This window comes from Leifsonia sp. Y862 (genome assembly GCF_057669585.1).
In genome coordinates this window covers 398317-455987 of sequence record NZ_JBYHFR010000001.1, presented here as the reverse complement: position 1 = coordinate 455987, position 57671 = coordinate 398317, and the positions used below count along the sequence as shown (strand labels likewise).

Genomic DNA, 57671 nt, shown 5'->3' with positions numbered 1-57671 from the left:
AGCCTGGACAGGCTGGGTCGCGGTCGATACGTGACCTTCAGCTCTGGGGTGAACCACACGGTGCCGCCGGCTTCACGCAATCGGCGATTGAGTTCCCAGTCCTGGCCGCGCTTGATGCCCTCGTCGAACAACCCGACCTTGACGATGCTTTCCCTGCGGAAGCACCCCAGGTAAACCGTCTCCGATTCGCCTTCCTTGCCGCCGACATGGAGCGGGGTGCCACCGAGGCCGACCCGGGTGCCGTAGGCGCGAGCAACCGCCTTCTGGAACGGGCTGGTGCCCTGGGCGTCCATGATGCCGCCGACGTTGTCAGCCCCGGTGCGCTGCAGCGTCTCCACGGCGATGCGTGCGTAGTTCTTCGGAAGGACGGAGTGGGCATCCACTCGGATGATCACGGGGTACGTCGAGGCGCGGATCGCCGCGTTGAGCCCGGCCGGCGTTGAGCCGACGTCATTGGGCACGGTGTGGATGCGCGGATCGACAGCAGCCATCTCTTCGAGCAGCTCTGTGGTGCCGTCAATGCTCGGGCCGAGGGCCAGCGTGACTTCGAACGGGCCGTCATAGTCCTGCTGAAGCAGGCTATCGACGGCGGCTCGAACGTGGGTGACTTCGTTGAGTACCGGCATCACATAGGAGACACCAATAAGCAGTTCGTCTCCGGATGAGTGCACCAGGTAGGCCATCTTTCCACTTGTTGAGGAGGTCGATAGAGCCTATCAGTCGCAGGATTTGAGTCCACTCGACGGCACTAACGGTGAAACGACACTGCACCGCCGACGGGAAGTCGGCGGTGCAGTGGTGGTGAAGCGGTGCGGTGCGGGTGGTGCAGAGTTCGGTGGAAGGCCGAGAGTGTTAGCTGGTCAGTTCGCCCACCGTCACGGAGACAGTCGTTGATGTGCCGCCGCGTACGTACGTGAGGTCGGCGGTTCCGCCGGCAGCAAGCGATCGAACCTGGGCGGTGAGGTCGTTGGCATCGGTGATCGGCACACCATTGAAATTGGTGATGACGTCACCAGCCTTGAGCCCGGCCTTGGCCGCAGCGCCTCCGGAGACGACCTCGTTGATGAGTGCGCCCACCGTGGAGCTGTCGGCTGCGCTGGCAGCGTTGCCCACCGTTGCGCCGAGGAGACCGTGGGTCGCCTTGCCGCTTGCGATGATCTCGTCAGACACGCGCTTGGCGAGGTTCGACGGAAGTGCGAAGCCGACACCGATGTTGCCGGCTGTGCTTGACGTCTCGCTCGCGTTGGCGATTGCGACATTGATGCCGATGAGCTCACCCTTGCTGTTCAGCAGGGCTCCACCGGAGTTACCGGGGTTGATTGCGGCATCCGTTTGGATGACGGGGAGCGAAACACTGCCCTGAGTCGTCGACGGGGTCTGGGTCTGGCCGTTGCCACCCTGGTCGAAGTAGTAGTCGAACGGGCTCTGGGTGCCCTGGTCTGGCGTCGTGGCGTCCGGCGTGGTCGGTGCGGCTGACGAGGCGACGGTGATGCTGCGGTTCAGCGCGCTGACGATGCCGTTGGTGACGGTGCCTGCGAGGCCGAGGGGCGCTCCGATGGCGACGGTGGTCTCTCCGACGTTGAGCTTGCTCGAGTCGGCCCATTCGATCGGTGTCAGACCCGATGCGTCGGTGAGCTTGAGGACGGCGAGGTCTGAGATCGGGTCGGTTCCGACGATTGTGGCGGCGTAGATCTTGCCGTCGTTGGTCGTGACCTGCACTGTCGGGTCGCTGACTTCACCATCAAGAGTGGCGACGTGGGTGTTGGTGAGAACGTAGCCGTCGTCTGTGAGAATCACGCCTGAACCGGTGCCGGCCGACTGTCCGCTCGTCACGTTGATGGTGACGACACTCGGTGAGGCTTTGGCGGCAACTGCGGTGATCTCGTTGACGCTCGTGGTGTCGTTGACGACGACGTTGGCTGGACCCTGCGCCTGGCTCACCGGGACACCGGTGGTCTGGTTTCCGGCAACGGCGTAGACACCGGCGCCGGAGACACCACCGATGATGGCCGCGATAGCGAGTGCGGCAACGAGTGCGGCGGTCTTGCGCTTGGCCGGGTCTTTGTGAGCCGGCGTGGTGGCCGACGGCAGCCCGTCGGCTGTGGCGTATGCCTGCGGGGCAGCGTGTGGAGCGTATCCGTGACCGGCAGTATCGCCTGCAGTGAGTGGGCGGCCGAATGCATCGGTCGGGTACGCGGCGGTCTGCGCCGTGGGAAGCGGAGCCGCGGTCGGGGCCTCAGCGCCAGAAGTGAGTGCGGGCGTTGGGGTGGCTGCTGACGGTGCTGCGTGCGACGGCGCCGCGTGAGACGGCGCAGCGTGAGACGCGGCCACGGGCGCTCCGGCGGCGGGTGGAATGACCTCGGTCACTGCCGTGCCGCCAGGCGCCGGGGTGCTGTTGGACTCGGGGGCAACGGTGGCTGGCACCTGTACGGCGGCCGGGACCTCTGCGGCGGCTGGGACCTCTGCGGTAGCCGCGGTGTCTGCGGTCGGAGTGACCGGGTTCGTGCTGGGAGCGACGGCCTGGCCGTCGGAAGTGACCGCGAAAGCCGAGCCCTCGGTCGGCGGGATCGGGGTGGTACCGGCTTCGTTCTCTTTGTCAGTCATGGTTGCTCCTTCCAAGCGAGATCAGCTTCCATCCCAAACCTGTGCGTTTGATGAGGACAGTCTGAGAGCACTCAATGACAAAGCTGCGATCTTGCCCGGTGTTCTGACGAGCCGGATCTCAACAGCCGGGACCCCGCGGATTTCGGGTGCATTCCTGGCCGACCAACACTGTCTTGGCGTCTCCTGTCACCGCATTGAGCGGTGCTGCTGACACGACGAGCGTACCTTGAACGCCTCTCCATGTCTGATCGGCGAAGCGGTACTCGGCCGAGTACTCGACGCCCAGGGTGACGAGCATCACTCCGCGGGATTCGTAGACGTGACTCGTGGCGGTGGCAGAGAACTCCGGCAACCCCTGCGCCGCCCACGATGACCCACCGCCTGCCGAGCGGCTGCTGTGGCCGTCACCGTAGTCCCAGCGATAACCGACGGGCGAGAAGCGAACCTCAGCCGGATAGCCGAGCAGAGACCCAGACTTCACATTGACGGATGCCGTGGCGAAGAAATTCACGGGCAGGCCGATGACCGCCCAGCCGCTGGGTTCCATGGCCAGCGAGGGAAGCGCACTACGGAAATTCACCAGGTCGCTGACTCGGACGACCAGGTTCGGATCACACGGAGTACCCGGCGCACAATTGATCGTGTAGTCGTCGCGCACGATCGTCAGGGGCGGTGTATCGGTTCCGGTGCCGGCTCCCCCGCCGTCAACTGACTCCTCACCGGCCGACTCATCGCCTGACTCAGACCCCGCGGAACCGCCGCCAGAGGTGTTGTCGTAGCCGGCGCCCACGTCGACACCGCCGTTTGCGATTTCACCTGTTGATGATGGTGGGTCGCACAGGCCGCCCGCAGCCAATGCAGCATCACAGGACCCGGAAATCGCAAATGCTGGAGACGCCATCGTTGCCCAAAGAACAGCAACCACCGCTAACAGAAATCCGTGCCGGACCATACCGTCGACTCCGTCAAACGCAACGAGACATCAGAAGTACCTGAGGTGACAAAAACCAACTCAAGCGGAAGGACAGGTGGCCTGTCCTCGGAGACGATTGAAGCGCCTTCAGAATCAATTACGTCTGTTTGACTGACGTCAAGACACGCGTACGCCCGTATCGTGGTCTCACCGTCCGCATTCAACTCGAACGATTGAAGTCCCATCGAGTAAAAGGAAGTTTGACCACTTTTGGTCCAGCCTTTGTCAGCGAATAACTCCCGTGTATCAAGTTCTCCGTCATGTGCAGCACCCACGGACAGGGCGAAAAACGCGTCCAATGATTCTTGGTCACCGACCCATGAGTTGTCACCTGCTTTGAGATACGCGGCATAAGCCTCCGTGGCCGCGGCGAGCGCCTCCTCCTCGGTGGCGAACACGGGCGCAACGGTGGGGGCTGCAGAGGTGGGCGCCGGCTGCGGTGACGACGCGCATCCGCTCAAAACGACGGCGGCAAGCAGCACGAGGACACTGCTTAAGGCCCGCGCATCTGCAATCCGCATGGGGCCACGGTAGGGCAGATTGGCACCGCGTGGTCGAAACTTTCCACAGGGACTGAGATCCACCGAGAAGATCTCGTCTGGTTGGGCCAGTGGGCACGCGCGTCACCACGAGCCTCTCGTCCGCCAATGTCGTAGTTTTGAGGCATGCAGGTGAAGCGATGACAGTACACGGCGCATGGAAGCGCGCAGCCAGCGGCGCCGGCCTGCTGGCCGCAGACGGCAGCGTTGCCGCAAGCATTTTCGCCGAAATGAGCGCACTGGCCATGCGCACTGGGGCCATCAACCTCGGGCAGGGGTTTCCCGATGAAGACGGTCCTGCCGAGATTCTCGAGGCCGCTCGCCAAGCCATCTCAGACGGGGTCAACCAGTACCCGCCCGGTCGCGGCTCCCCCGTGCTGCTGTCTGCCATCGCTGCCCACCAGGAGCGCTTCTACGGATTGAGCGTCGACCCAGCCACGGAGATCCTTGTGACGGCCGGGGCCACCGAAGCGCTCTCCGCCACGCTGCTCGCGCTCCTCGAACCGGGCGACGAGGTCGTCACGTTCGAGCCGTTCTACGACGCATACGGCGCACTGATCACGCTCGCCGGTGGCATCCACCGCACCGTTCCGCTACTCGCCCCTGACTTCCTGCCAGACCTCGACGATCTCCGCGCCGTCGTCTCTGACCGCACCCGCATCATCCTGCTCAACAATCCGCACAACCCGACAGGCACCGTCTTTCCGCGGGAGGTCCTCGACGCCATCGTTGAGCTGGCCCATCGGCACGACGCCCTCATTGTCACCGACGAGGTGTACGAGCACCTGACGTTCGGCGTCACCCACATTCCGGTCGCCACGCTGCCCGGAGCCCGAGAACGCACCGTCACCATTTCTTCTGCCGGCAAGACCTTCAACACCACGGGGTGGAAGATTGGCTGGTTGAGTGCTCCCGCCGAGATCGTGACGGCGATCCTCGCGGTCAAGCAGTTCCTCACCTATGTGAACGGCGCCCCATTCCAGCCGGCCATCGCCCTCGGCCTTGCCCTGCCAGACAGCTACTTCACCGGCATCGCCGCCGACTTGCAGCAGAAGCGCGATGTGCTTGCCGCCGGTCTCAGCCGTGCCGGGTTCGGCGTCACCCTGCCGGGTGGCTCCTACTTCATCGTCGCGGATGCCGCGCCCCTCGGCTATGCAGACGGCGCAGAGTTCTGCCGCGTTCTTCCCGGGCTTGCCGGGGTGGTCGCGGTGCCGATCTCTGCGTTCTGCTCACCAACCCACGCGTCACGGTACGCGTCGCTCGTGCGATTCGCCTATTGCAAGAAGGTCGATGTGCTGGAGCAGGCTGCTGAGCAGCTCACAGCGTTGACAGTCCGAGTGGGCTAGCGCGCGGACAACGCCGCGGCATAGCGAGCGACTGCCCGCGAATACTCCGGCAGGTGCCTGGCGACTTGCTCGTTCCAGGTGGGTGGCGTGAGAGTCATCCGTCAACGCTCGCGGGGTACAACGCCGAACCGGCGGAGAGCCAGTGCCGGGTTCACGGCGCGCACCGCGCTGATCCGTTCGCTGGAGATCCAGGCGAGTGCCACATCCGTTGTCTCGCCGATGGTCACCAGCTCCACACCCATCGGGTCGACCACCATGCTGTTGCCCGCTCCAACTGGCGGGGCGTGGTCGGCCGCCGCAACGTAGATGGTGTTCTCCAGGGCCCGCGCGGTGACGAGCGTGCGCCAGTGGTGCTCCTTGAGCGGACCCCGCACCCATTCGGCCGGCACCAGCACCAGGTCGGCGCCGGCATCGACCAGGCGCCGAGTGACCTCTGGGAAGCGGATGTCGTAACACGTCTGCAAGCCGACAGTCAGGGTGCCGACGGTGAAAGTCTCAGGCTCGTCGATTGCGCCGGCCACGACCCAGTCCGATTCACGATCGCCGAAGGCGTCGTAGAGGTGCAGCTTCCGATAGCTGGCGACGAGGTCACCGGTCGGAGACAGCGCAATGAGGGTGTTGGAGAAGCGGTCGGCGTCTGCGACCTGCTCCAGCATGCCGGCAACGACATAGATACCCAGCTCGACAGCCATCTCACGCAACCCGGTGACGAAGGATCCCGTCAGGGGCTGGGCCGCATCGACGAAACCGCGCCCGATCCTGGCCTCGAAATACGACGAGTACTCCGGGAAGACGACAAGCGTCGCGCCGCGCGCCGCGGCCAGCGCGGCCAGTGAGCGGATGACGGCGAGGTTCTCTGCTTCGTCGGTGCCAGGCCGGAACTGGGCGACCGCAACGCCGACGGCATCCGCTCGAAGACCGGACACGGGTGACGATGGAGGGGATGCGACCATGCGGCAAGCCTAGTGTTGCGTCCGGTCCAGGATCGGACGTGGCGGGGAGAGCCTCGGGTATTAGATATGGTCTACTTCGGTGCGAGTCAGCACTGGGTAGGCTGCGAATATGGGCCCCTCGAACATTGATGCCCTGAAGGAGCTGGACATGAAGATCCTGGTCGTGGAAGACGATGACCAAATGGGTGCCCTGATCGAACGCGGTCTCACCGCAGAGGGCTACACCGTCGTTCGTGTCTCGACAGGAATGGATGCCCTCATCGCGGCCAGGCACGATGACTTCGCGCTCGCCGCCATCGACGTCATGCTCCCCCAGATGTCCGGCATCGAGATTTGCCGTCGCATCCGTGAAGCCGGGAGCACCATGCCCGTGCTGCTGCTCACCGCGCGCGACACCGTCGAGGACCGGGTACTCGGTCTCGACAGCGGCGCTGATGATTACATGACCAAGCCGTTTGCCTTTGAGGAGCTGAAGGCCAGGGTGCGAGCGCTGCTTCGCCGCCAGGCGATGGGTGCACCGCTGAACGTGGAAATCGGAAACCTCACCCTCGATTCGCGCGACCTCAAGGTTGCCGTCGCTGGACGCTCCGTCTCGGTCAGCCCGAAGGAATTCTCGCTGCTTCGCCTGCTCGCCAGTCACGCAGGCGTCACTGTTGACCGCGCCACCATTCTCGAGGAGATCTGGGACGGCACAGCCCACATCGACCCGAACATCGTTGACCAGTACATCAGCTACCTCCGTCGCAAGATCGATACAGACGCCTCCAGCGTGCGCATCGTCACGGTTCGTGGCACCGGCTATTGCCTGGAGTTGATCGAATGATTCGGCGGCTCGGCCTCTCGATCCGAGCTCGAATCACCATGGGCAGCCTCATCATCGCGATTGTCCTCTTCAGCGTTGCGGGCTTCTTCTTTCGGCTGGAAGTCCAGTCGATCCTGACCGAGACCACCGCGACACTGCTGCGGAATGATGCAGCCCCCATGATCAGCACGCTCATGGAGAACCCGGACGATCCCATTCGTGAGGCTGGTGAAGGCCAGCTCATCGCGGTGCTCGGCCCTGACGGCGTCGTCGTCGAGTCGTCGTTGCCCCGGAAACTCGCCGCAGAGCTGCACACGCTGACAGAGCTCGGCGCACGGCCCGAGAGCATCAGGGCCGGAAATTCGACGTACTGGGTGCTGAGAACGACGGTGCAAACGGATGCCGGAGAGTGGACGATCATCTCGGCCAGGAACCAGGAGGCGCTCGGACTGCTGATGGGAGAGCTCGACCAGGTGCTCATCATCGGCGCCTTCGTGCTGGTCGTCGGTTTTGGCATCGCGTCGTGGCTGCTGACAGGAGCGGCCCTGCGACCGGTCAACCGACTGCGGGAAGAGGCGGAGAGCCTCAGCGTGTCAGGGTCGTCGGCCGAACTCCTGGTTCCGGCCGGAAAAGACGAGGTCAGCCAGCTGGCCGGCACCCTCAACGACTTCATTGTTCGGTTGCGGGCATCCGTTGACCGTGAGAAGCAGGTCGTCAACGACGCCAGCCATGAACTGCGCACCCCACTCGCCGTGCTCCGCACCCAACTGGAGCTCGCCCATCTCAATTCGGGCGACGCTGACGCCCTCGAGCAGGACATCGACGACGCGTCGGCCACCGTCACTCGGCTATCGCGCCTGGCCACCAACTTGCTGGAGCTCTCGAAGCTGGAGAGTCAGCAATCGCAGGCAGAAGTCGACTGGGCCGGTCTCGAGAGCGAGATCACGGCATCCGTTGATCGCGCCCGCAGCACGCGAAATGGGCCGGGCGTCGATGTCGACTACGAGATCACCGGCGACGATCCCAACGGCCGCTACGCCCTCTCGCGCACCAACGTCGGACAGCTCGTCGACAACCTCATTTCCAACGCGATAGCGGCCATGGACGGCGGGGGCACCGTCACGGTCAGCCTCGACAGATACGGCGATGGCGCCAGGCTGCGCGTGGTCGACACCGGTCCAGGCATGCCGGAGGAGTTTCTGCCGCTGGCCTTCGACCGCTTCTCTCGCCCCGACAATTCCCGCTCGAGCGGAACAGGCGGATCAGGGCTGGGGCTCGCGATCGTGCAGGCCATCGTCGAGTACGCGGGCGGCACGGTGAAGCTGCAGAACACGGGCAGCGGCCTTGCCGTGGAGATTCGCCTGCCACGTCGCAGCAATCTGTGAGTGTTCGAAGGCGCTGGACTGGCACCGACCCCAAACGTTAAGACAGCACGTGTAGCGTGACGACGTGGCAGCCCTCCTCCTTCCCCTCGACCCCAACGTTGCCCCGGTCGCGGCACCGGGATCCTCGCGAAGTATCAGGGGAACCGCGTTTGTCATCGGGCTGTTCGCGTTCCTTGTTTCGGCGGCCTGGTCATGGCAGCCCTCATACTGGGGCGACGAAGCTGCCAGCGTGATGTCGGCCGAGCGTCCGCTGCCATCGTTGTTCACGATGCTCGGAAATGTGGATGCCGTCCACGGCTTCTACTACCTGTTCCTGCACGCCTGGATCGACGAATTCGGCGCATCAGAACTCGCGACCAGATTGCCGAGTGCATTCGCGATCGGCATCGCCGCAGCCGGCGTGTTCGTGCTGACCCGCACCGTACTGACGACCAGGGTCGCCATCGTGGCAGGCCTCGTCTTCGCCATCCTCCCGCGGGTCACGTACATGGGTGCAGAAGCGCGTTCAACGGCGCTGGCAACGGCCATCGCCGTGTGGCTGATCGTGCTCCTCGTGCACGCCGTGCGCACCGATCGCAGCACGCGCGGCTCCCGCTGGCTGTGGGGAGCATACGCACTGCTCCTCGCCGTCGGGATCTATGACTTCCTCTACATCGTGCTGTTGCTGCCCGTGCATATTCTCGTCGTCTACCTGTCACGCCGCAGCTGGGCACCACTTGGCAGCTGGGCCCTGGCAACCGCGCTCGGCTGCATTCTCGCGCTGCCGGTCTTCATTTTTGGGTTAGCCCAGCGTGACCAGATCTCGTTCATCGGGCGGCGCCCGCAGATCAGCGTTCTCGAGGCGGCCGTCCGGCAGTGGTTCGAGTCTGTGCCGCTGGCGATCATCGCCTGGCTGCTCATCGCCGTCGCAATCTACGCGGTGCTCATCAGGCGACGCAGCACCCGGGTGCCGGGCGCCAGGAGTGTGCTCATCGTTGCGCTGGCCTGGATGATCATCCCGAGTGGAATCCTCCTGGTCGGCACACATCTCGTTGCCCCGATGTACTCGCTGCGGTACCTGTCAATCTGCACTCCGGCTGTCGCCATTGCGATCGCCATGGGCATCGTGGCCATCAAACCGCGTTGGCTGCAGTATGGCGCGCTTGCCCTCGTCGTTGCCGTCACCCTGCCCACCTACATCGGCCAGCGTGGCCCATTCGCGAAGAATGACGGCAGCGACTGGCGCCAGGTGGCGGATGTCCTGCAGGCGAATGCGCATCCGGGCGACGCCATCGTGTTTGATGAGAGTGTGAATCCCTCGCAACGACCTCGACTGGCGATGCACCTGTACCCTGCCGCATTCAGCGGTTTGGTCGATATCACGTTGAACACGAATTTTGCGGACACGAGTTGGATCTGGGACACAACGAATCCGCTCGCTGACGTCACAGGCACGCTCTCAGACACGAACACCGTCTGGGTGCTGCAGAACAGAGGAAGCACGGAGAACACCTCCGAATCCGACGTCAGAATACTTCAAGAGTCTGGTTTCGTCACGACAGACTCGACTACGGTCAACCGCACGATCATCATTGAAATGACAAGGTAGAAACATGCCGAATACCCTGGTTCTCATCCCCACTTACAACGAGCGCGACAATGTCGAGAACATCGTCGGTCGGGTGTTGGAGAGTGTGCCGACGAGCCACGTACTCATCATTGATGACTCGTCACCAGACGGCACCGGCGCGATCGCAGATGCCCTGTCCGCGCGCCACGATCGCGTGCATGTCCTGCACCGCGCGCAGAAGAGCGGGCTGGGTGCCGCCTACCTTGAGGGATTCGCCTGGGCACGCACCCATGGTTTCGACCTGCTCGTACAGCTGGACGCCGATGGCTCTCACCTGCCAGAGCAACTTCCCCGGCTTCTCGACGCAGCCGAAACCACCGACGTCGTGATGGGCTCTCGCTGGGTACCGGGTGGCGAGGTGCAGAACTGGCCATGGCACCGCCGCGCCCTCTCCAGAGGTGGCTCGACCTACGCCCGCATCATGCTTCGGCTGCCGCAGCGCGACGTGACCGGCGGATACCGCGTCTACAGCGCTGACGCCCTTGAACGCATGAAGCTGTCCAGCGTTGAAAGCCACGGGTATTGCTTCCAGATCGACATGCTCCTGCATGCAGTTCGCGCCGACCTCCGTGTCGTGGAGGTGCCCATCACGTTCGTGGAACGTGTGCGTGGCTCGTCAAAGATGAGCGGCGGAATCGTTCTCGAAGCCGTGCGTCGCGTCACCGTCTGGGGACTCACCGGCAAGGGCGCGAACCACCGGCCAGAAGCGCAGAACGAGGTCGCCGCGTCGCCCGCTGGAGTCTGACGCCAGACGAGGCCCGGCTGGGCGACGCGTACACCGACGGCTTCACGATCGACGGAAGACGTCGAAGAGCACCCGCAGGATCAGCACTGACGACACCATGATCAGCAGATAGGCGAAGAGCTGGTAGAGGCTGAGATCAGGAGCCAGCGTCGGCCCCCCGCCGTTGATCAGCAGGATCGTCGCCATGAATCCGATGATGGCGCCGAGGAACGCCACCATCACCTGCTGCACCAATCCGGTGATGAACCGGCGATCCCGCTCATCCGCCAGGATGCGAGTGTTGACGGTCAGTCGACCTTCCTCGACAGACGTGGCGATCTGATCGATACTCCTGGGCAGGCGCTTCAGGATCGGCAACAGCACGAGTGCTTCGTCAACAGCAGCATTCGCCACGTGGGACGGTTGAAGCGATGACCGAAGCTGATCCCGGCCGAATTCACGGGCCTTGCCGACCACGTCAAAGCCAGGCTCCAGCACGTTGACCGTGCCCTGCGCCTCGGCAAAAGCGCGTACCGCGGTCCCTAACTCGCCTGGAAGCGCCAGCGAGTAGGCGCCCATGAGTTCGACGATCCGGTTGAACAGCCCGACATCGACGGTGGCTCCAGCCCCGAAATGTGCGGCAATGAAGCTGGAAAGCACTCGACGCAGCTCTGGCTCATCGAGCGAGTCAGGACGCACCACCATGCTGAATAGGGCGTCGACCATCTGTTGCGAGTTACCCCGGTTGAACCCAAGGACCAGGGCTCTGAGCGACGCGCGGAGTTCGGAATCCATCCGTCCCACCGAGCCGAAGTCGACAAGCGCCAGGTTTCCGTCTGGGAGGACCAGAACGTTCCCAGGGTGGAGATCAGCATGGAATACCCCGTCGACGATAATCTGCCGAAGCAATGACCGATAGAGCACGAGGGCGTCGCGGCTGCGCGCCGCTGGCTCCAATCCGGCCACAGTCGCGGAGTCGCTCAGCCCGCGGCCATCGATCAAGTCCATGGTCAACACCCGTCGCGTGCTCAGCGCGGTGTACAAATGAGGCACGACCATCCGTTCGGATTCCGGATGACTGCCCAGTGCGGTGCTGAGTGCAGCCAGGTTGCCGGCCTCAACTCGGTAGTCCAGTTCTTCTCGCAAGGAATCGACGAAGCTCTGGGCCATGTCGACGATCCGAAGTGAACTGGCCGCGCCCGAGGTGCTCTCGAACACCTTGGCGAGTCGGACGGTGATGTCGAGGTCCAGCGACACGCTGGGTTCGATTCCTGGACGCTGCACTTTTACCGCCACGGCCTCCCCCGACACCAGTCGTGCACGGTGAACCTGCCCGATGGATGCTGCAGCCAGCGGTGTCGGCTCGAAGTCGGCGAAGACATCGTCAACCGTTGCCCCCAGCTCTCTTTCCAACTGGGCCTTCACCGCCGCCCACTGCGCAGGAGGCACGTCTTGTTGGAGCAAGGACAGCTCGGCGATGTACTCAGCGGAAACCAAGTCTGGTCGCGTCGAGAGCACCTGCCCGAGCTTCACAAACGTGACGCCGGCTTCCTCCAGGGCGAGGCGGAGCGCCCGCGCATGTGAGCGGCGCTGCGCCGGGCTGTCGGGTGCAGCGTTCTTCTTCTTCCGGGCTCTGGGGGCAAGTAGTCCATGCTTGACCGCGATTCTGGTGATCTCCGAATAACGTCGCGCCCTGGCCCGCTGGGCGCGGAACTCCGAACCCCACGCCGACATCGGCGGCAGACTGCCCTGCGGCACGATGATCTCGGCGATCACCAGGAACAGCATCGCCGTGATGAGCACAATCCCGATCTGAATCGGCGCGAAAGCGAGGACGTATTCCAGTTGCGTCCAGACGAACCGTGCCTCGAACGCGACCTCTGCGGCGAGCGCAACCAGGCCGGCGAGAACGATTCGAATGCCGCCCACCTGCACGCCAACCAGGCGGCGCACCACCACGACGACGAGGAACATGACCAGCAAAGTGGCAGCAACACCGACGGTGAAGCTGAACAGGACGCTGCGGGCATCCATGATGGGCGTCTACAGAACTTGTTTGCCTACGCGGCGCCCGTGGGTGGAGCAGCATCTGGCGGCGTTGTCCCTGGTTGCACACCGGGTGCGCGACCCGTGCCCCTGCCCGCATCGTGAGCGGCATCCCGCGCCGCATCACGCTGCGCGTCGCGCGCGGCATCCCTGGAGACATCCCTGGCGACATCGCGTTCCTCGTCTCGGCTGACGAGGCCTTCCACATCGCTCTGCAGCTGCTTTTCCAGCGCGCCGATCCGGGTCGGGGTCCAGTCGTTCACGACCTTCGCGACGGCCACGACCAGGAACAGTTGGCCAATGACGACCTCTGCGATTGTGAGGCTTTGGGCCAGGGCCGTCACCGGCCCGAGCTCACTCTTGCCGATGGTCGTAATCGTGGTGAACGAGTAGAACAGCTGCGCAGAGAGGGATTCCGATCCTTTGGTGCCGAACGACTTCCCCGGATCGATCAGACCGATGAGGTTGAACGCGAACGTGAAGAACATGGCGATCAGCAGGTACGCCGAGATCGACGCGAGCAGGGTCTGGATGTCGACCTTTGAGCGTCGCAATTGATGTTGGATGATCACAATTGGCGTCAGCAGGTAGAACGCCGCGGACAACGCCGACAACGCGATATCCAGCCAGGTGCGTTCAATGCTTTCTGCCCAGTTGAGCCACACTGACGCGATGACCAGCACGAGCGAGATCGCGATGATCACGTCGATGGTTCGGATGAACGCAACGTGGACTTCCGCGACGCGGAAGATCACGACGACACTCACGAGTTGCAGGATGAGGGCCAAGGGGCTTGGGCGGCCGCTCTCCTGCAGCGCCGACACGATGTATGACACGGTGATCAGGATCAACACGATCAAGTAGCCCGTATCGACGAGGGTGAATGGCCGTGGCGTCTTGGCGCCGACCTCTCCGGCTGACGGGCCGATTCGCCCTGTCGTGCTATTACCCGGCTGGCTTTCCGAGTTCGCTTTCATCGTTCCCGCCCTTCCCCAAGAAGCACTCACGCGCATTCATTGTCCCCGGATTCGAGCCAGGAGAGGAAAAAGCCTTCTCGCGTCTTGCTTCGCGATTCCGGACCGGCGCACAATTCGAGTTCTGGTCAGCGTGACCCTATGTCTGGCTACACGTTCTACTCCCGAGCACGTGTACTCGAGAGACAGCCCATGCCAGCACAATACGCCGCACTGGGGAATTCGACAGATATCTCTGCGTTGGCTAACTCTGCGTTGGCTAACTCTGCGTTGGCGCGACAGCCGCGCTGATGTCGAGCATCTGGAGCAGCTCTCTGCTTTCAACCACGGGAGAAACAAAAAAGTCCCGGCCTCTGGGAGACCGGGACTTTTCTTCTTGTTGCGGGGACAGGATTTGAACCTGCGACCTCTGGGTTATGAGCCCAGCGAGCTACCGAACTGCTCCACCCCGCGCCACTTCTTCAATACTAGCCCACGATCGGGGTACACGATTACCACTCGGGGACTCGAACGGGCCGCGCCATCCAGGTGTTCGGCTCGGCAAGGGGTTCAAAGCCGAACTTCTCGTACAGGCCGTGGGCATCTTGCGTCGCCAGTGCGACCCGCCTCAGATTCAGTTCGTCGAGCACAAGGCAGACATTCTGGATGAGCGCGACACCAACGCCCTGCCCGCGCACCTCATCATCGACGAAGACGTCACAGAGCCACGCGAACGTCACAGAGTCTGTCACGACCCTGGCATAGGCCACCTGGCGCCCGCTCGCTGCGTCGAACATGCCGAAGTTCCGGGATGCGTCGATCGCCGCATCCTGAAGGGCACGTGTGCGTCCCTTCGCCCAGTCCGCCTGTGTGCTCAACCACGCGTGGATCTGCTCTCGGTCCATGTCCTCGACGAGGGATGAGAACCGGTATCTGTCTGCCGTCATGTGTCCATCAAACCGAACACGGCAACGCCGCACAACTCACATCACACCGGGCCGCGTCGCCCGAGAGAGTGCGCGCCGGCTTCGACTACACGTTTCGTCGCCGGAGTCAGGCTCCGGTTCGTGTGGCGTGGCGTCGTGCTCAACCCCAAACGACTCATGGTCGATACATAGGATTCCCCAAGCGAATCCGCGCGCAACCAGAGCAAGGTTGTCGAGTGACACCACGTCCCCGATTGCGAGAGGTCTCCATGAGCCGCATCCCTGAACCAGTCTCCACGCCTGATGGTCCGGCCTACGAAGGACGCCTGCTTGATCGGGCAGATGAAGAGGTCGTCGATCAGGGTGTCGCCTTCGACATCCGCACACTCATCACCCGGCGGAACGTGCTCAGCCTCATCGGACTCGGTGCCGGTGCCGTCGCTCTTGCCGCCTGCTCCACCGATTCCTCGGGTCCCGCCTCAAGCGCCGCAGCGTCGACGTCCACGGGCGAGATCCCTGACGAGACCGCTGGCCCATACCCGGGTGACGGATCCAATGGGGCCGACGTGCTCGACCAGTCGGGCATCGTGCGGAGCGACATCCGCTCAAGCCTTGATGGCGGGTTGACGGCCACTGGTGTTCCCATGGCCCTGACGCTCACCATTCTCGACATGGCGAACAACGACGCGCCGTTCAAGGATGTTGCGGTCTACGTGTGGCACTGTGATGCCGCCGGCGGGTACTCGATGTACTCAGAGGGAATTGAGAACGAGACGTACCTGCGCGGCGTACAGGTCGCCGACAGCAACGGCACGGTGAGCTATACCTCGATCTTCCCGGCCTGCTACACGGGCCGCTGGCCACACATCCACTTCGAGGTCTACCCGAACGTGGACTCAATAACGGATGCCGCAAACGCCATTGCGACGTCCCAGGTCGCGCTCCCCCACGATGTCAGCACGGCCGTTTACGCGCTTGACGGGTACGCGGGCTCCGCCGCCAACCTCGCCCAGGTGTCCCTCGACAGCGACAACGTGTTCGGCGATGACGGCGGTGCCTCGCAGCTCGCAACGGTGACCGGCGATGTCACGTCCGGCTACACCGTCGCGCTCACCGTGCGGGTCGACACGACCACGGCACCGACCGCAGGGGCTGCCCCTGGCGGTGGCGCCGGCGGGTCGGGTGGTGGTGGCACCCCGCCGAACGGCGCTGGCGGAACCCCACCTGACGGTGGCAGCGGCCCTGGCGGAACCCCACCAGACGGCGGCACCGGCCCCGGCGGAACGCCCCCGACGGGCGCGCCCCCAACGGGCGCGCCCCCAACGGGCGCGCCCTCGCGCTAGCGGCTAGCTGCTCGGCCAGACAGGTCTCGAGACGCTCGCTGGCGCTCGCTCCTCGACCAACGGGGGGGGGGATGCTCCGGCGACCGCGCTCGTTGTGGCGAGTCGCGCCCGCTATAGCGAGCGCGGTTAGCGACAGCGGGCGCGACGACGTCACCAACCGTGCGACGGCGAACACAACGCCGGGGCAGCAGCGGGCGCGGACATGCAAAAGGCCCGGAATCACGGGGATTCCGGGCCTTGCGTGTTGAACACAACGTTGCGGGGACAGGATTTGAACCTGCGACCTCTGGGTTATGAGCCCAGCGAGCTACCGAACTGCTCCACCCCGCGTTACAAGTACTAATTTACCACAGCTCGGCAGTGCTCCTGACCACGGGACGCCACACCACGCCACAGGCGGGCGCCAGCCGACGCCACACCGCGACGCTGCCAAACGACGACGCCCGGCAGCGCGAGGCTCTCGCCTCGCCCTGCCGGGCGTCTATCCGTTCAGCTGCCGGCTACTGGCCGAGCAGGTTCTGCATGCTGGAGATGATCTGGCTCAGCTTGGCGTCTGCGACACCGAACGCGGCGAGGTCGCCTGCTGCGAGTGCAGCCTGCTTGTCGCTCATGGCCTGCTTGGCATCCTGGAGCAGCGCCTTCAGCTGGGCATCCGTTGCTGCGTTACCAGTTTCGGTGCTCGGCGTCGACGTGTCTGGGGTGGTCGGCGCCGTGGTGTCCGTCGGCGGCACAGAGGTGTCACCGGCCGAGGCCCCTGAGTCGCCACCGAACAGCACGTCGAGTGCCTTGTCGAGGGTGTCTTCGAACGCGATCTGGTCACCGAACGCGACGAGCACCTTCTGCAGCAGCGGGTATCCGCTGCTACCGGTCGACTGCACGTACACCGGCTGCACGTAGAGGAGTCCGCCACCGACGGGCAAGGTCAACAGGTTTCCGTTGATGACCTTCGACTGGCCCTGCTTCAGCAGGTTGAGCTGCTGGGACACGGTCGGGTCACCGTTGAACTTGGCCTGCACCTGGCCGGGGCCTGGCACGGTGTCATCCTTCGGCAGCGTGAGCAGCCGGAGCTTGCCATAACCGGCGGTCCGTTTGCCGTCTGTGGAGCCGGCATCCGAGTCAACCGCCATGTATCCGGTCAACACGTTGCGGCTCGAGGTACCAGAGGCGTTCGGGATGTACGTGGTGTACAGCGAGTACGTCGGTGCGTCCTGCCCGGGCATCTGCATCGTCAGGTAGTACGGCGGCTGCAGTGTGGGCTCTGTGGCAGACGATACCGGGTCATCCGGCGTGATCCAGGCGTCGTCCTGTGAGTAGAACGAGCCGGCATCCGTCACGTGGTACTTGCCGAGCACCGCGCGCTGCACCTTGAACATGTCAGCCGGGTACCGCACGTGGCTCATGAGCGCGCCGCTCATGTCGCTCATGGGCTTGACCGTTGCGGGGAAGATCTTCTCCCACGTGTTCAACAGCGGGTCTTCCGTGTCCCAGGCGTAGAGCGTCACGGAACCGTCATAGGCGTCAACGGTGGCCTTGACCGAGTTGCGCATGTAGTTGATGTCATCGATCGCGTACGGCTGCGGCGGCGTCTGGGAGTCGGCAATCGAGTCAGACAGGCTCACCGGTGTTGAGTACGGGTAGCTTGTCGACGTGGTGTAGCCATCGACGATCCACTTGAGACGGCCATCGACAACCGACGGGTACGTTTCAGAGTCGAGGGTGAGGTACGGAGCAACCTTCTGCACGCGGTCGATCGGATCGCGGTCGTAGAGGATCTGCGAGTCGTCGTTGACGGAGTCGGACAGGAAGATCTGCTCTGACTGGAACTTGAGCGCATAGATGAGCTTCTTGAACGAGTTGTCGAGCTTGGGCCCGCCATCGCCCTCAAACGTGGTGTACGTCTGCTGGGCGCCATCCGTGCCTGACGGGTAGTCGAGCTCGACAGGCTTGCTGCCCTTCGGGGCGCCAACGATGGAGTACGTCGGCGACGTCTCACCGAAGTACACGCGCGGCTGGTACTCCCCCAGGTCGCCCGTGGTCGGGATGCCGGACTCGAAGAAGACCGGCTGGCCGTCTGCGGAGCGCTGGTTACCGTATGCGGCGACAACACCGTAACCGTGGGTGTAGACGATGGTGTTGTTGACCCAGGTGTTACCGGAGCCCAGTCCATCGAGGTTCAGGTCACGCACCGCGACGACGGCGTCCTGCGACTTGCCACCGATCATGTAGCGGTCGACGTCGAGGTCCTTCGGGAACTGGTAGTACTGCTTGAACTGCTCAAGCTGGGCGAACGCCGGGCTGACGACTGCCGGGTCGATGATGCGAATGTTCGCGGTGGTTTCGGCGTCGGTGCGAAGAGCGCCAGGTTCGGCAGTCGTCGTCGCGTTGTAGGCGATTTCCTCGATGCCGGCGACGCCATAGGCATCACGGGTCATATCGATATTGCGTTGGATGTATGGCTGCTCAAGCGTCTTGGCGCTCGGGTCAACCTGGAAGCGCTGTACAACCCACGGGTAGAGCGAACCGATCAGGAGGCTCGAGACGATGAGGAGAACCGTGCCAATGATCGGCAGGCGCCAACGTCCGATGAAGGCGGTGACCAGGAACAGGATGGCGACAACCGCCGCGATACCGGCAAGGATCGCACGGCCGGGGATCGTCGCATTCACGTCGGTGTAGCCGGCACCCGTGATGAGGCCATTGGAGTCGGTGAGGGTCGAGTACTGGTCGAGCCAGATGCTCACGGCCTGCAGGAGCAGGTAGACGGCCGCCGTGACGGCGATCTGCACCCTGGCGGACTTGGAGATCAGCACCTCGCGGCCGCTCACGCGGATGGCGCCGTACAGGTAGCTCGTCGCGATGGCGACGAGTGCAGAGATGATGACAACGGCCGACGCGAAGGCCAGCACTGCGTGATAGAACGGCAGGTCGAAGAGGTAGAACGACAGATCCATGTTGAACTGCGGGTCGGTGGTTCCCACCTCTGTGCGGTTGACCCACATGAGGCTGGTCTCCCAGCGGCTCGACGCGGCGACACCGGCGAAAAGGCCGAGCAACGCAGGGATGCCATACATGGCGAGCCTGCGAAGCGGCTCGATGACCTGCTGGTAGCGGTCAACCTGCGAGTTGAGCTTGGCGTACATGGGCCGCAGGCGATACGCGAGCAGGATGCTCACCCACACCGGGATCGCCATGGCGAAGAAGCCGATCAGGAACAATGAGATTCCCGCGACCCACTGGGTGGTGAGGACGCTCAGGAATCCCAGCTGGTCGAACCAGAGGATGTCGGCATATAAGCCGGCGAAGACAAAGAAAAGCACCACCAACGCCGCGATAATCGCCACGGTTATGGCGAGTGGTGCTCTACTTCGGTGTGGTGCACTGGCAGCTGCTGCTGATGTCACGAATTGGCCTCTTGCTCGATTAGATCAGGGTCAGAACCCAATCCTAGAGTGAGCTAGCTGAGAGAATTCAGATGATTCCCTCGGCATATCGCGAAAGCGGCGCGGCTGCTGCCCTGCGTCGAGTCAGCCGACCGGGCAGGTGGGCAGCGCGCTCGTGTCTCCGCCGGTGCTGATCGCGTCAAGAGCGGCCAGCGAATCGTCGAGAGTCGCGACTGCAAACACCGTCAACCCGTCTGGAATGTGCCCGGTGACCTCGTTGCAGTTGTCGACAGGGGCCAGGAACCAGTCAGTGCCGGCGTTCTGCGCTCCATACATCTTCTGGCGGATGCCGCCGATCGGGCCAACGGTGCCCGTCGCGTCGATGGTGCCGGTTCCGGCGACGTCTTCGCCGCCCTGCAGCAGGCCAGGGGTGAGCTTGTCGATAATCCCGAGGGCGAACATCATGCCGGCGCTCGGGCCGCCGACGGAGTCAAGCTGGATGGTGACATCGAACGGGAAATCATAGGTGGTCGAAACGTTGATTCCGGCAACCACCGAGCCGTCGATATCGACGGGGGTGACCTCAACGGTCGACGCCGTGCCATCACGGATGATGCCGATCGCCGCCGGATTTCCCGCACCGCTCTCTGCCAGTGCCGCGCGCAGGGCATCGACGCTGGCGACGGCAACTTCATTCACCGACACGATCTGGTCGTCTTCCTGCAGGATGTCTTTGGCCGGCGAGTTGTCTGGCAGCGATGCCACCGTCACGAAGGTGGGGAAGGTGTAGCCGAGGTTGGTCAGCGCCGCAGCGATGGCATCCTGCTGGGAGTCGACCATCGCAACCTGGTTCTGCTGCTCTCGCTGTTCCGTCGATACATTCGGCGGGAACGCGTCGTCGATGGGGATCACAGCTTCACTGGGTGACAGCCAGGCGTTGAGAATGTTCAGCCAGCTGGGCCGGGACTCAGGGTTGCCGAGCAGCGAGACGGTGAGCAAGTCGAGACTGCCCTCCGTTGGGTACACGGTCTGGTCGGGTATAGAGATGAGGGGAATCTCTTCGCCATCGTGCTCCGTGGTACCCAGGGTGTTGAACACAGGGCCCGGCTTCTCGATCACATATGGTGCCGGCATCAGAGCGAGGATGAGCGCGATCACCAGTGATGCGCCGAGCACAATCCACCCGACGCGCTGCCCCGTCGTGCGCTGTCGTGAAGGTGTCACAGGTCCATCGTCAAAGAGTGCCATTGCGATCCTTCGTAAGTTCTGCTCAGTGTTCGCGGCGGGCGGACACCAGAGCATCCCAGCCTAGGTCATTTCCCAGTCCCGGCGGCCTATGTCGCACTAGCGTAGAAGTAAGCAACTGAGAGGTGCCTGAAGTGGCCGACGACTCGCTATCCAATGAAGACAAAAACCCCGACGACGAATTCCAGGACATGCTGCGCGACATTCTGTCCGGCAATTCGTCGATTGATCCCGGCCAGCTTGCCGGCGCCGCAGGGCTGCCGAATGACCCGGCCAGCGTCGCTGCGCTGATGGGTCAGCTGCAGAATGCCCTCCGAGGCGGCGGCACAGGGGAGATCAACTGGGACATCGCTCTGAAGCAAGGGCAGGACAACGCTGCAGCAAGCCAGGTGCCAACCACAGACGAACAACGCGCCCAGCTTGAGCAGGCATTCCACATCGCGGCCCTGTGGCTCGACGACGTCATCTCCGTGGCGGAATTGACCGTGAGCCCGCGCCTGATGACCCGCAAGGAATGGGTCACAGCGACTCTTCCGGTCTGGTCGCAGTTGGCAGAGCCCGTTGCCACCAGCATCTCCAACTCATTGACGACCGTGCTCACAGAGCAGGCGCCTGAAGAGCTCAAGGGCATGCTGGCCAACGCCAGCCAGGTGATGCGCAGCCTCGGCGGCACCCTGTTCGCCATGCAGCTTGGCCAGGTTGTCGGCCAGCTCGCCAGTGAAGTGGTCTCCGGCGGCGACATCGGCATTCCGCTCCTCGACGACCAGCAGGCAGCACTACTCCCCCAGAACGTTGCCGAGTTCGGCGAGGGCCTCGACATCCCTGCAGACCAGGTTCAGATCTACTTGGCCGTTCGAGAGCTCGCGCACGCCCGACTGTTCCGGCACTCTCGCTGGCTGCGCCTGCACCTGATCAGCTCCATCACTGATTTCGCCCGCGGAATCCGGATCGATACCGATCGCCTGGAGAACCTTGCAGAAGGCTTCGACCCGTCCAACCCAGAGGAACTCCGCCAGGCCATGGTCGACGGCACGCTGATCCCACCGAAGAGCGAGGCGCAGTCCGCTGCCCTCGGCCGTCTGGAGACCATGCTTGCCCTCGTCGAAGGCTGGGTCGATGTGGTGACGGCAGAGGCGACAGCTCGACTGCCCAAGGCAGATGCCATCGCCGAAATGGTGAGACGCCGTCGGGCGGCTGGCGGTCCGGCTGAGTCCGCATTCGCCACCCTCGTCGGACTCGAACTGCGCCCGCGCCGACTGCGCGAGGCGGCCAGCATGTGGCAGGCCGTGACGGATGCCGTTGGCAATGAGGCACGTGACGACCTGTGGGCACACCCCGACATCCTGCCGACAGCGCAAGATCTCGACGACCCGGCAGCACTCATCGCCCGTCTGACCACGACCGCGTCCGGTGCTGAACCGGTACGCGACGAGATCGACCAGGCGCTGGAAGACCTGTTGCGCGACGACGGCACAGAGCGCCCGCACGAGGAGTAACCCACAGGTGGCGCCGCTAATCGGCGCCGGCTGTGGAGAGATTGCACGCGATGACGCCCCTGTGCGGCATCATCGCGTGCATGCTCCTCCGATTGAATCCCCGCGTCCCCGTTGTCTGGCGTACCCCTGACACGCTGCAGGTCGGCATCGATGCCCCGCTCGCGGTCATCGAAGCGACTACACCAGGGGTGGAACGCGTCATCGCAGCCCTCCGCGCCGGCGTGCCCTTGCCCGTCGCCGAGTATGTCTCAGAGGCAGGCGGCGCGACGCCGGCGGAGACAGCGGCGCTGTTGGCGAAGCTCAGCCCGGCGCTCCAGGACGAGCCGGCGTCGATCCTGTCGACGTTTCGTGTCGTCGTCGATGGCGACGCGCCGACCGCCGACCGGATCCGCGGACTCCTGCGCGAACTCGGCCTCGAGGTCTTCAACGGTGTCAGCACCCGTGGGGACGATTCTGCAGACCTGGCGGTGATCGTCGGCTACTACGCGCTCCCCCCTGTTCGGTACGGGCGATGGCTGCGGCGCGACGTTCCGCACCTGCCGGTTGTCTTCAGCGACGCCGAGATTCGCGTTGGCCCGCTCGTCGAGCCGGGGACGGGTCCGTGCCTCAGCTGCCTGGAGCTCAGCCGCATCGACGCCGATCCGGCCTGGCCGGCCATGGCGATCCAACTGCTCGCACGGGCGGCGCCCCCTGAGGACGTCGGCCAGCAGATCGAGGTGTCGGCACTCGTCGCCGGATGGGTCACCGATCGCCTGCGTTCTGGTCGAGCGGGTCAGGGAACCACTGCAGCGATCATTGCGACGTCGACGGGTGTTGTCACACCCCGCGAGCACCTGCCGCACGAGCGTTGCGGATGCCGATCTCTGCCAGGAACCGTGAACGCTCCCGCGGCGAACGCTGCTGTCCCCCGGCCGACGCCCAGCTGAGCGTCAGTCGCTTGCGGGCGCGGGTGATGCCTACGTAGAGCAAGCGCCGTTCTTCGTCGATCTGCTCGAATGTGCTGGCATAGCTGATGGGCACGAGCCCTTCGGCAAGACCCACCAGGAACACGGCGTCCCACTCGAGGCCCTTGGCGGAGTGCAGGGTGGCGAGCATGACAGCGGACACCGTCGGTTCGTGCTGGCCGGCCTGGCGCTCCATCAACTCGTCGGTGAACTGCCGGAACGTCGTGCCGGCAGCAGCCTGGTCGACAAGTCCCATGATCGCGTTCAACGACTCCCAGCGATCCCGCACAGCGCCCCTGGCCTCTGGCGCCGTCTGGCTCCAGCCGAGCGAACGCAGCACATCGCTCACTGACTTGAACAGCGGCTCTCCGACGATTGAAACGGATGCCGCGCGCAGCGACATCACCGCCTGCTTCACCTCTGGCAGGTCGAAGAACCGCTTCGAGCCGCGGATCTGGTAGCTGACGCCGACCTCGGTGAGAGCGGCCTCGATCAGGGCTGCCTGCACGTTGACGCGGTACAGCACCGCGATGTTCTCCGGACGGGTGCCGGCCTCCACCAGTTCGAGGACGCTCTGGGCGATGCCCCGTGCCTCTGAAATGTCAGAGGCGAACTCGCGGATGATCGGGTCTGGCCCCGGTTCCGTCACGGCGGCGTGCAGGGACAATGCGCCCGCGCGGCCCCGCATCAGCTGGTTCGCCGTCGACACGATGGCCGACGTCGAGCGATAGTTCTGTTCGAGCCGCACGACGGTGGCGTCTTCGTAGCGCTTGGGGAAGTCGAGCAGGTAGTCGCTGCGCGCCCCAGCGAAGGAGTAAATGGTCTGGCTGGCGTCACCGACGACACAGAGGTCTCGTCGATCGCCGAGCCACAACGACAGCAGGTTGTACTGGAGCGGAGAGACGTCCTGGAACTCGTCGACGACGAAGAACCGGTACTGCTCACGCACCTGCATAGCCACCGAGGGCTCTGATTCGATCATTCCGGCCATGGCGAGGAGCACGTCTTCGAAGTCGAGCTGCTTGCGCTCGTCTTTCAGCCGCTCGTAGGCCGTCTGCATCGACATGACCTGGTCGAGTGTCAACCGGCCAGGCAGGCTGCGCTTCGGCGACGCCGTGCCGTACTGCTCGATGCTGAGCCCGGAGACCTTGCGCCATTCGACCTCTGCTGCGAGGTCGCGGAGGGTGGCGGTGTCGAGGCGCAGTTTCAGTTGCTCAGCCGCGTGCCCGAGCAGGCGAGCCTTGCCGTCGAGCACTCGCGGGGTCTGGCCGCCGACAACGTGCGGCCAGAAATAGTTGAGCTGCGACAGCGCCGCGGAGTGGAAGGTTCGTGCGGCTACTCCCCCTGCGCCGAGCTGGCGTAACCGACCGCGCAGCTCTGCTGCGGAGCGGGCGGTGAAGGTGAGGGCCATGACGCGGTTCGGGGCATACGCTCCGGAGCGCACGCCGTATGCGATCCGGTGGGTGATGGCCCGCGTCTTGCCGGTGCCGGCGCCGGCCAGCATGCACACCGGTCCGATCAGTGCTTCAGCGGCTACGCGCTGTTGTTCGTCGAGTCCTGCCAGCAGAGAGTCGGTGGTCTGCAGCGTCATCGGGCGGTTCCGGCCGATGCCTGTGATGCAGCGGATGCCGGTGATGCAGTCGGCTCAAGCGGTTCGCCCAGCCAGTGTTCGATCATGGCCCGCGCAATCGATGATGTGCCCGGCAGCATGATGGCGTGCCGCTCAGCGAGCAACTCGGCTCGAGTGAACCAACGCAGGTCGAGGATTTCGTCGCCGTCAGGAACGAGCACCTGCGGGACATCCTCGTCGATGACCCGAGCGGTGAAACCGACCATCAGCGAGGCGGGGAACGGCCACGGCTGCGAACCCATGTAGGTGGGCTCGACGACGTTGAGACCTGACTCTTCGTGCATCTCGCGGATGACGGCGGCCTCCAGGGACTCCCCCGGCTCCGCGAAACCGGCGAGCAGCGAATAGCGGTTGTTCTCCCACATGGCGTTCGAACCGAGCAGGATGCGGTCGGCTGCGTCGGTGATCAGCACGATCACGGCTGGGTCTGTGCGCGGGAACACCTGGCCGCCGTCGACGGGACAGCGCCTCGTCCAGCCGGCGTCTTCGATGCGGGTCGCGGCTCCGCAGCGTGGGCAGTGCCGGTGAGACGCGTGCCAGTTCGTGACGGCCAGCGCTTCGGTGAAGGCTCCGACGTCGCGGTCTGACGCCGCGGTCGCCAGGTTTCGGAGCGTGCCCCAGCGCGCGGCGTCCGGGGCGAGTTCGGTGGCCGTGGCTTCGGAGAGTACGACGGCAACGAGCGATGTGCCGACGGGCTCTGCCGCGTGCTCATCGATCGAGCGGCCGAGGTAGAGGAGTGTCGACAGGTCGACGTCGAGGTCGGCCAGCGCGGTCGGCGGCAGCAACGCGAGCCGCGGAGCGGATTCCGCAGCATCCGCGGCGTCCACAGCGGCAACGTCAGCAGCGTCAACGTCGGCAGGAGCGGCAGACCCCGTCGGGCTGGACTGCAGGAGCGCGCTGCCGTGCGACAGGACGAGAACGCGAGTGGCGGCATCCGCCCACAGCGTCTTGAGCAGGTCAGGCCGAGCGCGACTGGCGTGATCCCGGTCGACAGCGTGACGGGAGAGTGGCAGTCCCGCTGTGAAACCGAACGACATGAAAACCTCTTCTTGCAGAGTGGATGAAACGCGGCAGGCCGCACCGCGAAAATCAAGTGTATGGGCGTGCCCTGTGGCGGCAGCTGTGAGCCGCGCAGAGCCAGTGAACGACACGGCATTCTGAACGCCGAATTCGAGGCGGGGCGTGGCGAACAACGAAGAGTTGGGCAAGTCGACCTAACCTAGTACTCATGGCCAGATCCCACCTCACTCTAGCCGCGTTGGCCACATCTGCAGTGCCTGGACTCAACGTCGTCCAGACTCAGAAGCACAGCCAGGGCGCGCACGGTTTGTTCGACTCAGCATTGGTCATCGGCAGCGATGGACAACAGCTCATCATTCGCGTTCCGGTCTCCCAGTCTGCTGAGACTGAGCAGTCCGCCGACCTCGTTGCCCTTCGCGCACTCACAATCGGCAACCGCAGCAGGCTGCCGTTCGACGTTCCCGAATACGTCGGCCAGGCGCCGGTCGGCAACACCCGTGCCATCGTCTACGAGCTGCTCCCCGGCGACTCATTCGAAGCGGATGCCCTCACAGGTCACGTGGGCGTCGCCGGCTCCATCGGACGCGCGATCGCCGCCATCCACTCGCTGCCTACCTCGTTCGTTGCCGCTGCTGGTCTCTCGCAGCACACCGCGCATGAGTGCCGCACGTCGACCATTGATCTGATTGATCGCGCCGCCGCGACCGGACACCTGCCGGCCGCGCTCCTCCGCCGCTGGGAACTGGCCACCGATGACGACGCGCTGTGGCAGTTCCAGCCGACGGTCATCCACGGTTCACTCACCGCCGATTCGCTCCTCATTTCAGACGATGCCGTTTCCGGTGTGCTCGGCTGGGCCGCGCTCACCGTCGGCGACCCCGCTCAAGACCTGCAGTGGCTCCTGGCCTCTCGCGGCGAAGCCTCTGAGACCGCCATCGCCGCCTACAACCAGTCGAGGCAGGGCAGCGACCAGCGCATCACGCAGCGCGCCATGCTGTACGCCGAGCTTGAGCTCGCCCGCTGGCTGCTGCACGGCACTGACACGAAAGACCAGTCCATCGTGGACGACGCCATCGAGATGCTCGACGGCCTCGTTGACACTGTGCACAGCCACACCACGAACCCGCTCTCCCCGACGACGGGCGCGATCCTGGAGGTCTCCGACGTGGAGGCGATCCTCGCCCAGACGCCTCGCACGCCGCCGAGCCGCGACACATCAGGCGTCATGAACACCGATTCGTACGAGTTCTCCGACCGCGACGACTCTGGATTCATGCCGTCAGATTTCTCCGACTCTGAGTTCGATCCTGAGTCGGCCACCCCGCCGACGGATGCTATTGACACCGTTGCCGCTGCAACGTCAGACCCGTCTGAGACCGTCGCCTACACGGATGCTGAGCTGAGGATCGCGCTCGGCGCCACCGACTCACGCACCGACGACCAGGCCTCAACCAGGTCGTCCTCGGAGTAAAGCCGGTCTGGCGCCACGATCGTGTCGTCGGCGACGAAGTAGAACACGGCGTCGACGACATCCGGATCAATGCCCTTCCAGCGCGCATAGGCGAGCCGGTAGAGCGCGAGCTGGGTCTGCTTGAGTTCGAGGTCTGCCGCGTTCTTCGGCGCCTTGCCGGTTTTCCAGTCCACAACCTGGAATCCGGTCGGCGTGCGATACACCGCGTCGAGCTTGCAGATGAACACCTGCCCCGCCATCACGTGGTGGATCTCGATCTCCACCTCTTCCGGCTTCTGGTCGGCCCACTGCGAACGTTCGAACGTCGCCTTGAATTCGGCGAATCGCTGCATTTCGGCAGAGTCGTCAGCGCCGGCGGCGTCTGAGCCGGTGTCGATATCAGTGTCGATGTCGGTGTCGACATCGATGTCCCAGCCGAGCATGCCGGCGTCGATCAGGTCGCCGGAGAAGCCACCGCCCGACCTCTGCTCAACCCAGCTGTGGAATAGCGTGCCGAGTCGAGTGGCCCGGTATGGCTTCTGCGGCATCGGCCGACGAAGCCCGGCTGCGACCGCGTGCGGGTCGTCGACATAGTCCTTGAACCGCGATGCAGGGATGCGGGTCGGCAGCTGCGTGACTCCCCCGTCTGCCTGCCGCACCGCTCGTTCGCGCAGCAGCAGCGTGACGTCGTCTGACCAGGGCGAGCCGGCGTCGGATGCCGGGCCGTTGGACAGTGCGTCGGCCGATTCCGGGTCGACAAGCACTGCGTCGACCAGTTCTGCGTCGACGGTCATCGCATCGATGGTCTCCGCTTCAGCTGTCTCCGCATCGATGCTTTCGACCGCGCGTCGTACCAGCGCCGCGGCTGCCTCGACGACAGGTCGGCGGGTGCCCAGCGGATCGAATGGCCAGACCTCACTCCCTGCGCCACCGAATTCGGGCTTCTCATCCAGAGTGGTCTCCTGTTGGAGCTCGGTGATGAGACCGGCCTCTGCGAGCTCGACGAGGTAGCGGCTGGGCTTTCGCGCCAGCTTGCCACTGGCCCAGAACGATCCGGTCAGCAGCAGCTCATCCTGGGCGCGTGTCGTCGCCACGTAGATGAGGCGGCGTTCTTCGGCGTGGTGCCTGGCCCCGATCTCCACCTTGTACGCGGCGAATTCGTCGTCGAATTCCTTCTGGCTGTCGTGGCCGACCCAGCGAAGCTGGGGTAGTTCATCCCTGTCACCCCTGCACGGATACGGAAGCTCACCGAACCGCAGCCAGCCGGCGCCCTCCTTGGCCTTCGCCGGCAGCGAGTTCTCAACCAGCGACGGAATCGCCACGTAGTCCCACTCGAGTCCCTTGGAGCCGTGGATGGTGAGCAGCTGCACGGTGCCTGGCTCAGAGGGCTCCGTGCGCGGGCCGAGGTCGTCCTGGCGCTCTGCGCGTTTCAGCCAGCGCAGGAAGCTGCTGAGCGTGCCGTGCTCGTCGCTGTCGAGGAAGGCAGACACGGCGTCATGGAATGCATACAGGTTGGCGAGCCCGTGCCCCCTGGTTTCATTGGCGACGAGCTCGATGTCGAGCATCAGTTCCTGCTCGATGAGGCGCACGAAGTCGAGCAGCGGCAGCCCGGCTCGTGACCGGAACCAGGCGAGCTGATGCCCGGCTTCCCTGATGCGGGCGAGGCCCTCGTCGCTGAACCCTTCCAGCCAGCGGTGCCCGGCGGGCGCTGTCGCGACGAAGTCGAGTGCGTCAACCAGCGAGCTCGTTTCCTCGCCAGCGACGGATGCGCGCAGCTTGTCTTTGAGTTCGGCGCTGACGGCGCGTTGCGCCCAGTCGTGGGTGGCCAGTTCCCTCGCCACATCGGAGAGGGCATGCAGGTCGCGGGGTCCGATCCGCCAGCGACCCCCGGTCAGCAGCCTGATGAGCTCTGAGCCTGCGGCCGGGTCCTGCACGACCCGCAGGACGCTGACGACGTCGGAGACTTCCGGCGTCGACAGCAGGCCGCCGAGTCCGAGCACGTGCGCCTTGACGCCGTGTTCGCGCAGCACCTCGGCGAAGAATTCCATATCGCGCCTGGCGCGAAACAGCATGGCAGCTGTCTTGTCTGTACCGGCGGTGAGCCGGGTGGCAAACCAGCGGGCAACGGCGGATGCCTCATCGGCGTTCGTCTCCAGCATGCCGCCGGAGACGCTCCCCTGCGCCTTGCCGGCCGGCACCTTGAGCGTGTCGACCTGGATCCCGTTCGGCTTCGCCCGAAGTGCGTCGCTCAGCGGTGCGACGAGCTCGTTGGCCACGCCGAGCACGGCGACCGGGTTCCGCCAGGTGTACGAGAGCGACATGGCAGGCGCTTCGGCGTTCGTGCGGTCGGCGAAGTCACGGGAGAAGCCGAGCAGGTTGGCCGAGCTGGCGCCGCGCCAGCCGTAAATGGACTGGTGCGGGTCACCGACGGCCATCACCGGGTGGTGGGCGAACAGCGTGCGCAGGAGTTCGGTCTGCAGCACGGACGTGTCCTGGTACTCGTCCAGCAGCACGATCCGGTACTGGTCGCGTGCCCTGTCGACGATGGAGGGAATCCGCTGTGCCAGCTGCAGGGCCAGCGCCACCTGGTCGGAGAACTCGATCAGGCCGAGGCGACGCTTTTCGTCTTGATAATGACCGGCCAACTCGGCCAGCACAGGAAGTGGGCCCACCGCAGCAAGCGCATCGACGACGGAGTCATACGGCTTGGACTTTCGCGCCGAACCATATGGCAGATCGGCGAGATAGCCGAACCCATCGGCGAGGGCAGCGAGGTCGTGCGAACCGGTGGCAGCGCCGCTCGTGGCCTGTGGCGGATTCTCCGCGAGCATCCGACTGAGCTGCAGGACGGCATCCGTCACCTCATCGACCTTCTTGCCGTACGACACCAGCCGGTCGTCGCCGTGGTCGATGACCACTCGGCGAGCCAGCAGCCAGGCTGACGTGTCGGTGAGCAGCGCGGACTCAGGCTCGCGACCGAGCAGCAGCGCGTTATCGCTGAACAGTCGGCTGGCGAATGAGTTGTACGTCGAGACCGTTGGGGTGTTGAAGAGATCGGATGCCGTGTTCACGTCGGCGACGCTGCCGGCTGCCCCGTCGGCTGCCCCGTTGGCTGGGCCGTTGGCGTCGGCGCGCGGCCTCGGCAGCAGACCCGCCTCGTCGAGCTCACCGATTCGCTTGTTGATGCGCGTGGCCAGCTCTCCGGCGGCCTTGCGGGTGAAGGTGAGGCCCAGTACCTGGTCTGGCCGTGCATGCCCGTTGGCGAGCAGCCACAGCACGCGGTTCGCCATGGTCTCCGTCTTGCCGCTGCCGGCACCGGCCACAACGAGTGTCGGGGCGAGCGGCGCCTGGATGACCTCCTGCTGCTCAATGGTCGGCGTCGGCATCTCCAACGCTTCGGCGATGGTGACGGCGGAGATGGAGCGCGCGGGCCCGCTCATGAACTGACCTGCTTCACCACGTGAAGGCGGCAGGAGCCGAACGACCACGGGTCGAGGCAGTGATTGGCGATTTCGGCGACGAACACGGCGTCTCCCATTCCTTCGGCGTCGTGCAGCACTCGTTGCCGGAATTCGGCGAGCTCATCTGGCGTGAACGCCTTCTGCGTTGGATTGCGATAGTTCTGCTTGACCGTGCCGGAGGACACGATGGCCAGCCGGGCACCTGCCAGCTCAGACCCCTCAGGAACGCCGGCGATCTGACCGTCGTGGAAGGCGAGCTGGTACGCACCAAGCTGCGGGTGGTCGACAACGCCTGCATCGTTGATCGGATCTCCCTTGCCCGTCTTCAGGTCAACGATCAGAGCACGGCCATCGGACAGCTGCTCGACCCTGTCGACGGTTCCGGAAAGGATTGCGCCACCGACATCGAACGCGAATCGTCCTTCGGCGCTCAGCAACTCCGATCCGTCGCGGGTGAAATCACCGAGGTATGACGCCAGCCTGTCGGTTAGCCGACGTGCTTCCTTCTTCTGTACCTCCGACTGCCAGGGGGCGTCGAAGACGAGTTCGCCCCAACGAGACTCAACGCCGGCCCACAGCGCTTCGGAGCTGAAAGCAGCGGAGCTCGAGATGCTGGGGGCTTTTGCCGGGTCCGTCACGGCCAGACTGGCCTCTTCCATCACAGAGTGGATGATGGTGCCGAGGTTCGCAGCGGTGTTGCTGGTTCCGCCGCCTACCTGGTCGATGAGCCAGTGCAGCGGGCACGTCTCGAACGATTTCATCTTCGACGGCGACACTCGCACCAGGCCGTCGCCGGCCTCTGGATCGTTGAGTGGTCTGGTAGTGCTCTGCACGCTCATGCCGTACCACTCAGACGCATCGGCGCCGACGACGCCCTCGGACGCGAGCCTGGCCAGGGTGGCAGCGGCGTCGAGCGCCCTGGTCGGATACGCGGTGGCCTGCGTGCCAATCGACGGCTTGATCGACGTGGTGAGGTCGCGCCGGAGCCGACCGACCATGCCCCGCAGCGACAGCGGGTAGCGGCCGACCGCGACGGGGTCTGGCTCTGGCAGCATCCGGAAGAAGGCGGATGGCTGGCTGTCTTCGTCGTTGACGGCCGTGACGAGCACCTCGTAAGTGGACCGTGATAGCGCCTGGGCGAACATCCGCAGCTCGTCGTGCAGCACCTGCGCGCGGGCATCGACGTCGACCTCGTCCCTGAGCACCGCGGCGAGGTCTCCTGCGCCGAGCAATGACCCGCGGATACGGAGGTCTGGCCAGACGTTGTCCTGCACGCCGGCCAGCACCACCACCTGGAAATCGGTGCCGATCGTGCCGGGCGGGGTCGAGACGACGACCGCGTCGGAGAGAGCGCGGGGCGCGAGGGTGTCTTCTGGCACATCGGAGTCGACGAGGTGCTCGAGGAACAGCACCGGAGGCATGCCGGGTGTGCGCTCCACGAATCGCTGCGCCGCGGAGAACAGGGCGACAACAGCGTCGAGGTTGTGGTTGGCCTCCTCGGCCACGATGCCCATGCCCTTCGATTGCTCGAACCAGGTGTCGGCCAGACCGCTGCGTGACCACAGGCCCCACAGCAGTTCTTCGATCGTCGCGCCGGCTGCGTGGTCAGCGGATGCCTCGCGCAGGCTCGCGCCGAACGCCTTGGCTTTTCTGGCCACCCTGGTGTCGATCTCAGCCAGGAACTCTGGATTGCGCAATGCCTCGACGAGGAGTTCCTCCGCGCTGCGATCACCATCGGCGGTCAGCTCCTGCTGGCGGAGGGCGGCCCGCAGCCGCCGGAGCGCGATCGGGTCGAGCCCGGCCAGCGGGCCGTTCAACAGCTCCATGGCCGTCGGGCCGTCGAGGCTGCGCCTCCCAAGCGTGACGTCGAGCGCAACGATGAACGCCCGCACGGCGAACTCGTCGCGCAGGGCAACGGTTGCCGATGAGACGCTCGTGGGCACTTCGAGCGAGGCGAGGCCCTTCGACAGCGACGGCACCAGTGACCCGCTGCGCACGATGACGGCCATCCGTCCCCACGGCACCCCGTCGATGACGTGCCGTTCGCGCAGTCGCCGCGCGATGACGGCGAGCTGTTCGGCTGGACTGGCCGCGATGACCGTGTCGACGATCCCCGTGCTGGTGATCTCGTCCCTGCCGATCCCGTTGCTCGTGATCCCGTCGCCAGTGATCACGTCGCCGGCAATCTCGTCACCGGCATCCGGGACACCGAGGCTTTCGATGAGGCTGGCATGGCCGCCGGCACCAGCCAGCCGCGCTTTGCGTTGCAGGCCGGCGCTTGCCGTGCCGATTCTGCTGCTGGCTTCGGTCACGGCCGCCCGCACTGCGGCACCGTGCCGGTAGACCGTGTCGAGATAGAAGGTACGAACGGGTGCAGTGCCGAGGTATGAGCCGAGCCTGCCGAGGGAGTCTGGGTGCGCTCCCCTGAACGACCCAGTGCTGAGATCGGGGTCTCCGAGGGCGATGATGGCAACGCCCCGCGCGGCGAACTGCGCCAGCAGGGTGAGCGTGGCCTGGGTGGCTTCCTGGGCGTCGTCGAGCAGGATGAGGCGCACGGCGGCGAGGGGGCCGAGGGCGTCGGTCGCGCGCTCCGTTCCGCCGAATCCGCTGAACCCGCCAGCAACACCGGGGATCGACTGCGGCGCGGCCCTGACCAGGGCTGCAGCGTATTGGGCGAGCTCTGTGGAGTCGTACTGGTTCGGCCGAGCGAGATCTTTCACTTCTTCGTAGCCGCGGATGAACTCGGCAGCGGCAACCCACTCTGGCCTGTCATGTGCAATGCCAAGGCGAGCGAGGGCATCCGCTGTGACGCCGTATTCGACAGCACGCATCATGAGGTCGCGAAGTTCGGTACGGAATCCGCGCAGGCTGCGAACGTCGGGGCCGAGCGGGCTCGGCCAGGCAGGGCCGGTTCCCTCGTCGATGTCGCCCTGGAGGAGTTCGGCGATGATCTTGTCTTGCTCGCCTCCGGTGAGGAGGGTTGGGGCCGTCTCGCCCGCCGTCGTTGCAGCGTTACGCACGATCTGGAAGGCAACCGAGTTGGGAGTGCGGGCCAGCGGACCGTTGGTTGGCACACCGAGCCGCAGGGCGATCGTGTCGCGGAGGGCGGTCGCGCCGGTGCGGGTCGGCACAAGGGCGAGCACCTCGCTCGGCGAGTAGCCACGCCCGAGCACGCGCTCGGCGATGATCTCGAGCATGGTCGTCGTCTTGCCGGTACCTGCTGCCCCGATGACCGCTGCGGACTCACCGTCTGCCAGGCCGAGAATCGCACGCTGCGTGGGGTCGAGAGCGGTCGTTTCCCGTGTGTCGGGGCTGAGCTCGAGTTCCGGGTTGATCACGATTCAACGCTAGCGGGTTGCGCCGACAGTGAACTGTGTCGGACCGCTTCGGCGGTTTGCCGTAATCTGGGCGAGTAGTCAACGAAAGGCGCAACTGGTGGAAATCCGCATTGGCATCTTCAACTCTCCCCGTGAGATCGGTTTCGAGACGTCGCTGCCCGCGACTGAGGTCGAAGAGGCGGTTGCTGCCGCTCTTGCCGGCAAGACCGGCTACCTGAAGCTCTCCGACGATAAGGGCAAGCTCTACATCGTTCCGACCAACGGCCTGGCATACGTCGAGGTGGGCTCTGAGACGTCCCGCCGCGTCGGTTTCGTCGCCTAAGTTCGATGGAACTCCTCTTCGTCGCCCTCGGAGGCGCCATCCTGGGGCTCTCTGCACGGTACGTCCTTCCGCGTCGCCGCACACACGGTGTCGTGTTGGTGCCGGCGATCGGCACGGCCGTGGCATCCGTTGCCTGGGTCGTACTGACGTGGCTCGGCTGGGCGTGGGACGGCGGCTGGATCTGGTGGGTCTCACTCGGACTCGCGCTCATCGTGTCATTCGGCGTGGACATCGTGCTGTCGAAGAAGCGCGCAGAGGGCGATGAGCAGCTGCTGCACACGCTCATTCGCACGGGCGTACCGAGCAACTCTTAAGTCGTAGCGCGGTCACCCTTGATCGCCGTGCTCTGCTCTGCTCTGCTCGAGAGTCGCCGTTTCCGCCGAGAATCGCTGTTGTAACGGCGACTTTCGGGCGTAACGGCGACACTCGGCGAGCGGATGCGAGTTTGTCGCGATCACGGGGAGGCATGCGAGGTCTCGAGACGCTCGCTGGCGCTCGCTCCTCGACCAGCGGGGGAAGCGGCCTGGGCGTCAGACCGCCACGCGGCTAAGCCGTCAGGCCGACGGCATCCATTCGGCGCGTGTGCGCCGCGATCATCTCGGTGAACACCGGCTCGATGCGGGACTCGTCCTGCGTCAGGTCGCCGGACACCTGCATGGCGGAACGCGCGATCAGCAGGGTGTCGCCGACGAGTCGTCGACCCCACATGGCCAGGCGCGATCCCAGCTGGGGGTCGGCTTCGATGCCGGCGGTGATTTCGCGCACCAGGACGTCGGTGGCGGCATCCGCTGACAGGATGTGCGCAACCTTGGAGGCGAGGTCACCGGGCAAGCCGGCAGCGAGGCTCACGAAGAAGTCTTCGAGCAGGCCGGTCGTCAGGTAGCAGCTGAGCAGCAGTTCGTACCAGTCGGCGCCGTGCGTCGCCTGGCGATAACGGTCGAGCCTGTCGGCGAACGGAGCCATGACCTCTGCCGGTTCGCTGTCGCGACGACGTATCTCCGCGATCAACGCGTGATGCTTCGTCAACGCTCCGCCTGCCGCAAGGCTCAAGCCTTCTTTGGCGTGCAGGTTGGGGGCACCGGCCACAGCCATGGCAAGACTTTCGAAGATGCCGAGCTCGACATATGCGGCCTGGCCGAGAGCCGACAGTGGGGCAGGCGTCAGCTGGGAGATGTCGACCTTCGTCGTCGACAGCTCACTCCGGCGGGGCTTCAGCCGCGGGAGTTCTGTGCGCTTTTCGCGCCCACCTAACCACGAGATCACGACATCAGCTTAGGACACGCCAGCGGGCACGCCGGGCGGCACAGGCTGCTCCAAGGCGCGGTCCGGTAAGCTGGAGGGAAGGTTACCGGCGATGGATCGGTAACATTGCGCCTGAGAGCGATGACAGGCGCATCTCTCTTCTACGCATTGACAGGCATACATTCGTGACTTTCTCCGAACTTAATATTGACCAGGACATGGTCGACGCTCTCGCCGAAAAAGGCATTGTCGAACCATTCCCCATCCAGACACAGACCATCCCGCTGGCACTCGCCGGGCAGGACATCATTGGTCAGGCCAAGACAGGAACCGGTAAGACTTTCGGTTTCGGCCTTCCCCTGATCCAGCGCCTCGGCTTGAACCCAGAGCCCGGCGTACAGGCACTCGTTGTGGTTCCGACCCGCGAACTGTGCGTCCAGGTGAGCGAAGACCTCGCACTGGCCACCAAGAACCGCGACACCAAGATCGTGTCGATCTACGGCGGCAAGGCATACGAAGGCCAGATCGAGCAGCTGAAGGCCGGCGCCCAGATCGTCGTCGGCACGCCTGGTCGTCTCCTCGACCTCGCCAGCCAGCGTCTGCTGAACCTCAAGAACGTGCGCGAAATGGTGCTCGATGAGGCCGACAAGATGCTCGACCTCGGCTTCCTCGCCGACATCGAGAAGCTGTTCGCCCAGACTCCCGCTGTGCGCCACACCATGTTGTTCTCCGCGACCATGCCTGGCCCGATCGTGGCCCTCGCACGTCGCTTCATGACCAAGCCGATCCACATCCGTGCGACCGACCCCGATGAGGGCCTCACGCAGGCCAACATCGAGCACCTCGTGTACCGCGCTCACAACATGGACAAAGACGAAGTCATCGGCCGCATCCTGATGGCTGAAGGCCGCGGCAAGACCGTGATCTTCACCCGCACCAAGCGTGCGGCAGCCAAGCTCGTCGAAGAACTCGGCGACCGCGGCTTCAACGCGACGGCCGTGCACGGTGACCTCAACCAGGACCAGCGCGAGCGCGCCATGGCCTCGTTCAAGGCCGGCAAGAAAGACATCCTCATTGCAACGGATGTCGCTGCTCGCGGTATCGACGTCGACGACGTCACCCACGTGATCAACCACACCATCCCCGAAGACGAGAAGGCGTACCTGCACCGCGTCGGCCGTACCGGACGCGCAGGCAAGACCGGCATCGCCGTCACCTTCGTTGACTGGGACGACCTGCACAAGTGGGCCCTGATCAACAAGGCACTGGAGTTCGGCCAGCCGGAACCCACAGAGACATACTCGTCGTCACCGCACCTCTACTCCGACCTCAACATCCCCACGGGGTCAAAGGGTCGTCTGCGCGCATCGCCGCCCAAGGAAGGTGCCCCGTCAACGGGCGGACGCTCCGGTGACCGCTCAGGCTCTGACCGTGCTGGCTCCGGCCGCGCCGGCCAGGGTTCTGCGAGGTCGGCTTCTGCCCGCTCAGGCTCGCCGCGATCTGGTTCACGCTCAGGCTCGAACTCGGGCTCACGCACCGACTCGTCTGCCGGTTCAACGCCCATCTCGAGTGAGACCATCGGCGAGGGCGCTGCCACACGCACCGGGCAGCGCACGCGCACCCGTACCCGCGTGAGCACCACCACCAACCCAGACGCGCCTGTGGCCACCCCGGCTGCCGGAACCCACGACGGTGGCGGAGTAGAGCACCACGACGGCAACAGCGCACCGCGCCGTCGCAGCCGTTCACGTCGCCGTTCACCGCAGGCCACGGGCGACACCCAGGCCTAAGCGTTTACAGCACTAGCCGTATACCGGCTCGGCGCCCGTCGCCTGCTCGATGATCTTCTCGAGCACGTCGGGCGCCGTTGTGTTTTCCCCGAGACGATTCGGTTTGCCAGAGCCGTGGTAATCGCTCGACCCGGTGATCTCCAGGCCATACGTCGCCGCAAGCACGCGAAGCCGCGCCGTTGCGTCTGGCTTGTTTTCCCTGTGGTCAAGCTCAAGACCGAACAGCCCTGCGTCGACAAGCTTCGCGAGCCTGGCCTCAGGCACGACGTCGGCGACACTGCGGGTGGCGGGATGCGCAAGCACCGGCACTCCCCCAGCCGCCCGCACCATGGTGACGGCATCGAGCGGATCCGGCGCATAGTGCGGCTGATAGTAGCCGGCCTTCCAGTGCAGAATGCCCGCGAAGGCCTCACTGCGCGTGAGCGCGTGTCCGCGGGCGACGAGAGCGTCGGCGATGTGCGGGCGTCCGATCGTGCCGCCATCCGTTGATTGCGCCAGCACGTCATCCCAGCTGAGTTCGTAGTCCTCCCCGATCCGATTGACCATCTGCTCCGCTCTCACGAGACGTGCGTGGCGAATCCGAGCGGTCTCTGCGACGAGCGCCGCATTGGTCGGGTCGAACAGGTAGACGAGCAGGTGCACGCTGGCGTAGTTGACGCGGGTGCTGAGTTCCATGCCTGGGATGAGCGTGAGACCGGTTCCGAGCGTTGCTGCAGTGGCTTCAGCCCACCCAGCCGTCGAGTCATGGTCGGTGAGCGCAACGGTGCCGAGTCCGGCAGCTTTCGCCGCCCTGATCAGCTGCGCTGGTGACTCTGTGCCATCGGAGACACTCGAGTGCGTGTGCAAGTCGATGGGAGTGCGAAAACGCCAGTCAACTGCCATCCCCCCATGCTAGTTGCGATTGTCGAAGCCCCCGTGGGATGGCAATCACACACGCCGCAGTACAAGGGGCCAGCCAGGGCATCCAGCAGGAGAATTCAGCGAGCAATTCTGCGGACAGAGCCAGAAAAACTCCAGTCTCGTCGCCTACTCTTGTGGAGTCATGATCTTCCGTCTGCTCAACACCCTCATCGTTCTGGCTGTGGCTGTCGGGCTCCTGATCCTCACCTGGCCCCAGCTCTTCGATCTGCAGAACAGCTGGCTCGTCGCGCAGGCGGTCTCCCTCAGGGGGCTGGGCATCGCCGTCGCCTGCGCCTCGATCGTCGTGCTGCTCATGATCCGCCTCATCCCCCCGTTCCGCGCGTTGGCCGGAACGCTCGCCGCCCTCATGCTCGTGTTCGCCGTGGCGAACGGCGTGATTCTCGGCGTCCGTGGTTTTGACTCCGCCGCGGCCCCTGTCGCCACAGAGTCTGCGAGCGAGCTCACCGTGCTGAGCTGGAACACGCTCGGAGACGCGCCGGGGGCAGCCGTCATCGCCGAGCTCGCGATCGCAGAGGGCGCCGATATCGTTGCCCTGCCAGAGACAACGGAGATCACCGGCACGGCCGTTGCCGATGCCATGGCGCAGGCCGGCACCCCCATGCAGGTGTTCACCGTGGCATTCGACCTCGTCTCGAAGGCCAGGTCGACGACGCTGCTGGTCAGTTCAGCGCTGGGCGAATACACACTGAGCAACAGCCAGGCGCCCGGCGCCCCAGGCAACACCGCCGTGCTGCCGACCGTGGTCGCCAGCCCCGTGAGCGGAAGCGGGCCCACCCTCGTTGCCGTGCACAGCGTCGCACCGGTCGAGGAGGAGATGGCCAACTGGCGCGTCGACCTCGACTGGCTCGCCACCCAGTGCCAGGGAGCGGATGTCATCATGGCCGGCGATTTCAACGCGACGGTTGACCACATGGCCGGGCGTGGGGCATCCGCTTCTGTGTTGTCGGATACGGTGCTTGGCAACTGTCGTGATGCCGGCGTGCAGACGGACTCAGCCGGAATCGGCACCTGGCCTGCCACCGCACCCGCCGTGCTCGGCACCCCAATCGACCACGTGCTGGCCACGGAAAACTGGACTTTCGACAGCTTGAGTGTCATCCGCACCCAGGATGACGCGGGGAGCGACCACCGCCCGATCGTCGCCAGAATGAGAGAATAACAACATGGCAGACTCCACCAACACCGCTAGCTCCACAGAAGCTACCCCAGGCCCAGACTCGGCCGCCACCGCTCGCCCGAACGCGAACCGGTCGACCACTCCGAGTTCGGACACGTTCCAGAACTACATCTCCAGCGGCTGGGCGGAGCGAGAGGACACGCTTCCTCCCGCCCGCGAGCAGGCGCCATTTGCCGCAGCGCGACGCGCGCGCCTCTCAGCTTTGTATCTGGGCCAGCGCCTGATCATCCCTGCCGGCCGCTTGAAGCAGCGCTCGAACGACTGCGACTACGCGTTCCGCGCGCACTCCGCGTTCTCGCACCTCACCGGCTGGGGCAGCGACTCAGAGCCCGGCGCCATGCTCGTACTCGAGCCGACGGCGACCGGACACGACGCCACCCTGTACTTCAGGGAGCGCGCCGGCCGCGAGTCCAACGAGTTCTACGCCAACCCCACCATCGGTGAGTTCTGGATCGGCTCGCGCCCGTCGCTGGCGCAGGTCTCCAGCGACCTCGGCCTCACGGTACGCGGCATCGCCGACTTCGACCTGGTGCTCGCCGCTGTCGACAGCTCAACGCTCGTGGTGCGGGAGGCTGACCCAGAGCTGACAGCGCTCGTCGATGATGCCCGCATCCGCTTCGCCGCAGAGAAGGCACTCAGCAACAACGCAAGCGATGCCCCGTTCAGCCTCGAGGTCAACTCAGAGCACGAGCCTGACGCCCAGTTCGCCCGCGACCTGTCAGCGCTGCGTCTGGTGAAGGACAGCTACGAGATCGAGCAGATGCGCCTGGCCGTCAACGCCACAGCGCTCGGCTTCGAAGACGTCATCCGCGACTTCCCGCGCTCGAGCAGCCACCCGCGCGGTGAGCGTCTGGTCGAGGGCGTGTTCAACACGCGCGCACGCCTCGACGGCAACACTGTCGGGTATGACACCATCGCGGCATCCGGCCCGCACGCCTGCATCCTGCACTGGACCACCAACGACGGCCCCGTCGTGCCTGGCGACGTCATCCTGGTCGATGCCGGCGTCGAGGTCGACAGCTACTACACGGCAGACATCACCCGCACCCTGCCCGTCGACGGCACGTTCACCGACGTGCAGCGCCGCATCTACGACGCAGTGCACGAGGCAGCGGATGCGGCATTCGCCGTCGTGCGCCCCGGCGTCATCTTCCGCGAGGTGCACGCCGCCGCCATGGAGGTCATCGCCCGCAAGACCGCCGAGTGGGGCATCCTGCCCGTCTCTGCTGAGGAAGCGCTGCAGCCGGAGAACGGCCAGCACCGCCGCTACATGGTGCACGGCACCAGCCACCACCTCGGTCTCGACGTGCACGACTGCGCCCAGGCTCGCCGTGACATGTACATGGACGGCGTGATGGAGGCCGGCATGGTCTTCACCATCGAACCGGGCCTGTACTTCCAGCCGGACGACCTGACCGTGCCAGAGGAATTCCGTGGCATCGGCGTGCGGATCGAGGATGACATCCTCGTCACAGCGGATGGCGCTGAGAACCTGTCGATCGGCATCCCCCGGTCATCAGCGGATGTTGAGGCTTGGATCGCCCGCCTGAGCTAGCTGCCCTGCAGCACCCAGCACACGAAAGCGCACTTTGTGTCGCTTACCGAAAGGTAAAACGACACAAAGTGCGCTTTCGCGTTTAACGGGTGGTGAGCTCGGTGGTTAGACCTGCGGGCGGGTGCCGTCGGCGTCAGGAGAGTCGATTGGCGGGGTTGCTGCGGGCGGAATTGCTGCGGGCGGCGTCGCATCCGTTGGAGTGTCGGTCGGCGGCGCCACCGGCGGCACGAAGGCGCGCGGCGGGTCTGACGGGTGCGGAGCGGGTGCCTCGGTCTGCGCGGCCTCCGCTGCGGTGGCCTGCCCGGCCAGCAGGTTGCGGGCACGATTCGCAAGGCCCGATTCCGCGATGACCTGGTAGTTGGCGGCAATGACCTGCATCGTCGACGTGAAATCGCGGCGGCGACGGTTGACCGCATAGCTGACGACACCGAAGAGCATTCCGAAACCGGCACCGATCAGTACGGCGGCGAGCACGAACGGCAGCCCGGCGCCGTCGGGCGAGAAGATGAAGAACAGCAATCCGAAGAACACACCGAGCCAGGCACCGGATGCCGCGCCAGCAAGGGCGACACGGCCCCAGGTGAGCTTGCCGGTCACGCGTTCGACGCTCTTGAGGTCATTGCCGACGATGGACAGCTGGCGCACGGGAAAGTCCGCTTTCGCCAACGTGTCGACCGCAGCCTGCGCCTCAACGTAGGTTTCGTAGGTCGCGACGACGTCTCCCTTGGGCAGTGTCGGGAAGAGACCTTGACCGCGGCCACCAAACGTCCTCTGATTACTCATGGCTCCATTCTTCCACGGGGTCAGGAAAACACAGGCGAGTGGCATAGGTTTGTACCTGTGAGTGCCTCCAGAGTCTTCGTCGCCCGTTTGGCCGGGTGTACCGTTTTCGACCCCGCGGGTGACCGCGTCGGCAAGGTGCGAGACGTACTGGTCGTCTATCGAAAAAGTGACCCGCCCACCGTTGTCGGCCTGATCGTCGAAATTCCGGGAAAGCGCCGCGTGTTCGTGCCCATCGGGCGCGTCACCAGCATCGGCAGCGGCCAGATCATCACCACAGGACTCATCAACGTGCGCCGGTTCGAACAGCGCGGCGGCGAAGTGCGCGTGATCGCAGAAATGCTCGGGCGCAAGGTCGTCTTCAACGACGGCTCAGGCGAGGCCACCGTCGAAGACGTTGCCATCGAGGAGACCGATCAGGGCGAGTGGGCTATCAGCCAGCTCTTCGTGCGTCGTCCAAAGACCAGCCCGTCACCGTTCGCCAAGGGCGCGACGGTGTTCACGAGCTGGAGCGATGTGCGTGAGAAGACCACGGTCGGCGAGGCCCAGTCCGCCGAGCAGCTCATCGCCACCTACTCAGACCTGAAGCCGGCCGACCTCGCGAACACACTGCTCGACCTGCCAAAGGAGCGGATGTTCGAGGTTGCCGGTGAGCTTCCTGACGACCGTCTCGCCGATGTGCTTGAGGAAATGCCCGAAAGCGAGCAGGTCGGCATCCTCACCCAACTGGGCGACGCCCGTGCCGCTGACGTGCTCGACCACATGCAGCCAGACGACGCCGCCGACCTCATTGCGCAACTTCCAGAGGAGCGTGGCGAACAGCTGCTCGACCTCATGGAGCCGGAGGAAGCAGACGACGTCCGCTTCCTGCTGACGTATGCCCCTGACACCGCCGGTGGACTCATGACCACAGAGCCCATCATCGTGTCGGCAGACGCGACGGTGGCAGAGGGCCTCGCCCTCATCCGTCGTCACGACCTGGCCCCTGCCCTCGGCGCTGCCATCTGCGTCACGCTTCCCCCGTATGAACCGCCGACCGGTCGTTTTCTCGGCATGGTGCATTTCCAGCGGATGCTGCGCTACCCACCCCACGAGCGCCTCGGCACGCTGCTCGACGCCGGCCTCGACCCGGTGACCGCAGACACGTCTGCCGCAGAGGTCTCCCGCATTCTTGCAAGCTACGACCTGGTCTCCGTGCCCGTCGTCGATGAAAACCGCCGACTCGTCGGGGTGGTGACCATTGATGATGTTCTCGATTACCTGTTACCCGACGACTGGCGAAGTCAGGACGGCAACGACGACGTGCGAAGGCGCGCGGCAGCCAGAACCCAGCTGACAACAGGCAGCATCCCGCTTCCGGGCGGATCGACTCCCGCAGACCCCGCACAGGGCGGGCGGATGCTACGAGGAAGGAGGAGCACCAATGGCACGAGCTAGCAAGACAGATATTCGTCTCGACGCACCGAAAGGCCTGCGGACGACTCCCCTCGTTGGGCGCGGTCGTACCGGCAGCGACCGGTTCGGGCGCTTCACCGAATCCATCGCCCGCGGCATGGGTACACCCTGGTTCCTCGCCGGTCTCACCCTCTTCACCATCGCGTGGATCCTCTGGAACACCCTCGGGCCTGAGCACCTGCGCTTCGACTCCGCAGCGCTCGGCTTCATCGCGCTGACCCTGGTTCTCTCCCTGCAGGCGTCGTATGCGGCACCCATGATCCTGTTGGCGCAGAACCGGCAGGACGACCGCGACCGCGTGCAGATCGAGCAGGACCGCCAGCGTGCGGAGCGCAACCTGGCCGACACGGAGTACCTGGCCCGTGAGGTCGTCGCGCTGCGCCTGGCGATCAAGGACATGGCGTCAAAGGACTTCATCCGCGCTGAGCTGCGTACGCTGGTCGAGCAGTTGGAGTCGCACGACAACGACGAGCTGCCTGGCAAGGACCAGGCAGACCGTGACAGTTCCAAAGGACGCAACCATGCCGGCGCTGAATGATGCATCGTCGACGATTGAACGGGTCACCGCTGCGCTGACGCGCGTGACCGACCCGGAGATCCGGAAACCCATCACCGAGCTCGACATGGTGTCGTCCGTGCTGGTCGATGATGCCGGGCTCGTGACCGTCGGCATCCGCTTGACCATTGCCGGCTGCCCGGCAGCCGATCGCATTGAGCGTGACGTGCTGACGGCTGCTGAGTCTGTTGCCGGCACCGGCAACGCGGTGGTGGAGGTCGCCATCATGACCCGCGAGCAGCGCCAGGCCCTCACCGAGAAGCTGCGGGGTGGCAAGGCCGCGCGCGGCGTGCAGTTCGGCCCTGATTCGCTGACGCGCGTCTATGCCATCACGAGCGGCAAGGGCGGCGTCGGCAAGTCGACGGTCACGGCCAACCTTGCTGTCGCGCTCGCACGCAGAGGCCTGAAAGTCGGCATCGTCGACGCGGATGTGCACGGCTTCTCGATCCCCGGCCTGCTCGGCCTCGACGGGGTGAAGCCAACCCAGGTGGGCGACATGATTCTGCCGCCGGTCGCACACGACGTGAAAGTCATCTCCATTGGCATGTTCGTCGACGACGCGTCAGTGGCTGTGGCGTGGCGAGGGCCCATGCTGCACCGCACCATCCAGCAATTCTTGACGGATGTCTATTTCGGCGATCTCGATGTCCTCCTTCTCGACCTGCCGCCCGGCACCGGCGACGTGGCGATCTCCGTTGGGCAGCTGCTGCCGCATGCTGAGGTCATCGTCGTGACGACCCCGCAGCCCGCCGCAGCCGACGTCGCAGAGCGCAGCGGCGTCGTCGCCAGGCAGACCGGCCAGAAGCTCTACGGGGTCATCGAGAACATGGCTGGCCTGCCCCAGCCGGATGGCAGCATCCTCGACCTGTTCGGTTCAGGGGGCGGCGCAGACGTCGCTCTCCGCCTGAGCCAGGGACAGGACACTCCCGTACCCCTGCTGGCCCAGGTGCCGCTGAGCGTCGCGCTGCGAAGCGGCGGTGACGATGGGGTTCCCGTTGTACTGGCCGACCCCGCAGACCCCGCCAGCGTCGCCATCAGCTCTGTGGCCGACATCCTGGCCACCAGGGCACGCGGCCTCTCCGGCCTGAGCTTGTCGGTCACCCGGCGGTAGTGGGATCGGCGCCGCGATGAACGAGCATGGGGGAATCGTTGGTCGGGGAACGCGTGCTCGTGCCGTTGCCGGCGCGCTCCTGCTTTGCCTCACAGTCACGGCGTGCGTCAGTCCGACCCCTGCGGTTGATGGGGCAACGGATGCCGCGCTGCCGACAGGGGTGAGCGTACGAATTTTCCAGGGCAGGTTCGACTACGCCACCCGCACGCTCCAGGTGAGCGTCTCCAACAACGGGGAAGCCGACTTCGACCTGCGGGATGCAACGTTCGCCTCCCCGCTGTTCGCGGGGCCCGCCAGCTACTCGGACGACCTCGTGCTCTCCCCCGGCATGAGGCGGAATCTGCCCGTCGCCCTGGCGGCGCCGGTCTGCACTGGTTCGGCCGAAACAGCGCCAGCCGAAACAGCGCCCGCCGAACCCACGGATGCCGGTGGAGGCACGCACACGGCGGACGGCGCGACCGTGACACTGACCTGGCGAGAGCCGGGCGGAGACGATGTGCAGGCATCCGTCACGCCGCTCGACGATACGGGAGCGATTGCCCGGATCTCTGCTGACGATTGCCTGAACGCGGCGGTGAGCGCGGTGGCCAGCGTGGTGGCGAGCGACCAGCTGCGGGTGGAGGGCGACGGACCAGAGTCGGTGGCGTTGGTCGATATCGTGCTCACCCCGACCGGCTCCACCGGAACGATCGAGGTGAACTCGGTCGGGGGCACGGTCTTGCTCGCCGGACCGACGGGTGAGGGCTGGCCGGTGGGCGCATCCGTTTCCGCCTCGTCTGTGCCGCTCACGATCTCGCTCGACCTGCGGCCGACACGGTGCGACCCGCACGCCGTCGCTGAGGACAAGCGAGGCACCGTGTTCCCCGTCGATGTGTCGGTGACGGGCGGAGAACTCGGTCAGCGTGCCGGCCAGATCGATGTGGCTGTGCCAGACACGGTGCGCAGCGAGATCTACGACTGGATCGCCGACTACTGCGCCTACTGATGTAGAGGCAGCTGCATAGGCTGCTGCATCCGCTCACCGCATATGAGCTTCAACTGGGGCGTCTGACCTAGACTGGCGACCATGGCAGCTTCCCCGCTCGATCACACGCTCATCGCCGCGCTTGATCGCGAAATCACCTCAACCACCGGACTCACCGTGCCCGTCATCGCTCCGTTCAGCGGGCAGGTACTGCATGAGCTTCCCACCAGCAGCACCGCCGATGTGCAGAGCGCATACGGCCGCGCGCGCCTCGCCCAGCTGGCGTGGGCCAGGGCAGGGTTCGCTCACCGTCGCGCTGTTCTGCTGCGTGCTCATGACCTCATCATCGAGCGCAAGGAATTGTTGCTTGACCTCGTGCAGTCTGAGACGGGCAAGACCCGTGGGCAGGCGTTCGAGGAGGTCTTCCAGTCAACGAGTGTCACCCGCTACAACGCGCTCTCGGCCCGTGACGTGCTGAAAGGTGGGCGCCGACAATCCGCCCTCCCGTTCATCGTGACGACCAGGGTGCGATACAGCCCGAAGGGCGTCGCCGGGATCATCACCCCGTGGAACTATCCGCTGAGCCTCGCTGCAATGGATGTCGTCCCTGCCCTCGCGGCTGGCTGTGGCGTCGTGCAGAAGGCCGACAACCAGGGTGCCCTCAGCATCCTGGCGCTCCGGAGCGCCTACATCGAGGCCGGCGTGCCCGCCGAGCTGTGGGCCGTCGTCACCGGAGAGGGATCCGAAATCGGCAGCGCCGTCACCGCGCAGGCCAACTACATCTGCTTCACAGGGTCGACGGCGACCGGCAAGCGCGTGGCTGTGCAGGCCGCCGAGAACCTGACGGGTGTCTCTCTCGAACTCGGCGGCAAGAATCCGCTGATCGTGCTGGACGACGTCGACGTGAAGAAGGCCGCGAAGGATGCCGCCTATGCGTGCTTCTCCTCGCTTGGGCAGCTGTGCGTGTCGATCGAGCGGATCTACGTGCAGCGATCGGTTTCGGCCGCATTCATCGCCGAGTTCAGCACTGTCGTGTCGTCGCTGAAGCTTGGTCGTTCCTTCGACTACGCGACCGATGTGGGCTCATTGACCACACAGACCCAGCTCGACAACGTCACCGCGCACGTCGACGATGCCGTGTCCAAGGGAGCGACCATCCTGGCCGGCGGCCGCGCCAGACCCGATGTCGGACCGTTCTTCTACGAACCGACGGTGTTGACGGATGTCACGCCGGAGATGGACTGCTTCGCCAACGAGACGTTCGGTCCTGTCGTGTCGATCGCCATCGTCGATTCAGACCAGGAAGCCATCCTCGCCGCCAACAACAGTGCATACGGCCTCAACGCGTCAGTCATGTCGGGCTCCACTCGGCGAGCAATGCAGGTGGCCAGCGCGATCGAGGCCGGGAGCGTCAACATCAACGAGGGCTACCGTGGCTCGTTCGGCACGGTCGATGCGCCGATGGGCGGCGTGAAGGGTTCGGGCCTCGGGCGCCGAAACGGCCACGAGGGTCTGCTTCGATTCGTCAATCCGGTCACGATCTCGCGGGCAACCGGGTTGGTACAGCTTCCCCGCACCGGGCAGGAGTTCGGGCAGCTGGCGGCACCGATGTTGCTGATGTCTGGCATCCTAAAGGCAATCCGCCGCCGCTAGGTCGTTGGTTGCGTCTCGCGAAATCCAGCGAGCCGATCTCCAGAGCGACGTTGCGATTTCGAGCGGCGCGCATCGAACGCAGCTGCGCGGTTGTTACAGCTACCGCGTAGCTGCGTTCATGCCGCGCGGGCGGATGTCGGCCGAATCGCCGTCGCTGACTCGCAATGGACTCGCAAATAATCGACGCAAACGGGAGTTTTTGAGTCGATTTCTTGCGAGCGGATGCCAGGGCCAACGGAGTCTCACGGCTCACGATGGCCTCGAGACACTCGCTGGCGCTCGCTCCTCGACCAACGGGGCAGCGTTCCAGCCAGTCGCTCCGTGGCGGAGCAGCGGCTAGGTGGCTTCTGAGTCGAACGGGGTCGGCTCGGTGGCCGTCAGCGCGCTCTCGCGCGCACGCTTCCGCTGCAGGTAGGCCCCGTTCTGATTCGGTGCCCGAGAAATCGTGGCAGCAGCAGCCGATGCGGGGGTGCCGCTGACCGCAGGGTCGTCATCGGCCAGGGCTTCGCGGATGATCCGGCGCGGGTCATACTGACGCGGGTCGAGCTTTTTCCAGTCGACATCGTCGAACTCCGGACCCATCTCGTCGCGCATGCGGTCTTTGGCCCCGTTGGCCATGTCACGAAGCTGACGAACAAGCTGCCCGAACTTGGCCGCGTAGTGCGGAAGTTTTTCCGGTCCGAGCAGGAAGACAGCAATGATCCCTATCAAAAGGACCTTCTCCATAGTCAACCCGAACATCACATCAGGATAACCTGCGGCGAGGCCTCCCCGTGCCAGCACCCAGCCGGCCGTAAGGTTGTCCTAATCATCTACTGGAGCGCACTGTGTCTGACAAAGAACTGAACTGGAAATTCTCCGACGATTTCGTCGTCGAGACCGATGCCATTGCCCGGGCACGGCAGCAGTCCCTTGAGCTCGGCATCGACGCCATCGCGCCGGCCGTCGGTGCGCAGACCGCTGTCATCGCCGCCGCGTCCAATGCGCAGAGCATCCTCGAGGTCGGCACCGGCGCCGGCGTATCAGGCATGTGGCTGCTCACGGGTGCGCCTGGCGCGACCCTCACGTCAATCGACACCGAGATCGACCACCAGCAGCACGCCAGGGTCAGCTTCGCTGAAGCCGGCATCATGGCCAATCGCATCCGCTTGATCACGGGCAAGGCCGGCGACGTCTTGCCACGGATGAATGAGAACTCCTACGACATCGTCTTCATCGATGCCGACCCGCAGTCCGTCATCGAGTACGTGGAACACGGCCTGCGCCTCACCCGGCCAGGCGGAACCCTGCTCGTGGCGCACGCCCTGTGGCGTGGCCGCGTCGCAGACCCAACGCAGCGCGATGAGGTTGCCACCGGCTTCCGCACGCTCCTCACGGAGATCGCGCCCTCTGGCGCCGTCGTGAGCGCCCTCTCCCCCGTTGGAGACGGCCTGCTCCAGATGACCAAGCGGGCGTAGCGAGCCGCACTCGGCTTCACAGACGTGGTCGAGGGTGCCGCCAGGCCTGTCGCGAAAACCGGAAACATTGCCGCAGAGAGCGCGATCCGTCCTGTATTCGGTGACAGTTGCTCGATTCATCCTGTATTCGCTACACGGTGGCCCGCTGCGCGACATACGTGGCCTTCTGCGCGACATCCATTGTCGCCTCGAACCAGCGGAGACGGGTTAAATAGCAATCGGCTGTGCAGCAGAAGCTGCACAGCCGATTGATAAAGCTATTACGCGGGGTTCACGACCCCGGCGAGCGCATCGTGAAGCTCAAGAGCCTCAGCGTCGTTCACAGAGACGACGAGTCGCCCACCCCCCTCGAGCGGTACACGCACGATGATGAGGCGCCCCTCCTTTACAGCCTCCATTGGCCCGTCTCCGGTCCGTGGCTTCATGGCCGCCATGAACTCCCCTTCCATTCGAGTGTTCTTCCATTATCGACCATTTTTCGCCTAGACAATAATCACGGCGGTGTCCAATCGGCGCCATCGACTCCCCAGCAGATCAATAACCAGACCCACTGGCCCCCAATGGAGGCTATGACGAGGAATACCCGGTAGATCGTATTTCGGGGCTGTGCGACCGCCCCGAGCAACGGAAACATTGGCATGAGCAGCCTGAACGTGCTCGACTGCGGGAAGAACACCGCGAGCAGGTAGAGCGCGTAGCTCAACACCCAGAAGCGCAGGTCGACGCCGAGGCGGCGAACGGCCGGCAGAAACATTGTTACGGCGAACAGCGCGATCACGACAATAACGATGATGATGCCCTGGGGCATTCCGAACCACCAGACACCGCTCTGGAACCATGCCGTGAATGGAATGAGTTCCTGATACCCGATGTAGGCCGAGCGCCAGGCGAGCTCCGTATCGGTATAGGAGCTCATCGAACCGGTCACCGCCCATGCGGCCAGGAGCCACGCCAGGCCCATCAGCCCGCTGAAGACTGCAACGGATGCCGCCAGCACCCGTTCCCGCACCGGGAACGGATCGCGCTGCCTGGTTAACCACCGGTGCACCACGTGCAGCCCGAGTGCCAGCGCAAAGGCAAGCCCGCTCGGCCGGGTGAGGGCCATCACCGTGATCACCGGGAAAAGCAGCGCATAGCGACGCTCAACCAGCAGGAGGAGCGCGAGGGTCAGGAAGAACAGGTTCATCGACTCCGCGTAGCCGAACTGCAGGATCGGCGACAGCGGAGCCACGCAGAACAGCACCACGGAGAACAGCGCGGTGGATGCCGGCAGGAACTTCACCATCAACCGGTAGAAGACGAGCGCGGTGCCGAGGCTGAACGCCACAGACACGAAGACGGCGACGGGTGCCCATGGCAGTCCGCTCAGCATCATGAGCAGCCGGACGACGACCGGGTACCCCGGCATGAACGCCCAGGCATTCTCGGCGACCTCGCCCTCTGGGGTGAGCGGCAGTTCAGACGGGTATCCGCCGACCGCCACGATGTTGTACCAGCGGCCGTCCCACATATTCGCGAAATCTGCATAGCCGGGCTGGGCGCCCGTCCACGCGTTGGCCCCCTGCACACTGGCCAGGATCAGCACCAGCGTCGTGGTGACCACCCTGGACAGCGCCCAGACGACCAGTACCCGCGCCCACCACGGCGTCAGTCGATAGCGGACGCGCCACGAGACGGGAAGCCAGTGCGTCGTGCGCGTGGCTCGCGTCGTCGGCACTGCGGGCGTGAGGGACGTCATGCCGGTCACATGGTGGCGCTGAGCCACGACCTCAAGCCGTTCTCGCACTCGACGATCTGGGTGAGTGCCACCCGCTCATCGTCAGCGTGGGCCTTCAGGGGGTCGCCTGGCCCGTAGTTCACGGCCGGCACGCCAAGCGCGGAGAAGCGCGCGACATCAGTCCAGCCGTACTTGGGACGCGGCTCAGCGCCTACCGCGGCCAGGAATTGCTGCGCCAGCGGGGCATCAAGGCCAGGGCGAGCGCCCGCAGCGCTGTCGATGACCGTGATGTCGTAGCCGGGGAAGACCTCGTCGAGGTGCGCGATGGCCTCCTCAACGCTGCGACTCGGGGCGAACCGGTAATTTACGTGGACCATGCACTCGTCTGGGATGACGTTGCCGGCAATGCCACCCGTGATCCCGACAGCGTTGAGTCCCTCGCGATAGACCAGGCCTTCCACCTCGACCTCGCGCGCCTCGTATGCGGCCAGCGTCGCCAGGATGGGCGCTGCCTTGTGGATGGCGTTCTCCCCCACCCAGCTGCGCGCGGAGTGCGCCCTGCGCCCAAATGTGCGGATCTCGGCGCGCAGCGTGCCGTTGCAGCCGCCTTCGACCTGGCTGTTGCTCGGTTCGCCGAGGATTGCGAAGTCGCCGGCGAACAGGTCAGGGCGGTTACGAGCCAGTCGCCCGAGCCCGTTGAGGTCTGACGAGACCTCCTCGTTGTCGTACCACATCCAGGTGATGTCAACGGCTGGATCGACCAGCTCGGCTGCCAGCTTCAGCTGCACAGCGACGCCGGCCTTCATGTCGACGGTGCCGCGTCCCCAGAGGTAGTCGACGCCGTCAATCGTCTCGAAGCGGGTCGGGAGGTTGTTGTTGAGGGGAACCGTGTCGATGTGACCGGCGATGACCACGCGCTCCGCACGTCCCAGGTTGGTCCTGGCCACGATCGTGTCTCCGTCGCGGATGATCTCGAGGTGGGGGTACGCGGCGAGCGCGGCGACGATGGCATCCGCCAGCGCTGTCTCGTTTCCAGACACCGACTCCATGTCGCAGATGATCCGGGTCAGCTCAACTGACCCGAGAGTCAGGTCAAGGGAAGCGGACTGCGGGCTGCCCGCGTTGAGATCGGCGGGCGCTGTGACGGAGGACTCGGCATTATCGGGCACCCTACTAATCTAGATGCATGGCAACCACCCCCGACTCCGAGATCACCGCTCCCGCCGAATCACACTCCACGGCCTGGGGGTACGGACTTGCCACCATTGCCGGCGACGGCACCGTCCTCGACACCTGGTACCCGGCCCCGCGCCTCGGCGCACTGCCGGAGGACCGCGAGCGGTGGATCGTTCCAGCCGAACTCGAAGAGATGGCCGGGGAGGATGCCAGGCGCAACGTGCGGCTTGACGCCATCACCACGGTCATCGACCTGGATGCCGCCCCCAGCAACACCCCGGATGCCTACCTGCGCCTGCACCTGCTGTCGCACCTGCTCGTGCGCCCGAACACACTCAACCTCGACGGCATCTTCGCGCACCTCCCCTCTGTGGTCTGGACTAACGCCGGCCCCGTGCTGCCCGCCGACTTCGACGGCCTGCGCCCCCTGCTGCAGCGCGCCGGAATCCAGGCATCAGGCATCGACAAGTTCCCGCCACTCCTCAACTACGTCACGCCAGACCGCGTGCGCATCGCGGACGCCTCCCGCGTTCGCCTCGGCGCACACCTGGCCCCTGGTACAACGGTGATGCACGAGGGCTTCGTCAACTTCAACGCCGGCACCCTCGGCGCCTCCATGGTGGAAGGGCGCATCTCACAGGGCGTCGTGGTCGGCAACGGCTCAGACATCGGCGGCGGCGCATCCATCATGGGCACGCTCTCCGGCGGCGGAACGCAGCGCATCTCGATCGGTGAGCGCGCACTCCTCGGCGCCAACTCCGGCATCGGCATCTCCATCGGCGACGACACCGTCGTGGAGGCCGGGCTCTACGTCACGGCCGGCACCAAGGTTGTCGTGCTCGACGAGACGCGCACCGCTGACGGCGCCCGCCGCACGGTGAAGGCCGTCGAGCTCTCCGGCGTTCCGAATCTCCTCTTCCGCCGCAACTCCCTCACGGGAGCGGTCGAGGTACTGCCGAGAAGCGGCACGGGTGTCGTCTTGAACGACGCCCTGCACGCCTAAGGTTTACGCTCCAACACATTCCCGCTTTGCAGCACCACCCGCAGTAGCATCGCACCAGCACCGCACACGCACGGCACGAGCACGAGCACCGCACAGCAATCACGAGGGAGTGACGTGGGAACCGACGCACCGCGCAGCAAGAGGCGCAGACGATACAAGCCTGCGCTGATCACCCTCGGCGTGGTGGTGGTACTCGCCATTGTTGCCGGCGGCGTCGGGGTCTGGACGGTCACCCGTTCCTTCCCACAGCTGAGCGGCGAGGTGCAGGTACCTGGATTGTCGGCCGATGTCACGGTCTACCGCGATGACGCCGGTATTCCCCAGATCGTGGCCACAACGCCGGCCGATCTCTTCATGGCAGAGGGCTACGTGCACGCGCAGGACCGCTTCTGGGAGATGGATTTCCGACGCCACGTCACCTCTGGCCGCCTGTCAGAGCTGTTCGGCGAGAGCCAGGTTGAAACGGATGCCTTCATCCGCACCCTGGGCTGGCGAGCGATCGCCGAGCAGGAGGTCGCCCTTCTCGATCCAGTGACGCTCGGCTACTACCAGGCATACGCCGATGGCGTGAATGAGTACCTCGATGAGCACTCAGGTGCGGACATCTCACTCGAGTACGCCGTGCTCGACCTGCAGAACCCCGGCTACACCCCCGAAAAGTGGACCCCAGCCGATTCGGTGGCCTGGCTGAAAGCCATGGCATGGGACCTCAGGTCGAACCTCGACGACGAGATCGATCGTTCGCTCTTGTCCACCGAACTGGCGGCGACCGATATCGGCGTTCTGCATCCGGCGTTCGACTTCGCGTCACAGCCGACAATCCTCGGTGGCCTGCCCGCCGTGATTCCGGCCGACGACGCAGAGACCGCGGCAGCGGACACGGCTGCCAGCACTGAGACGGCTGCCAGCACCGACACCGCTGCCAGCGCTGACACGGCCGGCACTGCCACAGTTGACGCCGCAGCATCCGCCGCGGACCTGGCGACCCCGCTGGACAGCCTGCGTGCCGCGCTGGCGAGCGTTCCAGAGCTGCTTGGACCTGCGGGCGGGGAGATCGGTTCGAACTCCTGGGTCGTCTCTGGCGCCCTCACCGACAGCGGTAAGCCGCTGCTGGCCAACGATCCGCACCTCGGCCCTGCGCTGCCCTCCGTCTGGTACCAGGTGGGCCTCCGCTGCGAGACCGTCAGCCCGGACTGCCCGTTCGACCTGGCCGGCTACAGCTTCTCCGGCATGCCTGGCATCATCATCGGCCACAATGCCACCGTCGCATGGGGCTTCACGAACCTGGGCCCCGACGTCGCCGACCTGTATGTCGAAAAGGTCACCGGAGACACCTACGAGTACGACGGCCAGCAGCTGCCGCTCACGGTGCGAAACGAGAAGATCACGGTCGCCGGCGGTGACCCTGTGAAGATCGAAATCAGGTCGACGGGGCACGGGCCGATCGTCAGCTCACTCGTCGGCACCGACTTCGCGAGCATCTCGACGGAGTATCCGGTGGCCGCAGATATGCCAGACCTCAGCGAAGAGGCGCCAGCCGGCACAGACACTGCAGCTGGCACAGGCACCGCGGCCGACACGGCTGCCGACGGCAGCGCTGAGACGGCAGCGGATGCGACGCCGCCCGCTGCATCGTATGAGCTGTCACTGCAGTGGGCGGCCCTCACCCCCGGCACGACGGCATCCGCTATCTTCGCCATGGCCCTTGCAACGGACTGGACGAGCTTCCGCGCCGCAGCCGAACTGTTCGAAGTACCGTCGCAGAACCTGATCTACGCCGACGTCGAGGGCAACATCGGCTACCAGGCTCCTGGCAGCATCCCCATCCGCACGCGTGGCGATGGCACGCTCCCCGTGCCCGGCTGGACCAGCGAATACGGCTGGAGTGGCACAATCCCCTTCGAGCAGCTTCCAACGCTCTACAACCCACCAAGCGGCTTCATCGTGACGGCGAACAATGCGGCGACGCCGGCCGACTACCCGGCGTTCCTCACCGCTGACTGGGATGCCGGCTACCGCGCCACGCAGATCACAAACCGGCTGCAGGAGTTCATCACTGCGGGGGTGCCGCTGACCGCTGCCGACATGAGCGACATCCAGTCAGACAATTTCAGTGCCATCGCGGCCGCCCTCGTGCCGCACCTGCAGGCCATCGACACCTCACGCGATGACGCCACCGCAGAGGCGCAAGCATTGTTCGATGGCTGGGATTTCTCGGTCGACGACGATTCAGCAGCGGCTGCCTACTTCAATATCGTCTGGCGCGTATTGCTCGACGACATGTTCGGATCGTTGCCCGATGGCACCCAGCTCACCGGTGGTGACCGATCGTTCCAGGTGGTGATTCCGCTCCTCGAACAGCCCGATTCGCCCTGGTGGAAGAGCGATCGCACCGGCGTCACCGGCCGCGACGCTGTGTTGTCTGATGCGCTGGACGAAGCCGCCGCAGAAGCCGTCGACCTCCTGGGCTCGCGCGAGTCCACCTGGGAGTGGGGAAGCCTCCACACCCTGAGCCTCACCAACAGCAGTTTCGGGCAGTCGGGCATCGCGCCCATCGAGTGGCTCTTCAACCGCGGCCCATACGAGGTCGGGGGCGGGTCATCCGTCGTCAACGCCATGGCGTGGTCGGCAACGGAGGGGTATGAGGTCAACTGGGTACCGTCGATGCGCCAGGTGATCAGCCTGGCCGATTTCGACGAGTCGACGTGGATCAACCTCACCGGGGCATCAGGCCATGCCTACCACCCGAACTACACCGACCAGACGCCGCTGTGGCAGCACGGCAAGACCAGGGAGTGGCTCTTCAGCCTGGACGCCGTTGCGAAGGCGGCGACGAACACGCTGGTCCTCACGCCGTAAGACACGTCGGGCAGGCTTAACGCAGTTCAGGGAGGCCGGCTGGCCTCCCTGAACGATGTGGTTTCTATTGACGTGCCGCCTTAGCGGACGGGGTAGTCGCGCGCCCCTGAGCCGATGTACAGCTGCTGCGGGCGGCCGATCTTCGTCGCGGTGTCTTCGTTCATCTCGCGCCAGTGGCCGATCCAGCCCGGCAGGCGGCCGATCGCGAAGAGCACGGTGAACATGCGCGTCGGGAATCCCATGGCCTTGTAGATGACGCCGGTGTAGAAGTCGACGTTCGGGTAGAGCTTGCGTTCCTTGAAGTAGTCGTCGTTCAGCGCGTACTGCTCGAGCTCCATGGCGATGTCGAGCAGGTCATCCTGCACGCCGAGCGCGGCGAGCACCTCGTGGGCACTCTCCTTGACGAGCTTCGCGCGCGGGTCGTAGTTCTTGTAGACCCGGTGTCCGAAGCCCATCAGCTTGACGCCGGCTTCCTTGTTCTTCACGCGTTCGACGTACTTTGCAACGCCCTCGCCGGAGTCCTTGATGTCCTGGAGCATCGAGAGCACTGCTTCGTTGGCGCCGCCGTGCAGCGGGCCGAACAGCGCGTTGATGCCGGCGGAGACAGAGGCGAACAGGTTGGCCTCCGTCGACCCTACGAGGCGAACGGTCGACGTCGACGCGTTCTGTTCGTGGTCTTCGTGCAGCATGAGCAGGCGCTCGAGCGCCTTGCTGACGACCGGGTTGACCTCATAGGGCTCCGCGAGGGTGCCGAAGTTCAGCTTGAGGAAGTTGTCGACGAAACTCAGCGAGTTGTCTGGGTACAGGAAAGCCTGGCCGATGCTCTTCTTGTGCGCGTATGCAGCCATGACCGGAAGCTTGGCGAGCAAGCGAACCGTCGCGATCTCGACGTGCTCAGGGTTCTTCGGGTTCAGCGAGTCCTGGTAGTACGTCGACAGCGCAGACACGCCACTCGACAGCACCGACATGGGGTGCGCGTTGTGCGGCAGGGCGCTGAAGAAATGCTTGAGATCTTCGTGCAGCAGCGTGTGGCGACGGATGCGGTGGTCGAAGTCGGACAGCTCGCTCTCAGTCGGCAGCTCACCATAGATGAGCAGCCACGCGGTCTCGAGGTAGCTCGAGTTCTTCGCGATCTGCTCGATCGGGTAACCGCGGTAGCGCAGGATGCCTTCTTCACCATCGATGAAGGTAATTGCCGAGCGCGTGGCCGCGGTGTTCACGAAGCCGTAGTCGAGTGTGGTGAGACCTGTCTGGCGGGTCAGCGTCGAAATGTCGAGACTCGACGCCCCGTCAACACTCCGCAGGATGGGGAACTCTGCGGTTCCTCCCGGGTAGGTGAGTGTTGCCTTCTGCGGATCGTTGGACGGTGTTGCGACGTCGCTCACGGCGCCTCCTGAATCTTTAAGCTGGCTGCTTGTGCCTGGTATCGGTGGCGGACCGCCGCAGAACACTTCTGGTGCTGGGCAACGTCAACCTTCTACAGCCTAATCCGCTTGGTCGCCTACTGTTGCACCCGCTAACAGCGGGGCCGCATCGTTAGACGTTGTCTACAGAGGCGCGCAGCCTCTCTGCCGCGGCAGCAATCCGCTCATCCGTTGCTGTGAGCGAGAATCGCACGTGCTGGGGATAGTAGTCACCGTAAAACGGGCCAGGGCCAGCCAATATGCCGAGTTCCGCCAGCCGAGCGATCGACTCCCAGGCGTCGACCCCTGCCGTCGCCCAGAGATAGAGGCCAGCCTCACTGTCATCGATGCGGAAGCCGGCGT

At 65.0% G+C, this 57671-nt stretch carries 45 protein-coding genes and 2 tRNA genes (2 of these 47 only partly in view); 22 read left to right on the top strand and 25 right to left on the bottom strand.

Translation table 11 applies throughout. The annotated features are described in order from the left end of the window. The 4 genes from AC25Z0_RS02085 to AC25Z0_RS02070 all read right to left on the bottom strand — a co-directional run. Positions 1–683, bottom strand: partial view of a glycosyltransferase family 2 protein gene (locus tag AC25Z0_RS02085; protein ID WP_488132152.1) — the 5' portion only. Its footprint begins 373 nt before the window's first position; 683 of the gene's 1056 nt are visible here — the first part of the coding sequence; the start codon lies at positions 681–683; the stop codon falls past the left edge of the window. Between the two features lie 169 nt (positions 684–852). After that, positions 853–2604, bottom strand: coding sequence for a S1C family serine protease (locus AC25Z0_RS02080; protein ID WP_488132151.1), 1752 nt, complete (start codon positions 2602–2604; stop codon positions 853–855). Between the two features lie 118 nt (positions 2605–2722). Further along, on the bottom strand, positions 2723–3394 hold the full coding sequence (locus AC25Z0_RS02075; protein ID WP_488132150.1) for a PKD domain-containing protein: 672 nt from the start codon (positions 3392–3394) through the stop codon (positions 2723–2725). A gap of 137 nt (positions 3395–3531) precedes the next feature. Beyond that, positions 3532–4098: a hypothetical protein gene (locus AC25Z0_RS02070; RefSeq protein WP_488132149.1), complete on the bottom strand. Its 567-nt coding sequence runs from the start codon at positions 4096–4098 to the stop codon at positions 3532–3534. A gap of 158 nt (positions 4099–4256) precedes the next feature. On the opposite strand from AC25Z0_RS02070, the gene AC25Z0_RS02065 reads away from it, so the two are divergent. Next, positions 4257–5462, top strand: a complete 1206-nt coding sequence (locus AC25Z0_RS02065; protein ID WP_488132148.1) for an aminotransferase class I/II-fold pyridoxal phosphate-dependent enzyme — start codon at positions 4257–4259, stop codon at positions 5460–5462. Between the two features lie 101 nt (positions 5463–5563). Here the strand turns inward: AC25Z0_RS02065 and AC25Z0_RS02060 are convergent, their stop codons facing one another. Then, positions 5564–6415, bottom strand: coding sequence for a carbon-nitrogen hydrolase family protein (locus tag AC25Z0_RS02060; RefSeq protein WP_488132147.1), 852 nt, complete (start codon positions 6413–6415; stop codon positions 5564–5566). A 109-nt stretch (positions 6416–6524) separates the two neighbouring features. Between AC25Z0_RS02060 and AC25Z0_RS02055 the strand changes: the two genes are divergently transcribed. From AC25Z0_RS02055 to AC25Z0_RS02040, 4 genes are all read left to right on the top strand, one after another. Next, the gene (locus tag AC25Z0_RS02055; RefSeq protein WP_488118596.1) at positions 6525–7238 is read left to right on the top strand and encodes a response regulator transcription factor; all 714 of its coding nucleotides are present in this window, start codon (positions 6525–6527) and stop codon (positions 7236–7238) included. Between the two features lie 38 nt (positions 7239–7276). After that, a complete protein-coding gene (locus AC25Z0_RS02050) occupies positions 7277–8602 on the top strand; it encodes a sensor histidine kinase (RefSeq protein WP_488132146.1) in 1326 nt (441 codons plus the stop codon). Positions 8603–8666: 64 nt separating this feature from the next. Beyond that, on the top strand, positions 8667–10190 hold the full coding sequence (locus tag AC25Z0_RS02045; RefSeq protein WP_488132145.1) for a glycosyltransferase family 39 protein: 1524 nt from the start codon (positions 8667–8669) through the stop codon (positions 10188–10190). Between the two features lie 4 nt (positions 10191–10194). Further along, positions 10195–10956 carry a polyprenol monophosphomannose synthase gene (locus tag AC25Z0_RS02040; RefSeq protein ID WP_488132144.1) on the top strand — a complete coding sequence of 254 codons (762 nt, stop codon included), beginning with the start codon at positions 10195–10197 and terminating at the stop codon, positions 10954–10956. Between the two features lie 42 nt (positions 10957–10998). Here AC25Z0_RS02040 and AC25Z0_RS02035 read toward each other — a convergent pair whose 3' ends face one another. The 4 genes from AC25Z0_RS02035 to AC25Z0_RS02020 form a co-directional block, all read right to left on the bottom strand. Next, positions 10999–12969 carry an ABC1 kinase family protein gene (locus AC25Z0_RS02035; RefSeq protein ID WP_488132143.1) on the bottom strand — a complete coding sequence of 657 codons (1971 nt, stop codon included), beginning with the start codon at positions 12967–12969 and terminating at the stop codon, positions 10999–11001. Between the two features lie 26 nt (positions 12970–12995). Continuing rightward, entirely contained in the window at positions 12996–13958 is a 963-nt protein-coding gene (locus AC25Z0_RS02030; protein ID WP_488132142.1) for an ion channel, read from the bottom strand. Between the two features lie 376 nt (positions 13959–14334). Next, positions 14335–14408 (bottom strand) — tRNA-Met (locus tag AC25Z0_RS02025). Positions 14409–14446: 38 nt separating this feature from the next. Further along, entirely contained in the window at positions 14447–14881 is a 435-nt protein-coding gene (locus AC25Z0_RS02020; protein ID WP_488132141.1) for a GNAT family N-acetyltransferase, read from the bottom strand. A gap of 248 nt (positions 14882–15129) precedes the next feature. Between AC25Z0_RS02020 and AC25Z0_RS02015 the strand changes: the two genes are divergently transcribed. Continuing rightward, complete coding sequence (locus AC25Z0_RS02015; protein WP_488132140.1) at positions 15130–16203, top strand: intradiol ring-cleavage dioxygenase; 1074 nt, start codon at positions 15130–15132, stop codon at positions 16201–16203. Positions 16204–16459: 256 nt separating this feature from the next. On the opposite strand, the gene AC25Z0_RS02010 is transcribed toward AC25Z0_RS02015, so the two are convergent. From AC25Z0_RS02010 to AC25Z0_RS02000, 3 genes are all read right to left on the bottom strand, one after another. Continuing rightward, positions 16460–16533 (bottom strand) — tRNA-Met (locus AC25Z0_RS02010). Positions 16534–16703: 170 nt separating this feature from the next. Then, on the bottom strand, positions 16704–19604 hold the full coding sequence (locus tag AC25Z0_RS02005; protein WP_488132139.1) for a UPF0182 family membrane protein: 2901 nt from the start codon (positions 19602–19604) through the stop codon (positions 16704–16706). Positions 19605–19727: 123 nt separating this feature from the next. Beyond that, positions 19728–20831, bottom strand: a complete 1104-nt coding sequence (locus AC25Z0_RS02000) for a YlbL family protein (protein ID WP_488132138.1) — start codon at positions 20829–20831, stop codon at positions 19728–19730. Positions 20832–20962: 131 nt separating this feature from the next. Here AC25Z0_RS02000 and AC25Z0_RS01995 point away from each other — a divergent pair, with 131 nt between their 5' ends. Together AC25Z0_RS01995 and AC25Z0_RS01990 are read left to right on the top strand one after the other, a co-directional pair. Continuing rightward, positions 20963–22324 (top strand): zinc-dependent metalloprotease, encoded by a 1362-nt coding sequence (locus tag AC25Z0_RS01995; protein WP_488118587.1) that lies wholly within the window; start codon positions 20963–20965, stop codon positions 22322–22324. Between the two features lie 50 nt (positions 22325–22374). Next, positions 22375–23250 (top strand): TOMM precursor leader peptide-binding protein, encoded by an 876-nt coding sequence (locus AC25Z0_RS01990; RefSeq protein WP_488132137.1) that lies wholly within the window; start codon positions 22375–22377, stop codon positions 23248–23250. Here the strand turns inward: AC25Z0_RS01990 and AC25Z0_RS01985 are convergent. After that, a complete protein-coding gene (locus AC25Z0_RS01985; protein ID WP_488118585.1) occupies positions 23141–24859 on the bottom strand; it encodes an ATP-dependent helicase in 1719 nt (572 codons plus the stop codon). The genes AC25Z0_RS01990 and AC25Z0_RS01985 overlap by 110 nt on opposite strands. Then, positions 24856–25935: an NAD(+) diphosphatase gene (nudC, locus tag AC25Z0_RS01980; protein ID WP_488132136.1), complete on the bottom strand. Its 1080-nt coding sequence runs from the start codon at positions 25933–25935 to the stop codon at positions 24856–24858. The genes AC25Z0_RS01985 and nudC overlap by 4 nt, the downstream gene beginning before the upstream one ends. A 191-nt stretch (positions 25936–26126) precedes the next feature. Here nudC and AC25Z0_RS01975 point away from each other — a divergent pair, with 191 nt between their 5' ends. Then, positions 26127–27389: a phosphotransferase gene (locus tag AC25Z0_RS01975; protein ID WP_488118583.1), complete on the top strand. Its 1263-nt coding sequence runs from the start codon at positions 26127–26129 to the stop codon at positions 27387–27389. On the opposite strand, the gene AC25Z0_RS01970 is transcribed toward AC25Z0_RS01975, so the two are convergent. After that, positions 27302–30808 (bottom strand): ATP-dependent helicase, encoded by a 3507-nt coding sequence (locus tag AC25Z0_RS01970; RefSeq protein WP_488132135.1) that lies wholly within the window; start codon positions 30806–30808, stop codon positions 27302–27304. The two genes, AC25Z0_RS01975 and AC25Z0_RS01970, sit on opposite strands and share 88 nt — an antisense overlap. Further along, positions 30805–34167, bottom strand: coding sequence for an ATP-dependent helicase (locus AC25Z0_RS01965; protein ID WP_488132134.1), 3363 nt, complete (start codon positions 34165–34167; stop codon positions 30805–30807). The genes AC25Z0_RS01970 and AC25Z0_RS01965 overlap by 4 nt, the downstream gene beginning before the upstream one ends. Positions 34168–34264: 97 nt before the next feature. On the opposite strand from AC25Z0_RS01965, the gene AC25Z0_RS01960 reads away from it, so the two are divergent. After that, entirely contained in the window at positions 34265–34489 is a 225-nt protein-coding gene (locus AC25Z0_RS01960) for a DUF3107 domain-containing protein (RefSeq protein ID WP_488118580.1), read from the top strand. 5 nt (positions 34490–34494) lie between these two features. Continuing rightward, a complete protein-coding gene (locus AC25Z0_RS01955) occupies positions 34495–34803 on the top strand; it encodes a hypothetical protein (RefSeq protein WP_488132133.1) in 309 nt (102 codons plus the stop codon). 232 nt (positions 34804–35035) lie between these two features. Here AC25Z0_RS01955 and AC25Z0_RS01950 read toward each other — a convergent pair whose 3' ends face one another. Then, positions 35036–35752, bottom strand: a complete 717-nt coding sequence (locus AC25Z0_RS01950; protein ID WP_488118578.1) for a ferritin-like fold-containing protein — start codon at positions 35750–35752, stop codon at positions 35036–35038. Positions 35753–35916: 164 nt separating this feature from the next. Here AC25Z0_RS01950 and AC25Z0_RS01945 point away from each other — a divergent pair, with 164 nt between their 5' ends. Continuing rightward, a complete protein-coding gene (locus AC25Z0_RS01945) occupies positions 35917–37521 on the top strand; it encodes a DEAD/DEAH box helicase (RefSeq protein WP_488118577.1) in 1605 nt (534 codons plus the stop codon). Between the two features lie 12 nt (positions 37522–37533). Here AC25Z0_RS01945 and AC25Z0_RS01940 read toward each other — a convergent pair whose 3' ends face one another. Next, complete coding sequence (locus AC25Z0_RS01940) at positions 37534–38403, bottom strand: PHP domain-containing protein (protein ID WP_488118576.1); 870 nt, start codon at positions 38401–38403, stop codon at positions 37534–37536. A gap of 160 nt (positions 38404–38563) precedes the next feature. Here AC25Z0_RS01940 and AC25Z0_RS01935 point away from each other — a divergent pair, with 160 nt between their 5' ends. Next, the gene (locus AC25Z0_RS01935) at positions 38564–39601 is read left to right on the top strand and encodes an endonuclease/exonuclease/phosphatase family protein (RefSeq protein ID WP_488118575.1); all 1038 of its coding nucleotides are present in this window, start codon (positions 38564–38566) and stop codon (positions 39599–39601) included. Positions 39602–39605: 4 nt separating this feature from the next. Beyond that, positions 39606–41174 carry an aminopeptidase P family protein gene (locus tag AC25Z0_RS01930; RefSeq protein WP_488132132.1) on the top strand — a complete coding sequence of 523 codons (1569 nt, stop codon included), beginning with the start codon at positions 39606–39608 and terminating at the stop codon, positions 41172–41174. Between the two features lie 105 nt (positions 41175–41279). Here AC25Z0_RS01930 and AC25Z0_RS01925 read toward each other — a convergent pair whose 3' ends face one another. Next, positions 41280–41957 carry a YflT domain-containing protein gene (locus AC25Z0_RS01925; protein ID WP_488132131.1) on the bottom strand — a complete coding sequence of 226 codons (678 nt, stop codon included), beginning with the start codon at positions 41955–41957 and terminating at the stop codon, positions 41280–41282. Positions 41958–42014: 57 nt separating this feature from the next. Between AC25Z0_RS01925 and AC25Z0_RS01920 the strand changes: the two genes are divergently transcribed. The 5 genes from AC25Z0_RS01920 (at position 42015) to AC25Z0_RS01900 (ending at position 47693) form a co-directional block, all read left to right on the top strand. After that, complete coding sequence (locus AC25Z0_RS01920) at positions 42015–43391, top strand: magnesium transporter MgtE N-terminal domain-containing protein (protein ID WP_488118572.1); 1377 nt, start codon at positions 42015–42017, stop codon at positions 43389–43391. Further along, on the top strand, positions 43378–43947 hold the full coding sequence (locus tag AC25Z0_RS01915) for a DUF1003 domain-containing protein (RefSeq protein WP_488132130.1): 570 nt from the start codon (positions 43378–43380) through the stop codon (positions 43945–43947). The genes AC25Z0_RS01920 and AC25Z0_RS01915 overlap by 14 nt, the downstream gene beginning before the upstream one ends. After that, positions 43931–45076, top strand: a complete 1146-nt coding sequence (locus AC25Z0_RS01910) for an Mrp/NBP35 family ATP-binding protein (protein ID WP_488132129.1) — start codon at positions 43931–43933, stop codon at positions 45074–45076. The genes AC25Z0_RS01915 and AC25Z0_RS01910 overlap by 17 nt, the downstream gene beginning before the upstream one ends. A gap of 16 nt (positions 45077–45092) precedes the next feature. Further along, positions 45093–46061 carry a hypothetical protein gene (locus AC25Z0_RS01905; protein ID WP_488132128.1) on the top strand — a complete coding sequence of 323 codons (969 nt, stop codon included), beginning with the start codon at positions 45093–45095 and terminating at the stop codon, positions 46059–46061. A gap of 81 nt (positions 46062–46142) precedes the next feature. Next, complete coding sequence (locus AC25Z0_RS01900) at positions 46143–47693, top strand: succinic semialdehyde dehydrogenase (RefSeq protein WP_488132127.1); 1551 nt, start codon at positions 46143–46145, stop codon at positions 47691–47693. A 336-nt stretch (positions 47694–48029) separates the two neighbouring features. Here AC25Z0_RS01900 and AC25Z0_RS01895 read toward each other — a convergent pair whose 3' ends face one another. Beyond that, on the bottom strand, positions 48030–48434 hold the full coding sequence (locus AC25Z0_RS01895) for a twin-arginine translocase TatA/TatE family subunit (RefSeq protein WP_488118568.1): 405 nt from the start codon (positions 48432–48434) through the stop codon (positions 48030–48032). An 86-nt stretch (positions 48435–48520) separates the two neighbouring features. Between AC25Z0_RS01895 and AC25Z0_RS01890 the strand changes: the two genes are divergently transcribed. Further along, positions 48521–49150, top strand: a complete 630-nt coding sequence (locus AC25Z0_RS01890; RefSeq protein WP_488118567.1) for an O-methyltransferase — start codon at positions 48521–48523, stop codon at positions 49148–49150. A 260-nt stretch (positions 49151–49410) separates the two neighbouring features. Here AC25Z0_RS01890 and AC25Z0_RS01885 read toward each other — a convergent pair whose 3' ends face one another. Genes AC25Z0_RS01885 through dapE form a run of 3 tightly spaced genes read right to left on the bottom strand, consistent with a single transcriptional unit; the run spans position 49411 to position 51958 of the window. Then, positions 49411–49584 carry a DUF3117 domain-containing protein gene (locus tag AC25Z0_RS01885; RefSeq protein ID WP_488119506.1) on the bottom strand — a complete coding sequence of 58 codons (174 nt, stop codon included), beginning with the start codon at positions 49582–49584 and terminating at the stop codon, positions 49411–49413. A 59-nt stretch (positions 49585–49643) separates the two neighbouring features. Next, positions 49644–50888 (bottom strand): hypothetical protein, encoded by a 1245-nt coding sequence (locus tag AC25Z0_RS01880; RefSeq protein ID WP_488132126.1) that lies wholly within the window; start codon positions 50886–50888, stop codon positions 49644–49646. 5 nt (positions 50889–50893) lie between these two features. Further along, a complete protein-coding gene (gene dapE / locus AC25Z0_RS01875; protein WP_488119505.1) occupies positions 50894–51958 on the bottom strand; it encodes a succinyl-diaminopimelate desuccinylase in 1065 nt (354 codons plus the stop codon). 95 nt (positions 51959–52053) lie between these two features. Here dapE and dapD point away from each other — a divergent pair, with 95 nt between their 5' ends. After that, complete coding sequence (dapD, locus tag AC25Z0_RS01870) at positions 52054–53046, top strand: 2,3,4,5-tetrahydropyridine-2,6-dicarboxylate N-succinyltransferase (RefSeq protein ID WP_488118565.1); 993 nt, start codon at positions 52054–52056, stop codon at positions 53044–53046. A gap of 114 nt (positions 53047–53160) precedes the next feature. Further along, a complete protein-coding gene (locus AC25Z0_RS01865) occupies positions 53161–55905 on the top strand; it encodes a penicillin acylase family protein (RefSeq protein WP_488132125.1) in 2745 nt (914 codons plus the stop codon). An 80-nt stretch (positions 55906–55985) separates the two neighbouring features. Here AC25Z0_RS01865 and AC25Z0_RS01860 read toward each other — a convergent pair whose 3' ends face one another. Then, entirely contained in the window at positions 55986–57290 is a 1305-nt protein-coding gene (locus tag AC25Z0_RS01860; RefSeq protein WP_488118563.1) for a citrate synthase, read from the bottom strand. A gap of 151 nt (positions 57291–57441) precedes the next feature. Then, positions 57442–57671, bottom strand: the end of a protein-coding gene (dapC, locus tag AC25Z0_RS01855; RefSeq protein ID WP_488132124.1) for a succinyldiaminopimelate transaminase. It continues 886 nt past the right edge of the window; the window shows 230 of its 1116 coding nt (coding positions 887–1116); the start codon falls outside the window, past its right edge — the gene reads right to left on this strand; the stop codon is at positions 57442–57444.

What these genes read in the sequence shown, in the direction of transcription:
- AC25Z0_RS02080 (WP_488132151.1), bottom strand. Translation starts at nt 2,604, where the DNA reads ATGACTGACAAAGAGAACGAAGCCGGTACCACCCCGATCCCGCCGACC.
- AC25Z0_RS02070 (WP_488132149.1), bottom strand. Translation starts at nt 4,098, where the DNA reads ATGCGGATTGCAGATGCGCGGGCCTTAAGCAGTGTCCTCGTGCTGCTT.
- AC25Z0_RS02065 (WP_488132148.1), top strand. Translation starts at nt 4,257, where the DNA reads ATGACAGTACACGGCGCATGGAAGCGCGCAGCCAGCGGCGCCGGCCTG.
- AC25Z0_RS02060 (WP_488132147.1), bottom strand. Translation starts at nt 6,415, where the DNA reads ATGGTCGCATCCCCTCCATCGTCACCCGTGTCCGGTCTTCGAGCGGAT.
- AC25Z0_RS02055 (WP_488118596.1), top strand. Translation starts at nt 6,525, where the DNA reads ATGGGCCCCTCGAACATTGATGCCCTGAAGGAGCTGGACATGAAGATC.
- AC25Z0_RS02050 (WP_488132146.1), top strand. Translation starts at nt 7,277, where the DNA reads ATGGGCAGCCTCATCATCGCGATTGTCCTCTTCAGCGTTGCGGGCTTC.
- AC25Z0_RS02040 (WP_488132144.1), top strand. Translation starts at nt 10,195, where the DNA reads ATGCCGAATACCCTGGTTCTCATCCCCACTTACAACGAGCGCGACAAT.
- AC25Z0_RS02035 (WP_488132143.1), bottom strand. Translation starts at nt 12,969, where the DNA reads ATGGATGCCCGCAGCGTCCTGTTCAGCTTCACCGTCGGTGTTGCTGCC.
- AC25Z0_RS02030 (WP_488132142.1), bottom strand. Translation starts at nt 13,958, where the DNA reads ATGAAAGCGAACTCGGAAAGCCAGCCGGGTAATAGCACGACAGGGCGA.
- AC25Z0_RS02020 (WP_488132141.1), bottom strand. Translation starts at nt 14,881, where the DNA reads ATGACGGCAGACAGATACCGGTTCTCATCCCTCGTCGAGGACATGGAC.
- AC25Z0_RS02015 (WP_488132140.1), top strand. Translation starts at nt 15,130, where the DNA reads ATGAGCCGCATCCCTGAACCAGTCTCCACGCCTGATGGTCCGGCCTAC.
- AC25Z0_RS02000 (WP_488132138.1), bottom strand. Translation starts at nt 20,831, where the DNA reads ATGGCACTCTTTGACGATGGACCTGTGACACCTTCACGACAGCGCACG.
- AC25Z0_RS01990 (WP_488132137.1), top strand. Translation starts at nt 22,375, where the DNA reads ATGACGCCCCTGTGCGGCATCATCGCGTGCATGCTCCTCCGATTGAAT.
- AC25Z0_RS01985 (WP_488118585.1), bottom strand. Translation starts at nt 24,859, where the DNA reads ATGACGCTGCAGACCACCGACTCTCTGCTGGCAGGACTCGACGAACAA.
- nudC (WP_488132136.1), bottom strand. Translation starts at nt 25,935, where the DNA reads ATGTCGTTCGGTTTCACAGCGGGACTGCCACTCTCCCGTCACGCTGTC.
- AC25Z0_RS01975 (WP_488118583.1), top strand. Translation starts at nt 26,127, where the DNA reads ATGGCCAGATCCCACCTCACTCTAGCCGCGTTGGCCACATCTGCAGTG.
- AC25Z0_RS01970 (WP_488132135.1), bottom strand. Translation starts at nt 30,808, where the DNA reads ATGAGCGGGCCCGCGCGCTCCATCTCCGCCGTCACCATCGCCGAAGCG.
- AC25Z0_RS01955 (WP_488132133.1), top strand. Translation starts at nt 34,495, where the DNA reads ATGGAACTCCTCTTCGTCGCCCTCGGAGGCGCCATCCTGGGGCTCTCT.
- AC25Z0_RS01940 (WP_488118576.1), bottom strand. Translation starts at nt 38,403, where the DNA reads ATGGCAGTTGACTGGCGTTTTCGCACTCCCATCGACTTGCACACGCAC.
- AC25Z0_RS01935 (WP_488118575.1), top strand. Translation starts at nt 38,564, where the DNA reads ATGATCTTCCGTCTGCTCAACACCCTCATCGTTCTGGCTGTGGCTGTC.
- AC25Z0_RS01930 (WP_488132132.1), top strand. Translation starts at nt 39,606, where the DNA reads ATGGCAGACTCCACCAACACCGCTAGCTCCACAGAAGCTACCCCAGGC.
- AC25Z0_RS01925 (WP_488132131.1), bottom strand. Translation starts at nt 41,957, where the DNA reads ATGAGTAATCAGAGGACGTTTGGTGGCCGCGGTCAAGGTCTCTTCCCG.
- AC25Z0_RS01915 (WP_488132130.1), top strand. Translation starts at nt 43,378, where the DNA reads ATGGCACGAGCTAGCAAGACAGATATTCGTCTCGACGCACCGAAAGGC.
- AC25Z0_RS01910 (WP_488132129.1), top strand. Translation starts at nt 43,931, where the DNA reads ATGCCGGCGCTGAATGATGCATCGTCGACGATTGAACGGGTCACCGCT.
- AC25Z0_RS01905 (WP_488132128.1), top strand. Translation starts at nt 45,093, where the DNA reads ATGAACGAGCATGGGGGAATCGTTGGTCGGGGAACGCGTGCTCGTGCC.
- AC25Z0_RS01900 (WP_488132127.1), top strand. Translation starts at nt 46,143, where the DNA reads ATGGCAGCTTCCCCGCTCGATCACACGCTCATCGCCGCGCTTGATCGC.
- AC25Z0_RS01895 (WP_488118568.1), bottom strand. Translation starts at nt 48,434, where the DNA reads ATGTTCGGGTTGACTATGGAGAAGGTCCTTTTGATAGGGATCATTGCT.
- AC25Z0_RS01885 (WP_488119506.1), bottom strand. Translation starts at nt 49,584, where the DNA reads ATGGCGGCCATGAAGCCACGGACCGGAGACGGGCCAATGGAGGCTGTA.
- AC25Z0_RS01880 (WP_488132126.1), bottom strand. Translation starts at nt 50,888, where the DNA reads ATGACGTCCCTCACGCCCGCAGTGCCGACGACGCGAGCCACGCGCACG.
- dapD (WP_488118565.1), top strand. Translation starts at nt 52,054, where the DNA reads ATGGCAACCACCCCCGACTCCGAGATCACCGCTCCCGCCGAATCACAC.